Here is a 43,404-nt window from a genome sequence, read left to right as displayed (position 1 = left end):
GGTGGCGTTGTGGGAGCCCGCGGTGCCGCTGTATTTGGTGAATACTCCCCCCCGGATTGTTTTCCACCCACCCCCCATGGGGGGGGGGTATGTTTATATACGACGGTTGGGGGGGGGCCCGGCCCGGCCGGCCGCCCCCCGTTCCGCATTTCTGACCCTGTCAGCACCCCGGCCTGCGCCGGGGCGCACGGAGATATTTGATGGCCTTCAAGACTCTCGACGACGCCGACCTGGCCGGCCAGCGCGCCCTGGTCCGCGTGGACATCAACGTCCCCATGGCCGAGGGCAAGGTCACCGACGACACCCGCCTGCGGGCCATCCTGCCGACCATCGCCAAGCTGCGCGCCGGCGGCGCCAAGGTGATCCTGCTGGCCCATTTTGACCGGCCCAAGGGCAAGGTCGTTCCCGAAATGAGCCTGAAGCCGCTGGCCCAGCCGCTGGCCGACCTGCTGGGCGCCCCAGTGGCGTTCGCGACCGACTGCGTCGGCGAGGCCGCCAAGGCCGCGGTCGACGGCTTGAAGAACGGCGACGTCCTGCTGCTGGAAAACGTCCGCTTCCACCCGGGCGAGGAAAAGAACAATCCGGAGTTCGCGGGGGCGCTGGCCGCCAACGGCGACCTCTATGTCAACGACGCCTTCTCGGCCGCGCACCGCGCCCACGCCTCGACCGAGGGCGTCGCGCGGCTGCTGCCGGCCTATGCGGGCGAGCAGATGCGCCGCGAGCTGGACGCCCTGGAGGCCGCGCTCGGCGCGCCCAAGCGCCCGGTGCTGGGCATCGTCGGCGGCTCGAAGGTCTCGACCAAGCTCGACCTCCTGAACAACCTGGTGACCAAGCTGGACCGCCTGTCGATCGGCGGCGGCATGGCCAACACCTTCCTGGCCGCGCAAGGGATCGACGTCGGCGCCTCGCTCTGCGAACACGACCTGGCCGACACCGCCCGCGAGATCATGGACAGCGCCAAGAAGGCCGGCTGCGAGCTGCTGCTGCCGATCGACGTGGTGACCGCCGAAGAGGTGAAGCCGGGCGTCGCCTCGAACGTGCGCGAACTGACCGACATCCAGGGCGGCGACCGCATCCTCGACGCCGGCCCCAAGACCCTGGCCAAACTGATCGCGGCGATGGACGTCTCGGCCACCCTGATCTGGAACGGCCCGCTGGGCGTGTTCGAGGTGCCGCCGTTCGACGTCGCCACCATGGCGGCGGCCAAGCATGCGGCCGATTTGGCCAAGGCCGGCAAGCTGGTGGCCGTGGCCGGCGGCGGTGATACAGTCGCCGCTCTCAACGCGGCGGGCCGCGCCGACGATTTCACGTTCGTTTCAACGGCGGGCGGCGCGTTTCTTGAATGGATGGAAGGCAAGGAGCTGCCCGGAGTGGCGGCCCTGACCAATTAAACTTTAGAACTACGGAGGGCAGGGCATGGCCCGGGTTACTTTGAGACAGCTTCTGGATCACGCGGCCGAGCACGGCTACGGGGTTCCGGCGTTCAACATCAACAACATGGAACAGGCGCTGGCGATCATGGAGGCCGCGCAGGCCACCGACTCGCCGGTGATCATGCAGGCCTCGCGCGGGGCCCGTTCCTACGCCAACGACATCGTGCTGAAGCACCTGATCGACGCGATGGCGGAAATGTATCCGCACATTCCGATCTGCATGCACCAGGACCACGGCAACAACGAAGCCACCTGCGCCACCGCGATCCAGTACGGCTTCACCTCGGTGATGATGGACGGCTCGCTGAAGGCCGACGGCAAGACCCCGGCCGACTACGACTACAACGTCGAGGTCACCCGCAACGTCGTGAACATGGCCCACTGGGTCGGCGCCTCGGTCGAGGGCGAGCTCGGCGTGCTGGGCAGCCTGGAAACCGGCATGGGCGAAAAGGAAGACGGCCACGGCTTCGAGGGCAAGCTGGGCCACGACCAGCTGCTGACCGACCCCGACCAGGCGGTCGAGTTCGTGAAGGCCACCGAGGTCGACGCCCTGGCCATCGCCATGGGCACCAGCCACGGCGCCTACAAGTTCACCCGCAAGCCGGACGGCGACGTCCTGGCGATGAACGTGATCGAAGAGATCCACCGCCGCCTGCCCAACACCCACCTGGTGATGCACGGCTCCTCGTCGGTGCCGCAGGACCTGCAGGACATCATCAACCAGTACGGCGGCGAGATGCCCCAGACCTGGGGCGTGCCGGTCGAAGAGATCCAGCGCGGCATCAAGCACGGCGTGCGCAAGATCAACATCGACACCGACAACCGGATGGCCATCACCGGCGCGATCCGCAAACTCTTCGCCGAGAAGCCGGGCGAGTTCGACCCGCGCAGCTACCTGAAGCCGGCCAAGGAAGCCATGCGCAAGGTCTGCGTCCAGCGCTTCGAGGAGTTCGGCACCGCCGGCCACGCCAGCTCGATCAAGGCGATCCCGCTGTCGGAGATGGCCAAGCGCTACGCCTCGGGCGAACTGGCCCCGAAGATCGGCGTCGCCCGCCAGGCGGCCGAATAGGCCGACCGGCATAGACGATCCGCAGAGCCGCCGCCTCACCCGAGGCGGCGGCTTTTGCATGTCCGGCGGAACCTTGCGCCGCGTCGGCGATTGCTGGGAAATGCGTCGGCTCTGGACCCTGATCGCCCTGCTGGCCGCCCTGGCGGCGATCGCCGCGCTGGGCGGCTGGACGCTCTACGCCAGTTCGCGCCTCGGCTACGGCTGGGAGGGCCTGGGCCAAGTGCTGGTGTTCGTCGTCGCCGGCCTGGTCGCGGTGGGCGGCCTGACCGGCGGACTGATGTGGCTGGCCTTCTATTCAGCCCGCCACGGCTATGACGAGCCCTACGACGTCAACCAGCCGCGCGGCGGACGCAAGGGTTAGATCCCGCCCTAGTCGTCGACATTGGCCCCGCGCATCTCGCGCACGAACAGGAAGCCGACCACCGCCGTCGCCGCGGCGATGACGATCGGATACCAGAGCCCGAAATAGATGTTGCCCGTCGCCGCCACCATGGCGAAGGCGGTGGTCGGCAGGAAGCCGCCGAACCAGCCGTTGCCGATGTGGTAGGGCAGGCTCATCGAGGTGTAGCGGATACGGGCCGGGAACATCTCGACCAGGGCCGCGGCGACCGGGCCGTAGACCATGGTCACGTACAGCATCAGCAGGAACAGCAGGCCCACGACCATCGGCTTGTTCACCTGCTCCGGGTCGGCCTTGGGCGGATAGCCGGCCTCGTGCAGGATGGCGTTGAGGTCCTTGACCCACACGTCGCGGGCGGCCTTGAACTGCCCGGTGCTCATGCCCGTGGCGTCGAGGCCGGCAAGCCCGCGCTCGCCGACCATCACGAAGGCCCCTTCGGACTTGGCGGTCGAATCGACGGCCTCGTAGGAGACCCCGGCGTTGGCCAGGGCCGCGCGGGCGACGTCGCAGCCGCTGGTGAACACCTGCTTGCCGACCGGGTCAAACTGGACGTGGCAGGTCGCCGGGTCGGCGATCACCACCACCGGCGCGCGGGCGCTGGCGTGGGCCAGGGCCGGATTGGCCGCCTCGGTCAGGGCCTTGAAGATCGGGAAGTAGGTCAGGGCCGCCAGCAGGCAACCGGTCAGGATGATCGGCTTGCGGCCGATCTTGTCCGACAGCCAGCCGAACACCACGAAGAACGGGGTGCCGAGGATCAGGGCGAAGGCGACCAGGGTGTTGGTCAGCGGCCCGTCGACCTTCAGCGTCTTCTCCAGGAAGAACAGGGCGTAGAACTGGCCGGTGTACCAGACCACCGCCTGGCCGGCGGTGAGCCCGACCAGGGCCAGCAGCACGACCTTGAGGTTCGACCACTGGCCGAACGACTCGGCCAGCGGCTTCTTCGAGGTCTTGCCCTCGTCGACCATCTTCTGGAACACCGGGCTCTCGTTCAGCTTCAGCCGGATCCACAGCGACACCGCCAGCAGGATGGCCGAGACCAGGAACGGGATGCGCCAGGCCCAGGCCTTGAACACCTCCTCGCCGGTCAGCGAGCGCACCGCCAGGATGACGATCAGGCTGAGGAACAGGCCGAGCGTCGCGGTGGTCTGGATCCAGCTGGTGTAGAGCCCGCGCTTGCCGGGCGGAGCGTGCTCGGCGACGTAGGTCGCGGCCCCGCCGTACTCGCCGCCGAGCGCCAGGCCCTGGATCAGCCGCATGACGATCAGCAGCGCCGGGGCGGCGAGCCCGATCTGGTCATAGCCGGGCAGCAGGCCGACGGCGAAGGTCGACAGCCCCATCAGCAGCATGGTCACCAGGAAGGTGTTCTTGCGGCCCCAGAGGTCGCCCAGGCGGCCGAACACGATCGCCCCGAACGGGCGCACCGCGAACCCTGCAGCAAAGGCCAGCAGGGCGAAGATGTAGCCGGTGGTCTCGTTGACGCCCGAGAAGAAGTGCTGGGTGATGAAGCCGGCCAGCGAGCCGTAGAGGTAGAAGTCGTACCACTCGAAGACCGTGCCGGCCGAGGCCGCACCGATCACCAGTCGGTTCTTCCTCTTCGTGACGACGCCGTCGCCCGCGACCGCTTCGGTCATTCGCTTCCCCCTTATCGTTGGAGGGAGCCTAGCGGGTTTTGGACCCCTCTCAAGCTCGTCATGGCCGGGCTTGTCCCGGCCAGCCACGCATGAGGCTTAGATGGTGTCGTCCCGGCTTCGGCGGCGCAGCCGTCGAAACCGGGATCCATTGACGCGGCGCGGCCAGGTCAGGCCGCTTTCCGGGATGACACGGCGCGGGGAGGTTAGTGCCCCTCGCCGCCTTCGAGTTCGCCCAGCGCGCTCTGCAGGTAGTTCTGCTCGCCGAGGGTGCGGACCAGGTTCAGCTGGGTCTCGAGGAAGTCGATGTGCTCCTCGGTGTCGCTGAGGATCTCGCGCAGAATCTCGCGGGTGGCGTAGTCGCCGCTGGCCTCGCACTCGCGGATGCCTTCGATCTGGTCGACGCGGCCGCCGACCTCGACGGCCAGGTCCGCCGCCAGGCATTCGGGCACCGTCTCGCCGATCTTCAGCTTGTGCAGGTCCTGCAGGTTGGGCAGGCCCTCAAGGAACAGGATGCGCTTGATGAGCTTGTCGGCGTGCTTCATCTCGCCGATGGATTCATCGTAGGTGATCTTGCCCAGGCGGGCGTAGCCCCAGTCCTGGTACATGCGCGCATGCAGGAAATACTGGTTCACAGCGGTCAGCTCATTGGTGAGCACCGCGTTCAGCCGCCGGATGATCGCTTTGTCGCCCTTCATGAGCACCTCCTCGAATCCACTTCGAGGGGCAAACTCTTACCCGGGACGATTTTAGTCAAAGCCTATGTTTGCAAGTGATTCCGCGTTTCGTTCGCAGGCCTGCGCGGGCCGTTGCGAAACCTATTCGGCCGCGTAACGCAGCGCCTCGCCGTGTTCGCCGATCATCTTGCGCATGTCGCAGACGCAGCGGGCGCATTGAGCCTGGGAATCGCAGGCCCGGAAGACCTCGGCCGGGCGCGTGGCCCCCGCTTCGATCGCGGCGCGCACTTCGCGCTCGCGGATGCCGTTACAATTGCAGACGTACAAGGCGACTTACTCCCGACGACGAGCCCTTTTTACCAAATGCGAACGTCGTTGCAACTCATTTGCAACTCTTGGAGCGACTCCGCCAGGGGTGCGACGCGCGGCCGTTTGTCGCTGGACGCCGGCGCGGCTAGTAAGGCGGCCATGACCGCCGAATGCCGCCTCTATCTGATCACCCCGCCCACGCTCGACGACCTGGCCGCGTTCGGCAAGGCCCTGGCCCAGGCGCTGGACGCCGGCGACGTGGCCGCCCTGCAGATCCGGCTCAAGGACGCGGACGACATGACCATCGCCGCCGCCGTCGACGTGCTGACGCCGATCGCCCAGGCCCGCGGCGTGGCCGTGATCCTCAACGACCGGCCGGACCTGGCCGCGCGGCTCGGCTGCGACGGGGTGCATGTCGGGCAGTCGGACACGCCCTATGCCGAGGCCCGCAAGATCATGGGCCGCGAGGCGATGATCGGGGTGACCTGCCACGACAGCCGTCACTTGGCGATGGAGGCGGCCGAGGCCGGCGCCGACTATGTGGCGTTCGGGGCCTTCTTCCCGACCACGACCAAGGACGCCCCGACCCGGGCCGAGCCGGAGATCCTGACCATATGGCAGGAGACCATGGAGGTTCCCTGCGTGGCCATCGGCGGGATCACCGCCGACAACGCCGAGGGCCTGGCCAAGGCCGGCGCCGACTTCCTGGCGGTCTCGGCCGGGGTCTGGGCCCATCCGCAGGGCCCGGCCGCGGCGGTGGCCGCGCTGAACGCGGCGATCGCCAGGGGCGTCGCGGCGCGGCAAGCCTAGACCCTCCCCCGGGAAGGCGAGCATCTGATTCCTTGCTTTAGAGCCCTCGTCCCACTAGGTTCCGCCGCTCGAAATTCCTCGCCTTTCCGGCGCGATGGCGCACGTCTGGCGCCCAGAACTGGATCTCCCCGTGTCGACCCAATCCGCCCTGCTGAAAGTCATGTCCGACGCCGCCCGCAAGGCGGCCCGCGGCCTCAACCGCGACTTCGGCGAACTGTCCGAGCTGCAGGTCTCGCGCAAGGCGCCGGCCGACTTCGTCTCGGCCGCCGACATCAAGGCCGAGCAGACCGTGTTCGAGGCGCTGGAAAAGGCGCGTCCCGGCTACAGCTTCCTCGGCGAGGAGCGCGGCCTGGTCGAGGGCACCGACAAGACCCACACCTGGATCGTCGACCCGCTGGACGGCACCACCAACTTCCTGCACGCCATCCCCCACTTCGCGATCAACATCGCCCTGGAGCGCGAGGGCGCGGTGGTCGCGGCGGTGACCTACAACCCGGTCACCAACGAGCTGTTCTGGGCCGAGAAGGGCAAGGGCTGCTTCGTCAACGACAAGCGCCTGCGCGTCGCGGGCCGCAAGCACCTGGACGAGTCGGTGCTGGGCACCGGCATCCCGTTCCTGGGCCACGGCCAGCACGCCCGGTTCCTGAAGGAGCTGCACCAGATCAGCCAGCGGGTCGCCGGGGTGCGCCGCTTCGGCGCGGCCTCGCTGGACCTGGCCTATGTCGCGGCCGGCCGCCTGGACGGCTTCTGGGAGCGCGACCTGAAGCCGTGGGACATGGCCGCGGGCGTGCTGATGATCACCGAGGCCGGCGGCAAGGTGACCAACGCCGACGGCGGCGACGACATCATGGGTTCGGGCTCGATCTGCGCGGCCAACCTCGATCTGCACCCGCTGCTGGTCGAAAAGCTGAAGGCCGCCGCCTAAACTCAGGCTTGATGCGGGCGTCACCTTGGGCGGCTAAGCTCGCCCGATGGACCTGACCCGACGCGCCTTCGCCCTCTCGAGCGCCGCCCTGGCGGCCACCCCCGCCATGGCCTTCGACGCCCGCAAGCCCATCGTCATCGCCCACCGCGGCGCCAGCGGCGAGCGGCCCGAGCACACGCGCGGCGCCTATCTGCTGGCCATCGAGCAGGGCGCGGACTTCATTGAGCCGGACCTGGTGGTGACGCAGGACGGCCACCTGGTCGTGCGGCACGAGAACGAGATCTCCGGCACGACCGACGTCGCCGCCCATCCTGAATTCGCCAGCCGCAAGACCGCCAAGGTGATCGACGGCGAACGCATCGAAGGCTGGTTCACCGAGGACTTCACCCTCGACGAGTTGAAGACCCTGCGCGCCCGCGAGCGGCTGCCGCTGCTGCGCCCCAAGAGCGCCAAGTTCGACGGCCTGGACGCCATCCCGACCTTCCAGGAGGTGATCGACCTGGCCCGCCAGCAGAGCGCCTGCTGCGGACGACCGATCGGGATCTATCCGGAGATGAAGCACCCGGCCTACTTCGCCAGCATCCACCTGCCGATCGAGCGGCGGCTGGCCGAGGCGCTGGCCCGCAACAACCTGGGCGGCGTCCACGACCTGGTCTTCGTACAGAGCTTCGAGCCGGAATCGCTGCGCAACTTCCAAGCCATGTCGCAGGCCAAGCTGGTGCAACTGGTCGGCGCCGACCGACCCGAGATGGTGAGCCCCGAGGGTCTCAAGCGGATCGCGAGCTACGCCCATGGCGTCGGCCCCGACTGGTCGCTGGTAGTTCCAATGAAGGACGGCGTGCTGGGCCAGCCGACCGGCCTGGTCGCCGAGGCCCGGGCCCTGGGCCTGCAGGTCCACCCCTGGACGGTGCGGGCCGAGAACCGGTTCCTGCCGCAGGCCTTGCGCAAGGGCCAGGACCCGGCCGCGCATGGCGACGTGCAGGCGGTGTTCAAGGCGCTCTACGCCGCCGGGGTCCAGGGGGTGTTCAGCGACTTCCCGGGGCTGGCGGTGAAGGCGCGGGGCTGACCTCAGCCACGCGTGTCTCCTCGGAAAGCGCGCAGCGCCTATCTGGGACCCATGCACAAGGCCAGCGGCGCGCAGCCGCCCCCGCCCCGACACGATTGGGTCCCGGTCTTCGGCCTACGGCCGAAACCGGGATGACTTGCCTAGATCAGGCGGCTCAGGCCGCCACGTCGCCGAACTGCAGGGCCGCCAGGCGGGCGTAGAGGCCAGCTTGGGACAGCAGTTCGGCGTGGGTCCCCTGCTCGACCACCTTGCCGGCGTCCATGACCACGATGCGGTCGGCCTTGAGCACTGTGGCCAGGCGGTGGGCGATGACCAGGGTGGTGTGGCCGACCATGGCGTCCTCGAGCGCGCGCTGGACCAGGCGCTCGTTCTCGGCGTCGAGGGCGCTGGTGGCCTCGTCGAGCAGCAGGATCGGGGTCTCGCGGATCAGCGCGCGGGCGATGGCCAGCCGCTGGCGCTGGCCGCCCGACAGGCTGCGGGCGCGGTCGCCGAGCGGGGTGTCGAAGCCCTGCGGCAAGGCGTCGAGGAAGCCTTCGGCCTGGGCCGCGCGGGCGGCGGCGCGCACCTCCTCGGGGCTGGCGTCCAGCCGCCCGAAGCGGATGTTGTCGGCCGGCGAACCGGAGAACAGCGGCGAGTCCTGGGAGACCAGCGCCATGCGGGCTCGGACCTGCGCCGGGTCGGCGTCGCGCAAGTCGACCCCGTCCAGCCGCACCACGCCGCTGACCGGGTCGTAGAAGCGCAGCAGCAGCCGGAAAACGGTGCTCTTGCCCGAGCCCGAAGGTCCGACCAGAGCGACGGTCTCGCCCGGCGCGACGTTCAGCGAGAAACCGTCCAACGCCAGGGCGTCCGGGCGGGCCGGATAGGCGAAGCGGACGTCTTCGAAGGCGATCTCCCCGCGGGCCGGCTGCGGCAGCGCCTTGGGATGGGCGGGGGCGGCGATGGCGGGCGTGGCGGCGAACAGCTCGGAGATCCGCTCCATGGCGCCCGCGGCCTTCTGGACATCGCCCCAGGTTTCGCCGAGCGCCCCGACCGAGCCGGCGGCCATCACCGCCAGGAAGGCGAACTGGAACAGCGCCCCCCAGGTCATCTCGCCGCGCAGGCCGGCGTGGACGCCCAGCCAGAAGATGAAGACGACGCCGCCGAACACCAGGCCGATGACCAGGGCGGTCATGATCGCCCGCGCCGTCATCCGGCGCAGCGAGGTGCGGAACGAGGTTTCGACCGCCTCGCCGAAGACCGCCGCGCCGGCGGCCTCGCGCCCAAACGCCTGGACGGTCTCCAGCGCGTCGAGCGTTTCGCCGGCATGGCCGACGGCGGCGGCGAACTGGTCCTGGGTCGAGGTGGTCAGCTTGCGGACCCGCTTGCCGTAGAGAAACAGAGGCGCGAGCACGAACGGGAACAGGCCGACCACCAGGCCGGTCAGCTTCGGGCTGACGATGACCAGCAGCACCAGGGCGCCGATCAGGGTCAGCAGATTGCGCAGCGCGACCGAGATCGAGGTCGAGAGCAGGCTCTCGACGATCTGGATGTCGGTGGTCAGGCGCGACAGCACCTCGCCCGTGCGGGTCTTGGCGAAGAACGGCTGGTCGAGGGTCAGGATGTGGCTGTAGGCGGCCTTGCGCAGGTCGGCGGTGATCCGCTCGCCCAGCTTGGTGACAAAGAAGTAGCGCAGGGCGCTGGAGGCGGCGAGCGCCAGGGCCACGCCGCCGATCAGCCAGAAGCGCGGGGCGACGCTGGCGTCGGTGGCGCCCGGCGCGGTCAGGTGGTCGACCAGCATCCGCACCGCGCCGGAGAGCCCCAGGGTCGAGGCCGCCGCGGTCAGCAGGAACAGGCCCGCCCAGGCGGTGTCGCCCTTGTGCCGGGCCAGATACGGCGCCAGGCCGCGCAGGGCCCCGACGTTGCGGCTGCGGGTCCGGCGCTTGGCGGCCTCGCTCAGATCCTGCGCCATGGAGGCGCCGGCGCTGGGCCGCCCTTCGACCGGAGCCTCGACGGCCAAATCACTCATGGAAACTAGCGCCCTTGCTCTTACCGCGCCTTTTCCTGTATACGCGCGGCTTCCTTCGCGCCCGCCCTTGCGGCGGACCGTGAACTTTCTGCCGCTCCTTTACGTCGGTTGCCCTCGCGATGAAACAAGACACCCACCCGGACTATCATTTCATCACGGTCGTGATGACCGACGGTTCCAGCTATCAGACCCGTTCGACCTACGGGAAAGAGGGCGCGACCCTGAACCTCGACATCGACCCGAAGACGCACCCGGCGTGGACCGGCGGCAACCAGACGCTTCTGGACCGCGGCGGCCGCGTGTCGCGCTTCAACGCCAAGTTCGGCGCCTTCACCCGCAAGTAAGGCCTGCGGCGCGCCTGGCGCGCGCCCACCGCACTCCGCGAGCAGATACGAAAACGCCGCGCAGCCCGCGCGGCGTTTTTTGCTGTGCGTGAACCTCTGTCGAGGCCCCGACAATCCTTCTCCCACGAGGGGAGAAGGACAAGGGGAACGCCTAGGCCCCGAAGGCGGCCTGCAGGCGGCCGAACTGGGACAGCACCGGGTTGGCGTCCTCCGGCTCGGTCTCTTCGATGTACATGCGGCGGTCCAGGTGGCGGACGCGCTCATAGAGCCGCTCGGAGCGGTCAAGCAGCATCAGCAGGCCGGCCGGCAGATCCTCGACGGTGGCGCCCCGGCAAATGTCCTCGGCGCCCAGGCGGTAGCGTTCCTCGCGGGCGCTTTCCGGCGGCATGTCGCCTTCGCGCACGGCCCGCTGCACCAGCAGCCAGGAGGCCACCTGCATCAGCCGGGTGGTGAGCCGCATGCTTTCGCCGGCATAGGCCAGGGCGGCGCTGCGCGAGAGCAGCTTGGATTCCTGGCGGCCCGAGCCGTCCAGGTAGCCGGCGGTCTCCTCGACCAGATCCATGCCTTCCTGGAAGGTGCGGTCGAACAGCTCGGATCGCGCAAAGTCGGCGATCACGTCAGCCCGCCAAGCGCCGCTCGGCGCAAATCCTTCGATCATGACAGCACTCAGCCTCTAATATCCTCGCCCGCAGGTGTCTGCGGCTTCGGCGGCGGAGGTGTGCAACCCCCATGCCAGACGTAAACACCCGTTATCGATGACCCGCGTTTACGTTCGGTTATCCGTAAAGCGCCGCTCAGCTTGGCCTTGAGAATAGCGAGTCGGCCGCCGCTCGGCCCAAGCGCTTGCGCTCAATCTGGGCACGGCACCTGTCGATCTCTTCCTGCAGGGCGGCGATCCGGTCCTCGAGCTCGGCCACGCCGTAGAGTTCGAGATCCTCGCGCATCGCTTCGGCCAGCCGCTGGCCGCGCTGGACTCGGGTGTTCACCGGTTCATCCATCGAAGACCTCCCATTGCCAGATCCGTATCGGCGTCTATCTGGGAGACTACGCTGAAAACCTGCCGGAGGGCGCCCCTGTGACTGACACCATGACCGCCATCGCTGTGGAGGGCGGGCGAGGACCTGCGGAAAACCTCAAGGCGCAGACCATCGCCCGGCCGCAGCCGGGCCCGGGGCAGATCCTCATCAAGGTCGAGGCCGCGGGCGTGAACCGTCCCGACCTGGCGCAACGCATCGGCGCCTATCCGCCGCCGCCCGGCGCGCCCGAGACGCTGGGCCTGGAGGTCGCCGGCGAAGTGGTGGTCGGGGCCGGCCGCTGGAAGGCGGGCGACAAGGTCTGCGCCCTGCTCGGCGGCGGCGGCTATGCGCAATACGCCGTGGTCGACGCGCGCCACGCCCTGCCGATTCCGCCGGGCCTGAGCGCGCTGGAAGCCGCCGCCCTGCCCGAGACGGTGTTCACCGTCTTCGCCAACGTGTTCGAGCACGGCGCCCTGAAGGCCGGCGAGACGCTGATGGTCCATGGCGCGACGTCCGGGATCGGGACAACGGCGATACAGATGGCCAAGGCCGCCGGGGCCAAGGTGATCGCCACCGGCCGCGGCGCCGGCAAGGCGGCGCAGGCCATGAAGCTGGGCGCGGATGTCAGCGTCGACGTCACCACCGAGGACTTCGCCGAGGTCGCCAAGGCCAACGGCGGTGTCGACGTGATCCTCGACATGGTCGGGGGCGACTATTTCGCGAAGGGCCTCGACGCCCTGAAGACCGGCGGGCGGATCGTGTTCATCGCCGCCCAGGGCGGCGGCGAGGTGGCGCTGCCGATCTTCCGGCTGATGATGAAGCGGGCGGTGGTCACCGGCTCGACCCTGCGCCCGCGCGACGCCGACGAAAAGGCCCGGCTGGCGGCGGCGGTCGAGCAGACCGTCTGGCCGTGGATCGCCGCCGGCCAGCTGAAGCCGCAGATCGACAAGACCTTCCCGCTGGTCGAGGCGGGCGCGGCCCACGCCTATCTCGAAGGCGGCGCGCATGTCGGCAAGGTGATGCTGGTCGCCGCCGACTGAGCCCCAGTTCTAGGGTTCGGCATGGCGGCGGTTCGAACCCGGGCCGCCGCCATGGAATATATGCAGAACATCGGTCTCGCAAACCCGCGGCTACGCCAAGCCCCTGCCAGGTAACGGTAAGGCGCCAGATTGCAGCCATGAAATGCGTTGACGATGGGGAAGCCGTCCCTCACGATTTGACCAATTGATCGTGAGCGCCGCGCCGCAGCTTCAAGGCTGTGGTTTGGCCTACCCATAATGGCGGCCGCGCAGCATTAATCGCGCAGCGGGAGGAACAATTGGTCGACGGCCCATCCAAGCCGAGCACGTTCGCGCGCGCCGAAGGCCTAAGCGTCCAAGGCCTGGTCGCCCGCCCATGACCGACTCCCGACCGCCCCTGAGCCTGGCCACCAAGCTGTTCTACGCCGTCGGCGCCGTCGCCAACGCTGTGAAGCTGCGCGGGCTCTCGACCTTCCTGATGCTGTTCTACAATCAGGTCGTGGGACTGCCGCCGACGACGGTGACCTTCGTCCTGATGATCGCCCTGGTGTTCGACGCCATCGTCGATCCGCTGGTCGGCCAGATCTCCGACAACTTCAAATCCCGCCTCGGTCGCCGTCACCCGTTCATGTACGCCGCGGCGATCCCGGTCTCGGTGGCGTTCTACCTGCTGTGGAACCCGCCCACGGGCCTCAGCGACGGGCAGATGGTGGCCTATCTGCTGGCCTGCCTGCTGACCGTCCGCCTGTTCGACACCTTCTTCGAGCTGCCGCACTCCACCCTCGCCCCCGAACTGGCCAAGGACTACGACGAGCGCACCAAGCTGATCTCGCTGCGCATGCTGTTCGCGGTGATCGGCGGGCTGGGCATGACGGTGCTGGCCTACCAGGTGTTCCTGAAGGAGAACCCGGACGGCACCGGCGGGGTTCTGGCCCGCGACGGCTACTTCGCCTACTCGCTCTGCGCCGCGTTGCTGATCTTCACCTGCATCCTGCTGTCGACCGCGGGCACCCAGAACCAGATCCCCTATCTGCGCCAGGCTCCGACCCGGAAGATCACCTTCAGGGCGATGGCGCGGGAAGTGGCCGCGACGCTGAACAACCGCGCCTTCGTGATCGCCACCATCACCGGAATGTTCGTCGCCATCGCCGTCGGCGCCCGCAACGCGCTCGAGATCTATTTCGGGCTCTATTTCTGGGAGCTCAGCCAGTCGCAACTGGCCGGGCTGGTGACCGTCAGCGTCGCGGGCTCGGCGATGGGCGTGGTCGCCGCGCCGCAGATCGCCAAGCGCATCGGCAAGAAGCACGGCGCGATCCTGATGTTCGCCAGCGCCCTGCTGGTCGGGGTCAGCCCGGTCGTCGCGCGCCTGGTCGGCGTCATGCCCGACAACGGCACCGGGCTGCTCTACGGCCTGCTGATCGTCGAGACGGCGATCAACACCGCGCTGGCGGGCGGCACCGGGGTGCTGTTGGTCTCGCTGGTCGCCGACGTCATCGAGGACGCCGAGGTCAAGACCGGCCGCCGGTCCGAGGGCCTGCTGATGAGCGCCGACAACCTGTTCAAGAAGCTGGTCTCCGGCGTCGGGGTGTTCATCTCCGGCGCGGTGCTGGCGGCGATCGCCTTTCCCGAGAACGCCAAGCGCGGCCAGGTCGACCCGGAGATCATCCACAATATGGGGCTGATCTACCTGCCGGTGATCGGGGTGCTGTTCGGCCTGGGCATCGTCAGCCTCAGCTTCTTCAACATCGACAAGGCCAAGCACGAGGACAACCTCCGCAAGCTGGCCGCCGCGCGATCGGCCGCTCCGGGCCAGGCGCTCGAGCCTGAACCTGCGCCCGAGCCCCCGGCCGCATCGCCGCAGCCCTTCAAAGCCTGACATCAGTCCTGGATTCCACGACATGACCGACGCCGCCGCCGGCCTGCCGCCACGCCCGCCGATCACCTTCCGGACCAAGGCGCTCTATGGCCTGGGCGCCGCCGCCAACATCATCAAGCAGCGCGGCATCACGACCTTCCTGCTGCTGTTCTACAACCAGGTGGTCGGCCTGCCGCCGGCCATGGTGTCGACCGCGATCATGATCGCGCTGATCTTCGACGCCTTCGTCGACCCGATGGTCGGGCAGATCTCGGACAACACCCGCAGCAAATGGGGCCGGCGCCACCCGTTCATGTACGCCGCGGCCCTGCCGGTCGCGATCGCCTTCTACATGATCTGGAACCCGCCGGTCGGCTGGGAGGAGGAGGCGCTGTTCGGCTACATGCTGGTCTGCCTGCTGACCATCCGGCTATTCGACACCTTCTTCGAACTGCCCTCGACGGCGCTGCTGGCCGAACTGACCCAGGACTACGACCAGCGCACCAGCATGATCGCGATCCGCTCGTTCTGCGGCGTGGCCGGCGGGCTGATCATGCAGCTGCTGGTCTACCAGGTGTTCCTCAAGAAGAACGCCGACGGCACCGGCGGCCTGCTGTCGCGCGACGGCTGGCAGACCTATTCGATCGTCGCGGCGATCACGATCTTCACGATCATCCTGATCTCGTCGCGGGCGACCCACCACCAGATCCCCTATCTGCGCCAGCCGCCGAAGCGGAAGGTGACGGTGCGGGCGATGCTGGGCGAAGTGGCCTCGACCCTCAACAACCGCTCGTTCGTGGCCCTGACCATCTCGGGCATGTTCATGAACGTCTCGCTCGGCCTGAAGACCGCGCTGGAGCTCTATTTCAACCTCTACTTCTGGGGCCTGACCCAGGGCCAGCTGGCGCTGCTGACCGTCACCGGCGTGGTGGCCAGCGTCATCGGCGTGACCCTGGCCCCGAAGGTCTCGGCCAAGCTCGGCAAGCGGATGGCGGCCATCACCATGTTCTTCGGGGCGGTGATCGCCCTGCTGCTGCCGATCGGCCTGCGCATCCTCGGGGTGATGCCGGAGAATGGCACCAACCTGCTGTTCGGCATCCTGATCATCGACTTCATGGCCAACGGCGCCATGGCTATCATGACCGGGATCATGCTGCAGTCGATGATCGCCGACGTCGTCGAGGACAGCGAGGTCAAGACCGGCCGCCGCTCCGAGGGCCTGCTGTTCTCGGCCGACAACCTGTTCAAGAAGATCGTCTCGGGCGTCGGGGTGTTCGTTTCCGGGGTGCTGCTGGCCTATGTCGCCTTCCCGCAGGGCGCCAAGCCGGGCCAGGTGGATCCGGACCTGCTGCGCAACCTGGCGCTCATCTACCTGCCGACCATCGGCGGCTTCTACGCGGTCGCCATCACCTGCCTGTTCCTCTACCGGATCGACAAGACCACCCACGAGGAGAACCTGCGCAAGCTGCAGCAAGGCGTGCTCGAGACCCGCACCACCGACGCACAGATCGAGGGGGCCTCGCCCGCGGCCGCCGGCCCGGCCGGCGACCTTAGCCCGGTCGCGCCCAAGGCCTGAGCCGCCCACCGCCCTGACGATTAGGCGCTTGCCAGCGCCCCGGTCGTACCGAATATTCGAACCAGCGGCGTCCGCGGCGAAGATCGCGGCCCTCTGGTCAGGGAGGACGGCATGGGCGAGGCCCAAGCGGCGGACGGGCGTCTGAGCGTCGGTTCGAAGGTGTTCTACGGCGTCGGCTCGGTGGCCTTCGGGGTCGCCACGCTCGGCCTCTCCTCGGCGGTGCTGCAGCCCTATCTCAACCGGGTGATCGGCCTGCCGGCCTTGTGGGTCGGCACGGCGATCATGGCCACCCTGATCCTCGACGCCTTCATCGACCCGGCGATCGGCCAGTGGTCGGACAAGCTGCGCACCCGCTGGGGCCGCCGCCATCCGCTGATGTACGCCGCCGCCCCGCTGGTGGCGGCCGCCTGCATCGGCTTCTGGAACTCGCCAGCCGACTGGCCGCCGCAGAGCATCGGCCTCTACCTGATCGGCATGCTGGTGCTGCTGCGGATCTGCGTCAGCCTCTACGAGGTGCCGAGCCAAGCGCTGGCCCCGGAGCTGACCTCCGACTACGACCAGCGCACCAGCCTGTTCAGCTACCGGTTCTTCTTCGGGGTGATCGGCGGCTTCGGGATGAACGTGGTGCTCTACCAGGTCTTCCTGAGCCCGGAGAACGGCGGGATCCTTAATCGGGACGGCTACGCTCAGTACGGGATCCTGGCCGGGCTGGTGATGGCCGCCTCGATCCTGGTCTCGGCCATCGGCACGCACCGACACGTCCCGCAACTGGCCGCTCCGCCCGAACGGCAGGCGAGCCTGCCCCAATTGCTGCGCGAGATCGGCGGCACGCTGTCGAACCGCTCGCTGGTGGTGGTCATGACCTCCGGCCTCTGCTCCGGCGTGGCGGCTGGCATGACCAATGCGCTGAGCCAGTACTTCTATCTGGAGTTCTGGGGGCTCAGCGCCGCCAACATCTCGATGCTGGCCCTGGCCTCGGTGCTGGCCTCGGTCTCGGGCGTGGCGATCGCCGCTCCAGCCTCGAAGGCGTTCGGCAAGAAGGCCGCGATGCTCGGACTGTTCAGCGTCTCGACGGTCACCGCCTCGGCTCCGATCCTGCTGCGACTGCTTCACCTGATGCCGCCGAACCATTCGCCATGGGTGTTCGCCATCCTGTGGGTCGACGCCTTCATCGCCACCACCCTGGCCATCGCCGGCTACATCATCATCTCCTCGATGATCGCCGACATCGTCGAGGACGCCGCCGTTCGCACGGGCGTACGCTCAGAAGGCCTATTGTTCGCGGCCAACGGCCTGCTGCCCAAGTTCACCGCCGGCATCGGCGTGTTCCTCAGCGGCGTGCTGCTGACCTTCGTGGCCTTTCCGACCCATGCGCCGGCCGGATCCGTCGGCCCCGAGGTGATGCGCCACCTGGCGCTGATCTACCTGCCGATCACCTTCGGGATGAACATGCTCTCGATCCTGGTGCTGGTGTTCTACCGCATCGACCGCGAGACCCATGAGCGCAACGTGGCGGCGCTGGCCGGCGAGAAGACCGTCGGCGACGCGGCCCAGCCGCCCCAGGCCGAACCGGTGATCGCCAGCGCCGGTTGAGACGCCCCCTTCCCTCGCCCTCCTGGTCGTGTTTACAAAAGCGTACACAAAATTAGGGGAAACACCGTGGCGGACGCCGTACCAGATGCTCAAAAGCAGGGGCGCTTGAGCGTCCCGACCAAGTTCTTCTACGGCTTCGGTTCAGTCGCCTTCGGGGTCAAGGACCAGGGCTTCTCCTATCTGCTGCTGATTTTCTACAACCAGGTGGTCGGCCTGCCGTCGGCGACGGTCGGGCTGGCGATCATGATCGCCCTGATCATCGACAGCTTCCTCGACCCGATCATGGGCCAGGTGTCCGACAACTGGCGATCACGCTGGGGTCGCCGCCACCCGTTCATGTACGCCGCGGCCCTGCCGGTGGCGCTGTCCTACCTGCTGCTGTGGAACCCGCCGCAGGGCTGGTCGCACGAGGCGCTGTTCGTCTACCTGATCGTGGTCGCGGTGATCATCCGCAGCTTCATCACCATGTACGAGATCCCCTCGGCGGCGCTGGCGGCGGAGCTGACCACCGACTACGACGAGCGCACCAAGGTCATGTCCTACCGCTACTTCTTCGCCTGGTGGGGCGGCCTGACCATGACCCTGCTGGCGCTGAAGGTGTTCCTGACCCCGGACGCCGAGCACCCGGTCGGCCAGCTGAACCCGGCCGGCTACGTGACCTACGGCTATGTCGCCGCCGCAGTGATCTTCGCCGCGATCCTGATTTCGGCGATGGGCACCCACAACCAGATCCCGCGCCTGCGCATCCCGCCGGCCCGCAAGCTGACCCTCGTCCAGCTGGCCAAGGAGATGGTCGGCACGCTCAGCCACAAGTCGTTCCTGGTGCTGATGGGCGCGGGCCTGTTCAACGCCATGGCCGGCGGGCTGGTGCTGTCGCTGAATCTCTACTTCAACACCTTCTTCTGGCAGCTGCCGTCGAACCAGATCGCCATCCTGGCGGCCGCCAACTTCATCTCCGCGGCCCTGGCCTTTGGCTTCGCCGCCCCGCTCTCCAAGCGGCTGGGCAAGAAGCAGACCGCCCAGTTGACCAAGGTGCTGTCCTTCGTCATCGCCGTCACCCCGATCACCCTGCGCCTGACCGGCGTGTTCCCCGACAACAGCTCGCCGGCCCTGCTGCCGATCCTGTTCGTGCAGGCGGTGTTCTCGACCGGCTTCTCGATCATCTCGGCGATCCTGATCTCGTCGATGATCGCCGACGTGGTGGAAGACTCCGAGCTGCGCACCGGCCGTCGCTCCGAAGGCCTGTTCTTCGCCGCCGCCGCCTTCGTGCAGAAGGCGGTCTCCGGCGTCGGCATCTTCGCCTCGAGCATGATCCTGCTGGCCATCGGCTTCCCGCAGAACGCCAAGCCGGGCCAGGTCAGCGAGGGCGTGGTCTCCAACCTGGGTCTGACCTACCTGTTCGTGCTGGGCGGGCTCTACGGCGCGGCGATCCTCTGCGTCTCGCTCTACCGCATCACCCGCGACAGCCACGCCGCCAGCCTCGCCAAGCTGGCCGCCCAGGCCGAGCAGGTCGAGGGCGGCGAAGGCCCCGAGCGCGTCGGCTGACGCCCAAAGAAAAACGCGCCGGGCGGCGGGCCCGGCGCGTTGAACTTTCGATCCTCGCAGCGGCGGTTACTTGGCGATCCGCAGCGAGTTGATGTCCTGGGCGATGGCCCGGAACGCGACCTTCAGCTCCGCCCCGCCGTTGGGCATGTAGACATACTCCGGCGAGGTCGCGCAGTTGTTCATCAGGTTCTGGACCTTCGGCTCGGAGCCGACGTTGAACCCGACCGTGTAGATGATCACGCCCTTGGCCCGCATAGCCTTGCAGAGCTTGTCCGCCTGGGCGAACGGATCGCCGTTGACGGCGTCGCAGTTGATCCGGCTGCCCGAGCTTGGCGCCCCGCTGCCGGCGTCCTTAGCCGCCACGCCGCGGCAGTAAGGAGTGTTGAACGCGCCGTCGGTCATCAGCACCACGACCTTGAGCAGTTGTTCCTTGCCATAGGCGGCCGGCTCGCTCTCCCCCTTCCAAAGCCCCTTCCATTCCGGCGAAATCATGTACCAGCCCCAGGCGAGACCGATATGACCGGCCGTGGAGCCACTGTCTGAGAGCGAGTTGATGACCCCCTTCAGCGTCGTCTTGTTGGTCGACAGCGGCACAATGGGCTTTGACGGGCACGACGCTGCATAGTGCCAGCCGACCGGCGCATCGGACGGGGCGGTGTCGTCATAGGCATGATCGCCAAGCCGCTCGGTCGCGCAGGCCGTCTTGCTGAAGGTCGTCTGCAGAATGCGTTTCGACGTGCTGCTGGCGTTGGTGAAGATGTTCTCGCTGCACCCTTCACCCTTGCACTGCACGGTTCCGCCCGACGTGTAGTCGTCATAGTTCCGACCATCGACGTTATAGATCTTCTCGTCGTTACTGTCGTACCGCTGCAGCTTGAAGGTATCGGTCGTCACGCCGGTCGCGATGTAGGTCTTGGTGTTCAGGGCGGTCATGCCGACCACCCCATTGATAACGAGCCGCTCGCCCTCGTAGAGCCCGTGGTTCGGCGAGGTGATGACCACCGGGTTGGTCTTGCTGGCGCCGGTGATCGCCGTGGTCCCCTTCACCGCGCCGCGCGCGTCGGCCTCGTAGGATCCCATATTGACCCCCACCGAGTAGGGGACGATCGCGAGCTTGGTATAGTAGGGCGCCTGCTGGTCCTTCACGACCAGATCGATCAGATCCTTCGCCGCGACCTTCAGACTGTCCATGTAGTCGTTCATCGAGCCGGTGGTGTCGAGCACCAGGGCGACTTCGACGTTGTTGGAGTTGCGCAGCACTTCCGAGGTCGCCCGGATGTCGGCCTGCGCCCAGAGCTGGGGCCCGATCGAGGGCGGCTCGATGGTCGCCTCGCCCTTGATGGTGATCTTGTCCGCCGCCAGTTCGAACTTGGTGGAGGTGATCTCCTGATCGTCCGGCAGCTTGAGATTGGCCCGCAGGGCGGCGTCGCCCTTGGTCTGGATCTCGGTGGCCGTGGTGGCGGTCGAGCGCGCCACGTAGAGCGTGGCGGTGTCGAGGGCGTCCTGCAGTTGGCCGCGCTGGGTCGTGATCATGTAGAGGTCGATCAGACCCATGGTGGCGGGCGCCAGCAGCAGCAGGCCCACAGCAAAGAAGACGGCGGTCGCGCCGCGCTCGTCGCGAACACCCGCGACGCATCGGGCCTTGAGCCGCCCGGTCATGCCATGAATACGCCTGGCGACTTGCTTGGTGATCTTTTCCACGCCTGGAGCCCCAGCAGTTCAGAGTTGAATCCGCTGGAGCTTGCCAGAGCAGCGTAAACGAACGGGCGCCGAAGACGGTTAAGGCAAAGCTTAATTCGGCGCCCGTTAACCGAGTTACCAGCCGCAGGACTCGCCTTTGTTCTGGACGGTCAGCCAGTCATTCAGCGGCTTGAAGTAAGCCGTCACTGCAGTGGCGTCGGCGGTCTTCTCACCGGTGAAGGCGGCCATCGCCTCGGGCCAGGGCTTGGACGCCCCCATTTCCAGCATGGCGTTGAACTTCTGGCCCATTTCCTTCTCGCCATAGACCGAGCAGCGATGCAGCGGTCCCTTCCAGCCGATCTGGTTGCAGGCCGCGCGGTGGAACTGGAACTGGTAGATGTGGGCCAGGAAGTAGCGGGTGTAGGGCACGTTGGCCGGCACGTGGTACTTGGCCGCCGGATCGAAGGCGTCGGCCGGGCGCGGGCCGGGCGCGGCAAGCCCTTGATACTTAAGGCGCAGCTTCCACCATTCGTCGTTGTAGCGCTCTGGCGTCGCCTCGCCGGAGAACACCTCCCAGCGCCAGCGGTCGACCATCAGGCCGAAGGGCAGGAAGGCGATCTTGTCGAGCGCCATCTTCAGCAGGAAGGGGATGTCCTCGTCCGCGCCAGGCGCCTTGTCGAGCAGGCCGATCTGCTGGAGGTAGGTCGGGGTCAGGGCCGAGAGGCCGACGAAGTCGCCGATCGCCTCGTGGAAGCCGTCGTTTGCGCCGTTCTTGAACAGGAACGGCTGGTCCTTGTAGGCGCGTTGGTAAACGTTGTGCCCGAGCTCATGGTGAACGGTGTAGAAGTCGTCGGCGTCGACCTTGGTGCACATCTTGATGCGCACGTCGTCGCGGTCGTCGAGGTCCCAGGCCGAGGCGTGGCAGACCACTTCGCGGTCCTGCGGCCGGGTGATCATCGAACGCTTCCAGAAGGTCTCCGGCAGCGGCGAGATGCCGACCGAGGTGTAGAAGCTCTCGCCGGTCTTGACCATCTTCACCGGGTCATAGCCCTTTGAAACCAACAGCTTGTCGAGGCTGTAGCTCGACGAGGCGGTCTTCGGCTGGACCACGTCGTAGACGTTGCCCCACTGCTGAGCCCACATGTTGCCCAGCAGGTCGGCGCGGATCGGACCTTTGCGCGGCTGCACGGCGTCGCCGTACTTGTCGTTCAGCTGGCCGCGCACGTAGCAGTGCAGATTGCGGTAGAACGGCTCGACCTGGCTCCACAGGCGGTCGGTCTCGGCCGCGAACTTGTCCGGGTCCATGTCGTAGTTGGAGCGCCAGAGCGCGCCGGTGTCCTTGAAGCCGAGGTCGCGGGCCCCCTCGTTGGAAAGCTGCGCCAGCTTGGCGTAGTCGCCGCGCATCTGCGGGGCGACCGAATGCCAGCCCTCCCAGACCGCCTTGAGCTCGGCCGGATCGCGGCTCTTGGCGAGGATCTCCTCGGCGTCGTTGAGGGTCAGGGTCTTGCCGCCGTGCTGGAACTTGCCGGCCGAATAGGTCGAGTCCAGGCGGGTGGCGATGGTCGCCAGCTCGCCCGCGGCGCCGGGCCGGTTGGGGGCCGGCGAGACCAGGAACAGCTTGAGAAGCTTCAACTTTCGCGCGGTGACCGGGTCGACCGCGACGCCGTCGTACTTGGCCGCCTCACGCGCGTAACGGGCGGTCAGCTCGTTCTGCTCGGCGGTGGCCTTGGCCTCCAGCCACTGGGTGTCCTCGGTGATGTAGGTCGCCCGCACCCAGGCCGACTTGGCCACGTACTGGTTGAAGGCGGCGAGCTCGGCCTCGGCCTTGTCGACGAAGGCCTTGGCCTCGGCGGGGGTCGGTTTGGCGGGCTTGGCGGGCGCCTGGGCCGAAGCCGGGGCGAAGGCGAACAAAGCGACCGCGGTGGCGGCCAGAAGCTGGGATTTCATGCGGCGAGACGTCCCCAAATCGGAATTTGCGACCTTGAGGCCGCGCTGACCGGGAAAGGAACGCCTGCAGCGCAGGTCGTCAAGCTAGGGCTTAGAGCGCGACAGCTTCAAGTGGAGGCCGGTTGAAGCGACCGTCGCGCTCCAAATTTTTGAAGATAGACCCTTTTCATCCGCTTCAGGCGATTTCACCTGAACCGGAAAGGGTCTAGGCGCGGGCCTCCGAGGCCGCCATGCGGATCGCGCTCTCGACCGACGCCTGGGCGTCGGATTGCGACAGGTCGAGGCCCTGGGCGACAGTCTCGCCGTCCTCGTCGAAGATCCGCCAGGCCCAGCCGCATTCGGCGTGGGCCAGGGAATAGGCGAACGGAAGATCCGTCATACGCGCCTCCGCGAAACTCATGCTGCAATGCGGCATGTCTGCTTTATGACGACTCCAAGACCAGCCCGAGTCAAGCTTTCGGGCGGTTGCGGCGCAACACGAAAAGTTTCATCGGAACCCGGGGCCGCCCCTGGAACCTATAGGCGGGCGCAAGCGGCGAAAGGGATTTCCATGCCAGATCAACCGTCTGTGGACGAACGGAAGGCGGGCGCCGCACGCCTGATCCGCCAGGCCGCGCTGGTCGCCGGCGAGTGGATCGCCGCCGAGGGCGCTAATGTCATCGAGGTCGCCAATCCTGCCGATGGGACGCTCATCGGACGGGTCCCAAAGCTGCCGAAAGAGGCGATCGAGCGGGCGATTCGGGCCGCCGACGACGCCTTCCGCCCCTGGGCGGCGCTGAAGGGGTACCAGCGCGGCGCAATCCTTTCCCAATGGGCTCAAAAGGTTAGCGAGCACGAGCAGGCCCTGGCGGCGATCATCTCCCTGGAGAACGGCAAGCCGTTCGCCGAGGCGCTGGGCGAGGTCCGTTACGCAAACTCGTTCGTCACCTGGTTCGGCAATCTGGCCCAAAGCCTGGACGGCAAGGCCATTCAGAGCCCCAACGGGCAGGATTTGATCCTCGCCTTCCAGGAACCGGTCGGTCCGGTGGCGGCGATCACCCCGTGGAACTTCCCGGCCGCGATGATCACCCGCAAGGCGGCGGCCGCGTTCGCCGCCGGCTGCCCGGTGGTGCTGAAGCCCGCCTCGGCGACGCCGTTCACCGCCCTGGCCCTCGCCGCCCTGGCGCTGGAGGCGGGCGTGCCGGCCGGCTGCTTCTCGGTGGTGACCGGGGCGCAGGACGTGGTCGGCGGGGCGCTGACGGCCTCGCCGCTGATCCGCAAGCTGTCGTTCACCGGCTCGACGGGGGTCGGCCGCACGCTGGCGGCGCAGTGCGCCCCGACCCTGAAGCGGCTATCCATGGAGCTGGGCGGGGCCGCCCCGCTGCTGGTGTTCGACGACGCCGACCTGGAGGTCGCGGTCGAGGGGACGGTGGCAGGCAAGTTCCGCGCCGGGGGCCAGACCTGCGTCTGCCCTAACCGCGTCTATGTGCAGGCTGGGATCCGCGAGCGGTTCGTCGACGCCCTGACCCGGAAGGTGAAGACCCTGAAGGTCGGCGATCCGTTCGCCCCGGACACGGTGATCGGGCCGCTGATCGACGCCAAGGGCGTGGCCAAGGTCGAGGATCACATCGCCCGCACGGTGGCGGCGGGCGGGACGGTGCTGACCGGCGGCGCGCGGATCGAGGGCAACTTCTTTCAACCGACCGTGACCTTCGGCGGCGACGACGAACTCTTCTGCCGCGAGGAGACCTTCGGGCCGCTGGTCCCGGTGTTCGAGTTCGAGACCGAGGAGCAGGCGATCGCCCGGGCCAACGCCTCGGAGTTCGGCCTGGCGGCGTTCCTGTTCACCGACGACCTGAACCGGGCGATGCGGGTCGGCCGGGCCATCGAGTCCGGCATCGTCGGGATCAACGCCGGCCTGATCTCCAACGCCGCCAACCCGTTTGGGGGCGTGAAGCAGAGCGGCTATGGCCGCGAGGGCTCGGTCTACGGCATCGCCGACTACATGCAGGTCAAGGCGCTGACCCTGGCGTTGCGGTAGGGGCTGGTCGGCCGCTACTTTTGCGGCGGGGGAACAAGCTATGCGGACGCCCGTGAACGTCCTGGTGTTGCCGTTCCGCGGAACGCCGGAAGCCGGTTTCGAATACGGGGTGTTCCGGCGCGCCGACGGCGAGGCGGCCTGTTGGCAGGCCGTCGCGGGCGGGGTCGAAGCCGGTGAAACGCCGCGGCGGGCGGCCAGGCGCGAGCTCGCCGAGGAGACCGGCCTGACGGGGGCCCGGCGATGGATAAAGCTGGATGCGCACGCCACGGTCCCCGCCCGCGTCTTCCGCGATTGGCCAAGCTGGGGTGCGGGCGTGTACGTCGTGCGCGAACTGGCGTTCGGCGTCGAGGTCGGCGAGGGCGAGACCATCCGCCTGTCGGGCGAACATCTGGCGTTCGAATGGCTGACCTACGCGCCAGCGCGCGAGCGGCTGCAGTGGGACAGCAATCGCACCGCGCTCTGGGAGCTCAACACCCGCCTGACCGAGGGCTGAGCCGCGCCCCTGCAGGCACGGCTGTGGTTCGCAAGGTCAGGCTGTGAGACAGTGAGGCCATGGGCTCCAACTTCCTCAAGGCGGCGGGCGGTGTCGCGGTCATGCTGTGCGTGTTCGTGCTTGGCTCGGTCGGCTACGAGCACGGCCCCTGGAGTTCGGAGATGGCCTCGTGGGTGCAGGGGCTTGGCTCGGTCGCCGCGGTCGGGGTCGCCTGCTGGTTCGGGGTCCTGCCGATGTGGCGCGAAAACCAGATGCGGGCCGAGGGCCGGCTGATCTTCCTAAGCGCGCTGCGCTATGCGGCTCTGGGCGCGGTCAGCGACGTGGCCCGCACGACCATCGCCATCGGCCAGGGCGCCGACGCCGCCAAGGAATTGACGAGGCTGCGCGACCGCAGTCCGGGCGCGGCGCTGGAACGCCTGCTGACCGAGCCGCCGAGCGCCTGGCCCTCGCACGTGCTCTATGTCGACGTCTCCCAGATCTGCGGCTTCATCGACCACATCGCCGCCATGCAGGCGCCGGGGCCCAATGCGACGCCCGCCGAGCGCGCGCACTTCGCCGAGGATCTGGCCAAGCAGAAGAAGATGATCGACGGCAACTACGAGGAGCTGATGGACGTCTCGTCCGACCTTGCGCGCAGGATCGAACGCAGCCTGCCCAGACAAAATTAGGCGCCGGCTGCCCATGGGCCGCAATCCGTGATTTTCTCCGCCGTGGACAAACTGCCCCAAAGAAAATCAGGAAACGCCCCGCGATGATGAAGCTCTATTCAGGCGATCTCAGCCCCTATTCCGCCCGCGTGCGGATGCAGATCTACGCCAAGGGCATCACCGATATCGCCCTTGAGCGGCCCGCCGACTTCGGCCTGCCCGCGTTTCGTCAACGCCTGCCGATCGGCCGCATACCGGTGCTGGATATCGACGGCGACCTGATGCCGGAATCTGAGGTGATCGCCGAGTACATCGAACAGATCTATCCGCAGCCCTCGCTGCTGGGGGCGACCCCGCGCGAGACCGCGCACATCCGCACGCTTGCCCGGATCGGCGACGTCTACCTGATGAACAACATGTTCATGCTCTCGCCCCAGAGCCGCGCGGCCGACCGCGACCAAGGGGTGGTCGACCTGCTGGGCGGCCAGGTGGTGCGCAACGTCAAGGCGCTGGACAGGATGATCGGGACCGACGGCTACGCCTGCAGCGGGCGCCTGACGTTGGCCGACTGCGCGCTGGTCCCGGCGCTGTTCCTGATTGAGAACGTACTGCCCGGCGCCGGCGTCGAGAACCCGGTCCCCAAGGCCGCCAACGTCGCCGCCTGGTGGGATGCGATCCAGCAGAACGAACACGCCGCCAAGACGCTGGCCGAGCTGCACCGCGGGCTAGAGGAGCGCCGCGAGCTGATCCGCTCGGGCGCCTTCGAGAAGATGATGGCCGCGGCTAAGGCGGCCATGGAGAAAGCGGAGAGCTAGGCGGCGGGGCCGCCGTCCCGGCCAAGGCTCGGCCGCCGCCCGGCCCAGGGCGCGGCGGCCTCCAGTTGGGCGGCCAACCGGAAGAGGATCGCCTCGCCGCCCATGGCCGCGACGAACTGGACGCCGACCGGCAGGCCGTCGTCAGTCCAGGCCAGAGGGACGCTCATCGCCGGCTGGCCGGTGAGGTTGAAGATCCGGGTGTTGGGCATGAAGGCCCGGCGGACAGTTCCGGCCGCGCCGGGCGCGGCGCCGCGCAGCACGCCGAGCGGGACGGGCGGCGAGCCGAGCGTCGAGGCGAGCACCACGTCGTAGCGATCCAGCAGCTGGGCCATCGCCCGCCCGTAGGCGTGAACGACCCGCAGCGAGCGCACATAGTCCGAGGCGCTGTACCCCTTGGCGTGCTGGTAGCGGGCGAAGGTCAGCGGCTCGACGTCGGTCTCGGCGATCGGGCGGCCGAGCTGCTCGGCGCGGGCGTCGAGGTCGGCGGCGATATGGCCGGCGAGGACCGCGCCGGACGCGGCGACGGCGCCGTCGAGCCCGGCCGGCAGGGCGATCTCCTCGACCTGGTGACCGAGGCCGGCCAGCAGATTGGCGGTCTGGGCGACGGCGGCGAGGCATTCCGGCGAGAGGGCGCCGGCCTCGAACGCCTCGGTCGTGAAGCCGACCCGCAGTCGACCGGGATCGCGGGCGCACTCCTCCAGGAACGGGCGCTGGCGCGGCGGGGCGCTGTAGGGATCGCCGAGCTCGGGACTGCAGACGGCGTCGAGCAGGGCGGCGGAGTCGCGGACGCTGCGGGTGATCGCGTGCTGGGCGTCGAAGCCGGCCAGCCCATCGCTGGCCGGGGCGAACGAGACCCGGCCGCGCGACGGCTTGAGCCCGAACAGGCCGCAGCAGGAGGCCGGGATGCGGATCGAACCGCCGGCGTCGCTGGCGTGGGCGGCGGGCACGATGCCGGCGGCCACGGCGGCGGCCGAGCCGCCCGAGGAGCCGCCGGCCGTGCGCTCGATATCCCAGGGATTGCGGGTGGGGCCGTGCAGGTCGGGCTCGGTCGTCGCGTCGAGGCCGAGTTCCGGCAGGTTGGTCTTGCCGAAGATCACCAGGCCGGCGCGGCGATAGGCGCTGACGATCGGCGCGTCGGCGACGGCGACCTCGTGCTGGTACAGCCGCGATCCGGCCGAGGTCGGCCAGCCGCCGACATGGGCGGCGTAGTCCTTGACCAGGAACGGCACGCCGGCAAGCGGGCCGTCACGGGCCTGCCCGGCCTCGGCCCGGGCGGCGGCGAGGTCGGTGTAGATCACCGCGTTGATCGCGGGATTGACCGCCTCCAGGCGCCCGACGGCGGCCTCCAGCACCTCGGCGGCGCTGACCTCGCGCCGCGCGATCAACCCGGCCAGGCCGACGGCGTCATGTTCCAGATAGTCCGACTGCTTCACCTCGACCTCTCCAGCGTTGCGCGGACGCCTCGTGAACGCGGTCACGCCGCGACAGCCAAGCTTGATTCAGCAGTTCAACGTGTCCGCGCGGCCAGGGCCAGAGCCGCGGCGGCGAGGTCGTGCGGGGCGGCGACCAGGGCGTCGGCGCCGGCGGCTTCCAGCTCTTCGCGGCTCCCGTAGCCCCAGAGCACGCCGAGGGCGCGGACGCCGTTGGCCTGGGCGCCGGCGATGTCTTGGCGGCGGTCGCCGACCATCACGCAGGCGTCCGGTTCCAGGTCGTGGCGGGCGAGGATGTGGGCGATCAGCTCCGGCTTATGGTCGAGCGCGCCGCCGGGCTCGGAGCCGTGGACGGCGGCGAAGCGCGGGGCCAGGCCGGTGTGGCCGAGGATCTGCTCGGCGAAGACGCGGCGCTTGGAGGTCGCCAGGATCAGCCGCGCGCCGGCCGCCTGCATCGCGTCGAGCGCCTCGGGAACGCCCGGATACGGGGCGCTGGCCAGCAGCCCGCGCGCGCCATAGTCGGCGCGGTAGGCGGCCACGCCTTCGGCGACCCGGTCATCGCCGTACCGCGCCAGCATCGCCTGCATCATCTCCTCGATCGGCGGTCCGATCATCGCAGCGATGTCGAGCGCCGGATCGGGCGGATGGCCGAGCGCGGCGAGCGCCGCACGGCCGCTGGCCTCGATGCCCGGCAGCGAATCGACCAGGGCGCCGTCGAGGTCGAGGAGGATGGTCGGAGGCATGACCTATTCCCAGGGATAGAAGGGCGGCATCTGCGAGGCGCGGCCGGTGAACTGCGGCGCGCGCTTTTCCAGGAAGGCGGCGACGCCTTCCTTGCCGTCGCCGATGCTGGCGTAGAACATCGCCAGGGAGTCGATGCGGTGGGCCTCCAGCGGATGCGGCTGGGCGGCGTTGCGCAGCAGCATCTGGCGGGCCAGGGCGACGGCGACGGGTGAGCGGCCGGCGATGAACTTGCGGGCCAGGGCCTGGGCGTCGGCGACCAGGGTCTCCGGCGCATGGACCGAGCGGGCGAGACCGCCGCGCAGCGCCTCGGCGGCGTCGAAGATCTCGGCCGAGAGCACCCATTCCAGCGCCTGCTGGGGGCCGACCAGGCGCGGCAGGAACCAGCTGGAGCAGGCCTCCGGCACGATGCCGAGCTTGCCGAACACGAAGCCGATGCGGGCCTTTTCGGACACCATGCGGATGTCCATGGCCAGGGTCATGGTCGCGCCGATGCCGACCGCCGCGCCGTTGATGGCGGCGATGACCGGCTTCTTGCAGTTGAAGATCGCCAGGGTGACGCGCCCGCCGGTGTCGCGCACGCCGTCAACGATGGCCGGGTCGTCCAGGCGGTCGTGCAGGTCGGCCAGGGTCGGGGTCTGGCTCTCGTCGAGGCCGAAGACATTGCCGGGCGCCGACAGGTCCATGCCCGCGCAGAAGGCGCGGCCGGCGCCGGTGACGACGATCGCGCCGACCGCGTCGTCCTCGCTGGCGCGCTCGAAGGCGTCGATCAGCTCGTGCGCCATCTCGACCGTGAAGGCGTTCATCTGCTCGGGGCGGTTGAGGGTGAGGGTGAGGACGCGGTCTTCGACCTCCCAGAGCAGGGTGTTGTAGGCCATGTCGATCTCTCCCTCAGTGTTCTGCGGTGGGGAGTGAGCACAGGCGCGGGGCGCCGTCCAGCAGACAGGGACGCGAACGCCGCTTAGGGTCGCGCCATGCTTCAGGATCCTGGTCCGCTCTGGCTGGCGAAGGCGCGGCGCGCGGCGCTGTCGCTCACGGCGCAGACGCGGCGGGCGCGGGGCGCACGGCATTCGGTCTATGTGGTGCTGCTGCACGACGAGCGCCGGGCCGACCCGTGGGGGCTCTATGTCGGCCAGACCTCGCGCGATCCGGACCTGCGCTTCGACCAGCACAAGACCGGCTACAAGGCCAGTGGGCCGGTGCGGCGGTTCGGGGTGCGGCTGCTGCCCGACCTCGTCGCCCACCTGAACCCGCTGGGCCGCTGGGAGGCGCTGGACCTGGAGGCGGGGCTGGCCGACGCCTTCCGCCACGCCGGCGTGCCCTGGGTCGAGGGCGGGCACTAGGGGCTCCCCCGCTCACCCCGGCGTAGGCCGGCTCGTCGCGATCCGGCGTTGCGCGCCTCTGAGCGATAGGCGATGCAGGAGGCCGCACAGCGCGCATCATGACGCGCACGACCAACAGGGGAACGCCACCATGAAGACGCGCATCACCGAACTGCTCGGCATCCAGCACCCGATCGTCCAGGGCGGCATGCACTTCGTCGGCTTCGCCGAAATGGCGGCGGCGGTGTCGAACGCCGGGGGCCTGGGCATCATCACCGGCCTGACCCAGGGCACGCCGGAGAAGCTGAAGGCCGAGATCGAGCGCTGCCGGGCGATGACCGACAAGCCGTTCGGGGTGAACCTGACCTTCCTGCCGGCGGTGACGCCGCCCGACTATCCGGGCTTCGTGAAGGTGATCATCGAGAGCGGGATCAAGGTCGTCGAGACCGCCGGCAACAACCCGGCCAAGTGGCTGCCGATGCTGAAGGAAGCCGGCATCGTGGTGATCCACAAGTGCACCTCGGTGCGCCATGCGCTGAAGGCCGAGGCGATCGGCTGCGACGCGGTCAGCGTCGACGGCTTCGAGTGCGGCGGCCACCCGGGCGAGGACGACGTGCCGAACTTCATCCTGCTGCCGCGGGCCGGCGAGGAGCTGAAGGTGCCGTTCCTGGCCTCGGGCGGGATGGCGGACGGCCGCAGCCTCGTCGCGGCCCTGGCCATGGGCGCGGACGGCATGAACATGGGCACCCGCTTCATCGCCACCAAGGAAGCCCCGGTCCACCAGAACGTGAAGGACGCCCTGGTGGCGGCCAGCGAACTGGACACCCGCCTGATCATGCGCCCGCTGCGCAACACCGAGCGGGTGCTGGTCAACGCCGGGGTCGAACGGCTGCTGGAGAAGGAAAAGGAGCTGGGCGACAAGGTCACCTTCGCCGACATCGCCGCCGAGGTGGCGGGCGTCTATCCGCGCATCCTGCGCGACGGCGACATGGACGCCGGCGGCTGGTCGTGCGGCATGGTCGCGGGCCTGATCCACGACGTGCCGAGCGTGCAGGAGCTGATCGAGCGCACCATGGCCGAGGCCGAGCAGATCATCCGCGGCCGGCTGGTCGGTCTTCTGGACGCGTAGACTCTAGATCCCCTCACCCGGCTTCGCCGGGAGCTCCCCCAGCCGGGGGAGCATCTGGGGGGGATTTAGATGCTCCCCCTCTGGGGGAGCTGGCGGCCCGCGCGAGGCGCTAAGCTCGGCCATTCCTCGACGGCGGAGACCTGAAGCATGACCCCGCCCGCGATCATCCTGCTCAATGGGACCACGAGTTCGGGACGGCACGGCCCCAGCGCGTTCGAGCGGCAGCGCGCGGGCTTGGCCTGAAGGGCCAGGCCGGCTACCTGGGCGCGATGATCAGACGCGCCGTCCCCGCCGACGCCCCAGCCCTGCTCGCGCTCTGGCGGGCGGCGGTCGAGGCGACCCATCACTTCCTGACGCCTGGCGACATCGACGCCATCGAGGCGGAGGTGCGCGGCTACCTGGCCAGCGACGCCGAGCTATGGACCGCCGAACGGGATGGGCGGCCCGCGGGGTTCATGGGCCTGGACGGCGACGAGATCGTCAGCCTGTTCGTCGACCCGGCCGTGCATCGCGGCGGGGTCGGACGGGCGCTGATGACCCACGCGCAGGCCCACGGGGCGACCTGGCTCGGCGTGAACGAGCAGAACCCCGGGGCGGTCGCCTTCTATGAACGGCTGGGCTTCGTGGTGACGGACCGCGCCGAGCGCGACAGCGCGGGGCGGCCTTTCCCGATCCTGACCATGCGGCGAAGCTAGGCTAGTCTGGCCCCACGGGAGGGGCCGATGACCAGCTTCAATGCGATGGCGGAGCGCGCGTGGCGCGTCCGCGAGCTCTACGGCGAGGCCGAGGCCCGGCGCTATGGGCGGGCCTGGACGCGCGAGGAGGTGGCGCTGGGCTTCGTCGGCGACGTCGGCGACCTGATGAAGCTGGTGCAGGCGGCCGAGGGCGTGCGCGCGATCCCGGACGCGCAGGGCAAGCTGGCGCACGAGCTGGCCGACTGCCTGTGGAGCGTGATGACCCTGGCGCGGATGTACGAGGTCGATCTGGAAGCGGCGTTCGAGACGACGATGGACGAGCTGGAAGCCGGGCTGTCCGCGCGGGCGGGCCAGTCGTGAGCCTGGCGATCGTCAGGGCAGGTCCGCAGGACGGCGTGCTGCTGCAGAACCTCTTCCAGCTCTACACCCACGACTTCTCGGAGTTCTGGGCCGGGAGCGCGCGCGGCGAGCTGGGCGCCGATGGTCGGTTCACGGACTATCCGCTGGAGCCGTTCTTCGGACGGCCGAACTGGTCAGCCTGGCTGCTGACCGCAGGCGGGGCGCCGGCGGGCTTCGCGCTGATCAACGACGCGGCCCATTCGGGCCTGCCGGCGCGGCGGTCGATGGCCGAGTTCTTCGTGGTGCGCAAACATCGCGGACAGGGCGCCGGACGGGCGGCGGCCCAGGCGCTGATCGCCGCCGAACCCGGGAGCTGGGAGATCGCCGTGGCGCGGGCCAACACCGGGGCGCTGGCCTTCTGGCGCAAGGTCGCGGCCGCCTGCGCGGCCGGGCCGGTCGAGGAACTGGACATCGCCGGGCCCGACTGGAACGGGCCGGTGCTGCGGTTCGAGGCGGCTTAGCCCCCCGTTCAGACCTCCAACTCGTAGCCGGCCTCGCGCCAGGCCTTGAGGCCGCCATCGAGGGCGACGGCGCGGGTGAAGCCGAGTTCGCGCAGGGTGGCCGCCGCCAGGGTCGAGATCTTGCCGAATTCGCAGCAGGCGAGGATGCGGACGGTCGGGTCGGGCAGCTCGGCGTTGACCCGCAGTTCGAGCTGGCCGCGCGGCAGGTGGCGGGCGCCGGGGATGTGGCCGGCGTCGAAGGCGTCCTTCTCGCGCAGGTCCAGCACGACCAGGTCGCGGCTGTTGCCGCCCAGGCGGCCGTGGAGCTCGGCCAGCGACATGAACGGCACTTTCGCCGAGGCCTCGGCCAGCAGTTGGGCGACGGTCTTGCCGCCGCTCATATTGGTGCGCAGCGCCTCGGTCAGGTGGGTCGGGGCCGAGAGGTCGAGGCTCTGCATCATCTCGACGAACTCGGCGCGGTCGGCCTTCGCCAGGCGGGGATTGGAGTCGATCTCGTCGCCGATGGTCGAGTGGGTGCGGCCCTTGTAGTCGTGGGCCGGGAAAACCAGGGTCTCGCGCGGCAGCTTCAGCAGCTTGTCGAACAGGCTCTCATAGAGGGCGTGGGGATCGCCGGTCGGCAGGTCGGTGCGGCCCGTGCCGCCGATCAGCAGGGTGTCGCCGGTGAACACCCGGTCGGCCATCACCAGACACATGGAATCGCAGGTGTGGCCGGGGGTGTGCAGGGCCTGGATCCGCAGCTCGCCGACGATCAGCATGTCGCCGTCGTCGAGCCGCAGGTCGGCATAGGGCGCGGGGCTGAGGCGATGCATCACCACCGGCGCCGGCAACAGCTTCTGCAGCTCGTGGCTGGCCGAGAAGTGGTCGGCGTGGGTGTGGGTGTCGATCACGTAGCGGATGTGCAGGCCAAGCTGGCCGGCGAGGCCGACATAGCGGTCGATCTGGCTGAATTCGGGGTCGATCAGCGCCGCCGCGCGGGTCGCCTCGCAGCCGACGAGATAGGATTGGCACCCGCCCGTGGCGACTTGCTCGAAGATCATTGGGCGACCCTTGTTACGCGGCCACACAGTCGCGCCGGGCCGCGCCCAGTGCAAGGGCCGCTGCGGCCAAGACTAGGGGATCTACCCCCCGCCTGCGCCATAACCCGCCCGATGGCGGCAGGCGGCCGCTGCGCCCAGGCTCCGCCCAACATCGGCGCGGACCGCGCCGGCAACCGCAGCGGAGGACGCCATGCCGAAGGGCAAACCCAATATCCTGTTCATCATGGGCGACGACATCGGCTGGTACAATGTCAGCGCCTACAACCTTGGAACCATGGGCTATCGCACGCCCAACATCGACCGCATCGCCCAGGAAGGCGCGCTGTTCACCGACTGGTACGCGCAGCAGAGCTGCACAGCCGGGCGCGCCGCCTTCCTGACCGGCCAGTCGCCGATCCGCACCGGCCTGACCAAGGTCGGGCTGCCGGGCGCGGCGCTCGGCCTGACGGCCGAAGACCCCTGCATCGCCCAAGTCCTGAAGGCCCAGGGCTACGCCACCGGCCAGTTCGGCAAGAACCACCTGGGCGACCGCGACGAACACCTGCCGACCATGCACGGGTTCGACGAGTTCTTCGGCAATCTCTACCACCTGAACGCCGAGGAGGAGCCGGAGAACGAGGACTATCCGAAGGACCCGGAGTTCCGGAAGAAGTTCGGCCCGCGCGGCGTGCTGAAGTGCAAGGCCGACGGCAAGGGCGGCCAGACCATCGAGAACACCGGGCCGATGGACACCAAGCGGATGGAGACGGTGGACGAGGAGTTCCTCGGCGCCGCCAAGGACTTCATCCAGCGCAAGAACAAGGAGGGCGGCCCCTGGTTCTGCTACTTCAACTCGACCCGCATGCACATCTTCACCCACCTGAAGGCGGAGTCGAAGGGTAAGACCGGCCTGGGCACCTATCCTGACGGGATGGTCGAGCACGACGGCCATGTCGGCGAGTTGCTGGCCCTGGTCGACGAACTGGGCGTCGGCGACGACACCATCATCGTCTACACCACCGACAACGGCGCCGAGTGCTTCACCTGGCCGGACGGCGGCACCACGCCGTTCAAGGGCGAGAAGGCGACCAACTGGGAAGGCGGCTTTCGCGTGCCTTGCGCCATCCGCTGGCCCGGGACGATCAAGCCCGGCAGCGTGATCAACGAGATCTGCGCGCACGAAGACTTCCTGGCCACCTTCGCCGCGGCGGCGGGCGACGCCGATGTCGTCGAGCGTCTCAAGAAGGGCGGCAAGGTCGGCGACAAGACCTTCAAGGTGCACCTGGACGGCAACAACCTGATCCCCGCCTTCAAGGGCGAGGCCAAGGAATGGCCGCGGCAGGGCTTCGCCTACTGGAGCGACGACGGCGACCTGATGGCGGTGCGCGTCAAGCACTGGAAGATCGCGTTCATGACCCAGAACACGGAGATCGGCCCGCACACGCCGCTGGGCGTCTGGCAGGGTGCGTTCACCAGCCTGCGGGCGCCGATGATGTACAACATCCGCTCCGACCCTTTCGAGCGGGGCCCTGAAAGCATCAACTACGCCGACTTCGTCGCCCGACGCATGTTCCTCATGGTGCCGGCGCAGGCGATCGTCGCCAAGTTGCTGGAGACCTTCAAGGAGTTCCCGCCGCGCGCCAAGGCGGCGAGCTTCACGGTCAGCGACGCGATGGAGAAGATCGCCACCGCCAGCCCGAACCAGAACTGACCCACGGCGGCCGGCGCGCGCGCTGCGCGCCGGCCTGACGCCGCCTAGACCTTCTCGATGTCGCCCGGCTTCCAGCTCTTATCGAAGAACGGCTCCAGCGGCCCGTAGAAGCGGAACAGGGTGAACCAGCCCTTGCCCGGAACGGTCTGGATCCAGTTCCCTTCCCTGCCGACCGGCGACTTGGGTCCGAACCAGATGTCGATCGACCCGTCCGGATTGGGCTGCGGCCCGGTGTAGGTGCTGACCGATGGGAAGGCCTGGTCGCTGCGCAGGATCGAGCGGCTGTCGGCGTCGTAGGCGACCACCGACCAGAAGTTCTTGACCGGCAGGTCGGCGGGCACGTGCAGGCGGTAGTTGCGGGCGCCGTCCAGATAGTCGCCGTCCGCGTCGCGCGGGGTCCAGAGATATTGCGAGCCGAGGCCGACATGCTTGTCGACCATGGCCGGCGACATGCCGATGGCGATGTAGGCGAAGCTGGCCCGGCGGTCGGTGTTGACGTAGCCCTGGCTGTCCCAGGCCGCGCTGCCCCCAAGGAAGGCCCATTCCCACGTTCGGTCCGGATAGACCAGGCGCGCCTCGTCCTGGCTGTCGAAGCTGTTGGCGCGGGCGATGGCGCCGCCCATGCGCGCGGCCTCGTCCAGCAAGGCGCGGCGGGCCGGATCGGGCTGGAAGGGCCTGCCCTTTTCGATGCCGATGGCGGCGAGCTGGAAGCGCTCGTGGCTGGGGATCACGTCCTGCGGCTCGCGCGCGATCATCCAGGCCAGGTCATCGAAGAACGAGCCGTCGTCCGAGAACAGCGTGTCGACCTGGCGGCGCGAACCGTTGAACACCGTGAGGGCCGGCGGCGAAGCGGCCTGGGACAGCGGATAGACTTTCGTGCCGCGGATCAGTTCAGCCGCCTTGTCCGGCTTGCCGTCGACCTGGAAACCGCGCACGCCGAAGACGAGGCCGTAGGTCCGTGACTTGGCGGCGATGTAGCCCGCCGGCGCGGGCCCATCATGATCGGGCGGCAGGAGCAGCAGCTTGCCGCCTTGCCCCTTGTCGGCGCCCGTCGGGCCGATGCCGAGGGTCTCGGTCTGCCAGAGATCGCTGACCCCGCCGAGCAAACCGGGCGGCGCTTCGATCACCACCGGCCCGTCGCGCTTCAGGTCGATGGCGACCAGGCCGTAGACGGTCTCGGTGTTGCCGGTGAGCAGCAGGGTCTCGCCGTCCATCAGCTGTTCCCAGAGCACCAGCTGGTTGGGGGCGCCGGTTCCGGCCTGAGCGACGCCCTTCCAGACGTGGAGCCAGGAGACGCCGTGCATCTGCACCAGGAACGCCTCGACGGCGCGGTTGAAGACCAGGCGTTCGCGCAGGCGGGCGGCGGCCTCGGCGGTCGGGTAGCCGTTCTTGAACGGGAACTCGCCTTCCCGCGTCTTCAGGGTTTCGCTGCCGAGCCAGTGGTGGGCGGCGGCGGGATTGAGATCGTCGGCCATGGGCGCGCTCCTCGGGGGACTGGGAGGAGGAGCCTAGGCGCCGGCGTCGGCGGGGAAATCAGGCGAAATCCCGAGGACGCGCCTGGGGAACGTTACCTACCCGTGATTGACGCGGCCGAGCCTTTCGCGTCCCATCGCTGCGACATTCTGTCCAGCTTGAGAGAGACCGATGGCGAGCGATCAGACGCCGGCGACGCCGACTCCGAAGGGTTGGCTGGCCAAGCTTCGCGCCAGCAAGATGCCCGGCCTGATGGCCGCCGGCCTGGTGATCGCGGCGTTCGGCGGCGGGGTGCTGTCGGCCAAGGGCGTCGACTGGCTGGCCAAGCCCGCGGCCGAGAGCGCCGCCGCGCCCGGCGCGCAGGGCTGGTCGCTGTTCGGCAAGCCGCGCGACGCCAAGGCCGCGCGGCGGGGGATTCCCAAGCCCGAAGGCTTTGCGGTCTGGCGCCACCGGATCGACACCTCGGCCAACCAGCCGGCGGCCTGCATCGAGCTGACCCGGGCGTTGGACCCGGCCAAGTCCTATGCCGACTACGTGCTGATCTCGCCCGACCTGGGCGGGACGCCGGCCGTGACGGTCAAGGGATCGGAGCTGTGCATCGGCGGGACAGGCTTCGCCGACCGCCGGGTGACCTTGCTGAAGGGCCTGCCGGCCAAGACCGGCGAGACCCTGGCGGCCAACGCCGACGTCGATTTTACCTTTGGTGAACGCCCGCCCTTCGTCGGGTTCGCCGGCGAGGGCGTGATCCTGCCGCGCGAGGATTCCGACGGGGTCGGGATCGAGACGGTCAATGTCAGCCGCCTGTCGGTCGAGGTCTGGCGGGTCGTCGACCGCAACCTGGTGCGCAAGTCGATCAGCGCCCCTGACCCCACCGCCGAGGGCGAGTGGCCGGGCGACTACGGCTCCGACAGCCCCGACGACGAGGGCCGGGTGGTCTGGAAGGGCGAGCTGCCGGTCGCCACGCAAGGCGCCGGCGAGCGGGTGACGACGGTGTTCCCGCTGGGCGCGGTGCTGAAGGAGATGAAGCCCGGCGCCTATGTGATCAAGGTGCGGGACGCCTCGGGCGGGCGCTCGATCAAGAGCGACGGCGGCGAGGACGATTACGACCCCAACCCGCCGGCCCAAGCGCGGCGCTGGGTGGTGTTCACCGACATGGCGCTGTCGGCCTATGACGGCTCCGAGGCGCTGGACGTGGTGGTCCGCTCGCTGAAGACCGCCAAGATCATGCCGAACGTGCGCGTGACCCTGGTCGCCCGCAACGGCGAGGACCTGGCCGTCGCCCAGAGCGACGCGCAGGGCCGGGTGCGGTTCGACCGCCCGTTGCTGGACGGCGAAGGCGCGGCCGACGCCAAGATGGTGATGGCCTATGGCGCGCAGGGCGACCTGGCGGTGCTGGACCTCGACCGCGCGCCAGTGGACCTGTCCAAGCAGGGGATCGGCGGGCGCACCGAGGACAGCGGCGTTTCGGGCCGCACCACGCAGAGTGCGATCGACGGCTATCTCTATGCCGACCGCGGCATCTATCGGCCCGGCGAGACGGTGCACCTGAACGCCCTGCTGCGCGACCGCGAGGCCAAGGCGGTGAAGGACCGCAAGGGCGCGATCGTGGTCCGCCGCCCCTCGGGCGTGGAATACAAGCGCTACCCGTTCGACAAGGCGCCGCTGGGCGCCGTGCCGGTCGACATCGCCCTGCCCAAGAGCGCGCCGCGCGGGCGGTGGCTGGCCCGACTGGAGATCGACGGGCTGGACAAGCCGGCCGGCGAGCTGTCGTTCCAGGTCGAGGACTTCGCGCCGCAGCGGCTGGCGGTCACCGCCGTCGGCCAGGAGGCCGTGCCGCTGAAGGCCGGCGAGACCCGCAACATCGACGTCACCGCCCGCTTCCTCTACGGCGCGTCGGGCGCGGGGCTGCAGACCCAGGGCGAGGCGCGGCTGCGGGTCGATCCCAACCCGTTCCCGGCTTTCGAGGGCTATCAGTGGGGCGACCAGCGCGAGCCGTTCGCCGAGAAGTTCCTGGAGATCGGCCAGACCGTCACCGACGGCGAGGGCCGCGCGGTGCTGGCGCTGTCCTCGGAAGAAGCCGGCGACACGCCCCAGCCGCTGACCGCCAGCTTCACCGCCAGCGTGTTCGAGCCGGGCGGGCGCCCGGTGCGCGAGGGCCTGGACCTGAAGGTGCGGACCAAGGCCGTCTATCTGGGCGCCAAGATCGACCAGGGCGACTCCAGCGGCTCGGGCGACCCGACCATGCTGATCGACCTGATCGCGGTGAACGCGGCCGGCCAGCGGATCGCCGCGCCGGGCACGACCTACACCCTGATCTCGGAGAACTGGGACTACGACTGGTTCCAGCAGGACGGCCGCTGGCAGTGGCGGCGGACCAGCCGCGACGTGGTCGTGGCGCGGGCCAATGTGAACCTCGCCGCCGGCCAGCCGACCCGGATCAGCCGGCGGCTGGGCTGGGGCGACTACCGGCTGGAGATGACCGGACCGGGCGGCGCCAAGAGCGTCATCCGCTTCGCCTCCGGCTGGGGCGCGCCGGCCAAGGACGTCGAGGCCCCCGACTTCGTGCGGGTCAGCGCCGGGGCCAAGCCCTACGCGCAGGGCGACACCGTCGAGATCACCCTGAAGCCGCCCTATGCCGGCGAGGCGCAGATCGCGGTCGCCACCGACCGGCTGATCGACCTGAAGACCGTGACCGTCGGCAAGGACGGGGCGACGGTGAAGCTGAAAACCAGCGCCGCCTGGGGCGGCGGGGCCTATGTGCTGGTCAGCGTGGTGCAGCCGCGCGATCCGGTCGCCTCGCCCAAGCCGCGGCGGGCGTTGGGCCTGGTCTATGTGCCGCTGGATCCGAAGGACCGGAAGCTCTCCGTCGAGCTGAACACCCCGGCCAAGATCGACTCCAAGGCGCTGGTCGAGGTCCCGATCACCATCAAGGGCGCCGGATTCGGCGGCCGCGCGCGGGTCACCCTGGCGGCGGTCGACGAGGGCATCCTGCAGCTGACCAAGTTCCAGAGCCCCGATCCGGTGAAGTGGTACTTCGGCAAGCGGGCGCTGACGCTGAACTATCGCGATGACTACGGGCGGCTGCTGGACCCGAACCTGGGGGCGCCGGCCAACGTCAACTTCGGCGCCGACGGCATCGGCGGCGAGGGGCTGAGCGTGACGCCGATCAAGACCGTGGCCCTGTGGTCGGGCGTGGTCGAGACCGGCCTCGACGGCAAGGCGGTGATCAAGCTGCCGGCCGCCCAGTTCAACGGCGAGCTGCGGCTGATGGCGGTGGCCTGGACCGACACCGCGGTCGGCTCGGCCAGCAAGCCGCTGACCGTGCGCGAGGCGGTGGTCGCCGACCTCGCCCTGCCCCGCTTCCTGGCGCCGGGCGACAAGGCGTTCGCGACGCTGGAGCTGCACAACATCGAGGGCAAGGTCGGCGCCTATGTCGCCGAGCTGACCAGCGGCGGCGGGGTGCTGGCGCCGTTCAAGAAGGCGTTCCAGCTGGCGCTCGGCCAACGCGTGGCCGAGAAGATCCCGTTCAGCGCCCCGGGCCGGGCCGGGATCGGCCAGGTCGGCTTCAAGGTCTCCGGCCCCGGTTTCTCCACCGCCAAGGATTATCCGATCCAGACGCGGCTGGGCTGGAGCCCGATCACCCGGACGACCTACGAGCTGCAGCAGCCGGGGACGGCGTTCACGCCGGCTTCGAGCCTGCTGGCCGGGCTGGCGGCCGGGGACGTCACCCTGCACGTCAGCTACTCGCCGTTCCGCGGCTTCGACCCGGCCCCGATCGCCAACGCGCTGTCGCGCTATCCCTATGGCTGCACCGAGCAGACGGTGTCGGCCGCCTATCCGCTGATCTATGCGGCGGAGGTCGCCAGCGATCCGAAGCTGAAGCGCTCGTCGGTCGCCCTGGCCGGGGCGGTCGGGCGGCTGCTGGACCGCCAGACCCTGGACGGGGCCTTCGGGCTCTGGCGGGTCGGCGACGGCGAGGCCGACCCCTGGCTGGGCGCCTATGTCACCGACTTCCTGCTCGAAGCGCAGAAGGCCGGGACGCCGGTGCCGCAGGAGGCTGTCGACCGGGCGCTGAGCGCCATGCGCCAGGTCTCGCGGCCGGAAGGCTGGGCCTCGGTGTCCTACCGGATGGAGTATCCGAACTGGTGGGCCGGCGGGTCGGACGCCTCCAAGAAGGCGACCGAGCGGATGCGCAGCCGGGCTTCGGCCTATGCGCTCTACGTGCTGGCCAAGGGCGGGCGCGGCGACCTGGCGCGGCTGCGCTGGTGGCACGACGTGCAGATGAAGACCGAGGCCTCGCCGCTGGCCAAGGCCCAGGTCGGCGCGGGACTGGCGATGATGGGCGACAAGGCCCGGGCCCGCTCGGCCTTCCGCCAGGCGATCGCCGCGCTTGGCTATCGCGACGAGGCCGACTGGTACCAGAGCCCGCTGCGCGACATCGCCGCGGTGACGGCGCTGGCCTACGAGGCCGGCGAGACCGACCTGGCGCGCGGGCTGCAGAAGCGGCTGGAGAACGCGGTCAAGGATCCGGACAGCCTCAACACCCAGGAGCAGGCTCGCCTGCTGCAAGCCGCGCACTGGATGCTGAAGGCGGCCGGGGCGATCCGCATCGACGCTGAGGGCGCCCAGCCGCTGACGGCGGTCGGCGGCGCCCCGCGCTGGGCGGTCGGCAAGCTGGCCGAGGCCCGCTTCGTCAACGCCGGCAAGGGCGCGCTGTGGCGGACGGTGACGGTGACCGGCACGCCCGTCGCCCCGCCGCCCGCCGAAGACAACGGCATCAGCCTGTCCAAGCGGCTGGTCGGGTTCACCGGCGGGGCGGTCGATCCCTCGGCCCTGACCCAGGGCGAGCGGGTGATCGTGGTGGTCTCGGGCCGCTCGGGCCAGAGCCGGTCGATGTCGCTGGTGGTGGACGACCCGCTGCCGGCCGGCTTCGAGATCGAGACCGTGCTGGGACCGGACGATGCGCAGAGCGGGCCGTTCAAGTTCCTCGGCGAGCTCTCCAGCGCCGACGTCCAGGAGGCCCGCGACGACCGCTATGTCGCGGCCATGGACCTGGCCGGCAAGGGCGACTTCACCTTCGCCTATGTGGCGCGGGCGGTGACGCCGGGCGACTTCCTGCTGCCGGGGGCGCAGGCCAAGGACATGTACCGTCCGAGCCTGAACGCACGTACCGGCGCCAGCCGCACGGTGATCGCGCCCGGGCCATGAGGAGGAAAGGTGATCCTTCTCCCCTTGCGGGAGAAGGTGGCGGGCGAAGCCCGTCGGATGAGGGGTTGCTAGGCCTGACCGCGGCATGGCGAGGGCGGTTTGCGCGGATGGGGGAGCATGCCCCCTCATCCGACCCCGCTGCGCGGGGCCACCTTCTCCCGCGAGGGGAGAAGGAAAAGATCCGCGCCATCACCCTCGGCCTGATCGCGCTGCTGGGCGTCGAGGTCGCGGTGTTCGCGGCCGATGCGGCGCTGGCGCCCGATATGGGGCGGGCGCAGCGGTCTTCGCCGGTGGCGCTGGACCGCCGCGGGGCCTGGCTGCGGGCGCTGCCGGTGGAGGACGGGCGCTGGCGCATTCGGGCCGACCTGGCGCGGACGGACCCGACATTCCAGAAGCGGCTGGTGGCCATCGAGGACGCGCGGTTCTGGATCCATCCGGGGGTCGATCCGCTGGCGGTGGCGCGGGCGGCGGGCTCGGCGCTGGCGACCGGGCGGGTCAGCTCCGGGGCCTCGACGCTCTCCATGCAGACCGCCCGGCTGCTGGAGCCGCGGCCACGGACCCTGCCCGCCAAGCTGATCGAGATGGTCCGCGCGGTTCAGATCGAGGCGCGGCTGTCCAAGCGCGAGATCCTGGCGCTGTACCTGACGCTGGCCCCCTATGGCGGCAATCTGGAGGGGGTGCGGGCCGCCAGCCTCTCCTACTTCGGCCACGAGCCCGAGACCCTGACCGACGGCGAGCAGGCGCTGCTGATCGCGCTGCCGCAGTCGCCGGAAGCGCGGCGGCCGGACAGGCGCCCCGAGGCGGCGCGGGCGGCGCGGCGGGCGGTGCTGGACAAGATGATCCGCGCGCGGCTGCTGAGCGAGACCGCCGCGGCCGAGGCCGAGGGCGAGCCCCTGCCCGGCCGCAGCCCGTTCCCGGCCCTGGCCTGGCACGTCGCCGGCGAGCTG

38 protein-coding genes are annotated in these 43,404 nt (G+C 69.2%); 24 read left to right on the top strand and 14 right to left on the bottom strand.

Features of this window, described 5'->3' with window-relative positions; translation table 11 throughout:
* Nucleotides 1-200 precede the first annotated feature (200 nt).
* Genes OUA97_RS13490 through OUA97_RS13480 form a run of 3 tightly spaced genes read left to right on the top strand, consistent with a single transcriptional unit; the run spans nt 201 to nt 2,863 of the window.
* Nucleotides 201-1,391 (top strand): phosphoglycerate kinase, encoded by a 1,191-nt coding sequence (locus tag OUA97_RS13490; RefSeq protein ID WP_267232428.1) that lies wholly within the window; start codon nt 201-203, stop codon nt 1,389-1,391.
* A 25-nt stretch (nt 1,392-1,416) separates the two neighbouring features.
* The gene (gene fba / locus OUA97_RS13485) at nt 1,417-2,502 is read left to right on the top strand and encodes a class II fructose-bisphosphate aldolase (protein ID WP_267232427.1); all 1,086 of its coding nucleotides are present in this window, start codon (nt 1,417-1,419) and stop codon (nt 2,500-2,502) included.
* 58 nt (nt 2,503-2,560) lie between these two features.
* Nucleotides 2,561-2,863, top strand: a complete 303-nt coding sequence (locus tag OUA97_RS13480; protein ID WP_267232426.1) for a hypothetical protein — start codon at nt 2,561-2,563, stop codon at nt 2,861-2,863.
* 8 nt (nt 2,864-2,871) lie between these two features.
* Here OUA97_RS13480 and OUA97_RS13475 read toward each other — a convergent pair whose 3' ends face one another.
* The 3 genes from OUA97_RS13475 to OUA97_RS13465 form a co-directional block, all read right to left on the bottom strand.
* Nucleotides 2,872-4,533: an MFS transporter gene (locus OUA97_RS13475; protein WP_267232425.1), complete on the bottom strand. Its 1,662-nt coding sequence runs from the start codon at nt 4,531-4,533 to the stop codon at nt 2,872-2,874.
* A 203-nt stretch (nt 4,534-4,736) separates the two neighbouring features.
* Complete coding sequence (gene bfr, locus OUA97_RS13470; protein ID WP_267232424.1) at nt 4,737-5,228, bottom strand: bacterioferritin; 492 nt, start codon at nt 5,226-5,228, stop codon at nt 4,737-4,739.
* A gap of 120 nt (nt 5,229-5,348) precedes the next feature.
* Entirely contained in the window at nt 5,349-5,534 is a 186-nt protein-coding gene (locus OUA97_RS13465) for a (2Fe-2S)-binding protein (protein WP_267232422.1), read from the bottom strand.
* Nucleotides 5,535-5,675: 141 nt separating this feature from the next.
* Between OUA97_RS13465 and thiE the strand changes: the two genes are divergently transcribed.
* The 3 genes from thiE to OUA97_RS13450 all read left to right on the top strand — a co-directional run bounded on the left by thiE (nt 5,676) and on the right by OUA97_RS13450 (nt 8,317).
* The gene (thiE, locus tag OUA97_RS13460) at nt 5,676-6,326 is read left to right on the top strand and encodes a thiamine phosphate synthase (protein ID WP_267232421.1); all 651 of its coding nucleotides are present in this window, start codon (nt 5,676-5,678) and stop codon (nt 6,324-6,326) included.
* A 130-nt stretch (nt 6,327-6,456) separates the two neighbouring features.
* Nucleotides 6,457-7,251, top strand: a complete 795-nt coding sequence (locus OUA97_RS13455; RefSeq protein ID WP_267232420.1) for an inositol monophosphatase family protein — start codon at nt 6,457-6,459, stop codon at nt 7,249-7,251.
* Nucleotides 7,252-7,297: 46 nt separating this feature from the next.
* Nucleotides 7,298-8,317, top strand: coding sequence for a glycerophosphodiester phosphodiesterase (locus OUA97_RS13450; RefSeq protein WP_267232419.1), 1,020 nt, complete (start codon nt 7,298-7,300; stop codon nt 8,315-8,317).
* Between the two features lie 154 nt (nt 8,318-8,471).
* Here the strand turns inward: OUA97_RS13450 and OUA97_RS13445 are convergent, their stop codons facing one another.
* Nucleotides 8,472-10,322, bottom strand: a complete 1,851-nt coding sequence (locus tag OUA97_RS13445) for an ABC transporter transmembrane domain-containing protein (RefSeq protein ID WP_267232418.1) — start codon at nt 10,320-10,322, stop codon at nt 8,472-8,474.
* Between the two features lie 119 nt (nt 10,323-10,441).
* On the opposite strand from OUA97_RS13445, the gene rpmE reads away from it, so the two are divergent.
* Complete coding sequence (rpmE, locus tag OUA97_RS13440; protein WP_056017645.1) at nt 10,442-10,666, top strand: 50S ribosomal protein L31; 225 nt, start codon at nt 10,442-10,444, stop codon at nt 10,664-10,666.
* 151 nt (nt 10,667-10,817) lie between these two features.
* Here rpmE and OUA97_RS13435 read toward each other — a convergent pair whose 3' ends face one another.
* Nucleotides 10,818-11,324 carry a DUF1465 family protein gene (locus OUA97_RS13435; protein WP_267232415.1) on the bottom strand — a complete coding sequence of 169 codons (507 nt, stop codon included), beginning with the start codon at nt 11,322-11,324 and terminating at the stop codon, nt 10,818-10,820.
* Between the two features lie 136 nt (nt 11,325-11,460).
* Nucleotides 11,461-11,664 carry a DUF1192 domain-containing protein gene (locus OUA97_RS13430; protein ID WP_267232414.1) on the bottom strand — a complete coding sequence of 68 codons (204 nt, stop codon included), beginning with the start codon at nt 11,662-11,664 and terminating at the stop codon, nt 11,461-11,463.
* Between the two features lie 77 nt (nt 11,665-11,741).
* Here OUA97_RS13430 and OUA97_RS13425 point away from each other — a divergent pair, with 77 nt between their 5' ends.
* The 5 genes from OUA97_RS13425 (at nt 11,742) to OUA97_RS13405 (ending at nt 19,270) form a co-directional block, all read left to right on the top strand.
* Nucleotides 11,742-12,722, top strand: a complete 981-nt coding sequence (locus tag OUA97_RS13425) for an NAD(P)H-quinone oxidoreductase (protein WP_267232413.1) — start codon at nt 11,742-11,744, stop codon at nt 12,720-12,722.
* A gap of 355 nt (nt 12,723-13,077) precedes the next feature.
* Nucleotides 13,078-14,577, top strand: a complete 1,500-nt coding sequence (locus tag OUA97_RS13420; RefSeq protein ID WP_267232412.1) for an MFS transporter — start codon at nt 13,078-13,080, stop codon at nt 14,575-14,577.
* A 22-nt stretch (nt 14,578-14,599) separates the two neighbouring features.
* Nucleotides 14,600-16,132: an MFS transporter gene (locus OUA97_RS13415; RefSeq protein WP_267232411.1), complete on the top strand. Its 1,533-nt coding sequence runs from the start codon at nt 14,600-14,602 to the stop codon at nt 16,130-16,132.
* A gap of 111 nt (nt 16,133-16,243) precedes the next feature.
* A complete protein-coding gene (locus tag OUA97_RS13410) occupies nt 16,244-17,725 on the top strand; it encodes an MFS transporter (protein WP_267232410.1) in 1,482 nt (493 codons plus the stop codon).
* 105 nt (nt 17,726-17,830) lie between these two features.
* Entirely contained in the window at nt 17,831-19,270 is a 1,440-nt protein-coding gene (locus OUA97_RS13405; protein ID WP_267232409.1) for an MFS transporter, read from the top strand.
* A gap of 66 nt (nt 19,271-19,336) precedes the next feature.
* On the opposite strand, the gene OUA97_RS13400 is transcribed toward OUA97_RS13405, so the two are convergent.
* The 3 genes from OUA97_RS13400 to OUA97_RS13390 form a co-directional block, all read right to left on the bottom strand.
* On the bottom strand, nt 19,337-20,971 hold the full coding sequence (locus OUA97_RS13400; protein WP_267232408.1) for a TadE/TadG family type IV pilus assembly protein: 1,635 nt from the start codon (nt 20,969-20,971) through the stop codon (nt 19,337-19,339).
* A gap of 114 nt (nt 20,972-21,085) precedes the next feature.
* Nucleotides 21,086-22,897 carry a M2 family metallopeptidase gene (locus OUA97_RS13395; protein ID WP_267232407.1) on the bottom strand — a complete coding sequence of 604 codons (1,812 nt, stop codon included), beginning with the start codon at nt 22,895-22,897 and terminating at the stop codon, nt 21,086-21,088.
* Nucleotides 22,898-23,102: 205 nt separating this feature from the next.
* Entirely contained in the window at nt 23,103-23,276 is a 174-nt protein-coding gene (locus OUA97_RS13390; RefSeq protein WP_267232406.1) for a hypothetical protein, read from the bottom strand.
* A gap of 171 nt (nt 23,277-23,447) precedes the next feature.
* Here OUA97_RS13390 and OUA97_RS13385 point away from each other — a divergent pair, with 171 nt between their 5' ends.
* The 4 genes from OUA97_RS13385 (at nt 23,448) to OUA97_RS13370 (ending at nt 26,872) form a co-directional block, all read left to right on the top strand.
* A complete protein-coding gene (locus tag OUA97_RS13385) occupies nt 23,448-24,917 on the top strand; it encodes an NAD-dependent succinate-semialdehyde dehydrogenase (protein WP_267232404.1) in 1,470 nt (489 codons plus the stop codon).
* A 40-nt stretch (nt 24,918-24,957) separates the two neighbouring features.
* Nucleotides 24,958-25,410 (top strand): NUDIX hydrolase, encoded by a 453-nt coding sequence (locus tag OUA97_RS13380; protein ID WP_267232403.1) that lies wholly within the window; start codon nt 24,958-24,960, stop codon nt 25,408-25,410.
* Nucleotides 25,411-25,469: 59 nt separating this feature from the next.
* A complete protein-coding gene (locus OUA97_RS13375) occupies nt 25,470-26,078 on the top strand; it encodes a hypothetical protein (protein WP_267232402.1) in 609 nt (202 codons plus the stop codon).
* An 83-nt stretch (nt 26,079-26,161) separates the two neighbouring features.
* Complete coding sequence (locus tag OUA97_RS13370) at nt 26,162-26,872, top strand: glutathione S-transferase family protein (RefSeq protein WP_267232401.1); 711 nt, start codon at nt 26,162-26,164, stop codon at nt 26,870-26,872.
* Here OUA97_RS13370 and OUA97_RS13365 read toward each other — a convergent pair.
* Genes OUA97_RS13365 through OUA97_RS13355 form a run of 3 tightly spaced genes read right to left on the bottom strand, consistent with a single transcriptional unit; the run spans nt 26,869 to nt 29,921 of the window.
* Nucleotides 26,869-28,350 (bottom strand): amidase, encoded by a 1,482-nt coding sequence (locus OUA97_RS13365; protein WP_267232400.1) that lies wholly within the window; start codon nt 28,348-28,350, stop codon nt 26,869-26,871. The genes OUA97_RS13370 and OUA97_RS13365 overlap by 4 nt on opposite strands.
* 29 nt (nt 28,351-28,379) lie before the next feature.
* On the bottom strand, nt 28,380-29,045 hold the full coding sequence (locus tag OUA97_RS13360) for an HAD family hydrolase (RefSeq protein WP_267232399.1): 666 nt from the start codon (nt 29,043-29,045) through the stop codon (nt 28,380-28,382).
* Nucleotides 29,046-29,048: 3 nt separating this feature from the next.
* The gene (locus OUA97_RS13355) at nt 29,049-29,921 is read right to left on the bottom strand and encodes a crotonase/enoyl-CoA hydratase family protein (protein ID WP_267232398.1); all 873 of its coding nucleotides are present in this window, start codon (nt 29,919-29,921) and stop codon (nt 29,049-29,051) included.
* A 96-nt stretch (nt 29,922-30,017) separates the two neighbouring features.
* On the opposite strand from OUA97_RS13355, the gene OUA97_RS13350 reads away from it, so the two are divergent.
* The 5 genes from OUA97_RS13350 (at nt 30,018) to OUA97_RS13330 (ending at nt 33,049) form a co-directional block, all read left to right on the top strand.
* The gene (locus tag OUA97_RS13350; RefSeq protein WP_267232397.1) at nt 30,018-30,386 is read left to right on the top strand and encodes a hypothetical protein; all 369 of its coding nucleotides are present in this window, start codon (nt 30,018-30,020) and stop codon (nt 30,384-30,386) included.
* 130 nt (nt 30,387-30,516) lie between these two features.
* Nucleotides 30,517-31,494 carry an NAD(P)H-dependent flavin oxidoreductase gene (locus OUA97_RS13345; RefSeq protein WP_267232396.1) on the top strand — a complete coding sequence of 326 codons (978 nt, stop codon included), beginning with the start codon at nt 30,517-30,519 and terminating at the stop codon, nt 31,492-31,494.
* A gap of 269 nt (nt 31,495-31,763) precedes the next feature.
* The gene (locus OUA97_RS13340) at nt 31,764-32,189 is read left to right on the top strand and encodes a GNAT family N-acetyltransferase (RefSeq protein WP_267232395.1); all 426 of its coding nucleotides are present in this window, start codon (nt 31,764-31,766) and stop codon (nt 32,187-32,189) included.
* Between the two features lie 27 nt (nt 32,190-32,216).
* Entirely contained in the window at nt 32,217-32,549 is a 333-nt protein-coding gene (locus OUA97_RS13335; RefSeq protein ID WP_267232394.1) for a MazG nucleotide pyrophosphohydrolase domain-containing protein, read from the top strand.
* Nucleotides 32,546-33,049 (top strand): GNAT family N-acetyltransferase, encoded by a 504-nt coding sequence (locus OUA97_RS13330; protein WP_267232392.1) that lies wholly within the window; start codon nt 32,546-32,548, stop codon nt 33,047-33,049. The genes OUA97_RS13335 and OUA97_RS13330 overlap by 4 nt, the downstream gene beginning before the upstream one ends.
* A gap of 8 nt (nt 33,050-33,057) precedes the next feature.
* Here OUA97_RS13330 and OUA97_RS13325 read toward each other — a convergent pair whose 3' ends face one another.
* On the bottom strand, nt 33,058-34,086 hold the full coding sequence (locus OUA97_RS13325; protein WP_267232391.1) for an MBL fold metallo-hydrolase: 1,029 nt from the start codon (nt 34,084-34,086) through the stop codon (nt 33,058-33,060).
* Nucleotides 34,087-34,276: 190 nt separating this feature from the next.
* On the opposite strand from OUA97_RS13325, the gene OUA97_RS13320 reads away from it, so the two are divergent.
* Nucleotides 34,277-35,776: an arylsulfatase gene (locus OUA97_RS13320; protein ID WP_267232390.1), complete on the top strand. Its 1,500-nt coding sequence runs from the start codon at nt 34,277-34,279 to the stop codon at nt 35,774-35,776.
* 44 nt (nt 35,777-35,820) lie between these two features.
* On the opposite strand, the gene OUA97_RS13315 is transcribed toward OUA97_RS13320, so the two are convergent.
* The gene (locus OUA97_RS13315; protein ID WP_267232389.1) at nt 35,821-37,251 is read right to left on the bottom strand and encodes a DUF1254 domain-containing protein; all 1,431 of its coding nucleotides are present in this window, start codon (nt 37,249-37,251) and stop codon (nt 35,821-35,823) included.
* Nucleotides 37,252-37,420: 169 nt separating this feature from the next.
* Between OUA97_RS13315 and OUA97_RS13310 the strand changes: the two genes are divergently transcribed.
* Nucleotides 37,421-42,457, top strand: coding sequence for an alpha-2-macroglobulin family protein (locus tag OUA97_RS13310; RefSeq protein ID WP_267232388.1), 5,037 nt, complete (start codon nt 37,421-37,423; stop codon nt 42,455-42,457).
* Between the two features lie 107 nt (nt 42,458-42,564).
* The coding region (locus OUA97_RS13305; RefSeq protein ID WP_267232387.1) for a transglycosylase domain-containing protein at nt 42,565-43,404 on the top strand (840 nt) is incomplete at its 3' end.

The sequence above is a fragment of the Phenylobacterium sp. 58.2.17 genome (assembly GCF_026411515.1).
Lineage (GTDB): Bacteria > Pseudomonadota > Alphaproteobacteria > Caulobacterales > Caulobacteraceae > Phenylobacterium.
This window is presented reverse-complemented; position numbering and strand designations above follow the sequence as displayed.

Excerpts from the sequence above, each read along its gene's own strand:
- OUA97_RS13320 (WP_267232390.1), top strand. The coding sequence starts at position 34,277 with ATGCCGAAGGGCAAACCCAATATCCTGTTCATCATGGGCGACGACATC.
- rpmE (WP_056017645.1), top strand. The coding sequence starts at position 10,442 with ATGAAACAAGACACCCACCCGGACTATCATTTCATCACGGTCGTGATG.
- fba (WP_267232427.1), top strand. The coding sequence starts at position 1,417 with ATGGCCCGGGTTACTTTGAGACAGCTTCTGGATCACGCGGCCGAGCAC.
- OUA97_RS13345 (WP_267232396.1), top strand. The coding sequence starts at position 30,517 with ATGAAGACGCGCATCACCGAACTGCTCGGCATCCAGCACCCGATCGTC.
- thiE (WP_267232421.1), top strand. The coding sequence starts at position 5,676 with ATGACCGCCGAATGCCGCCTCTATCTGATCACCCCGCCCACGCTCGAC.
- OUA97_RS13370 (WP_267232401.1), top strand. The coding sequence starts at position 26,162 with ATGATGAAGCTCTATTCAGGCGATCTCAGCCCCTATTCCGCCCGCGTG.
- OUA97_RS13430 (WP_267232414.1), bottom strand. The coding sequence starts at position 11,664 with ATGGATGAACCGGTGAACACCCGAGTCCAGCGCGGCCAGCGGCTGGCC.
- OUA97_RS13435 (WP_267232415.1), bottom strand. The coding sequence starts at position 11,324 with ATGATCGAAGGATTTGCGCCGAGCGGCGCTTGGCGGGCTGACGTGATC.
- OUA97_RS13340 (WP_267232395.1), top strand. The coding sequence starts at position 31,764 with ATGATCAGACGCGCCGTCCCCGCCGACGCCCCAGCCCTGCTCGCGCTC.
- OUA97_RS13445 (WP_267232418.1), bottom strand. The coding sequence starts at position 10,322 with ATGAGTGATTTGGCCGTCGAGGCTCCGGTCGAAGGGCGGCCCAGCGCC.
- OUA97_RS13315 (WP_267232389.1), bottom strand. The coding sequence starts at position 37,251 with ATGGCCGACGATCTCAATCCCGCCGCCGCCCACCACTGGCTCGGCAGC.
- OUA97_RS13475 (WP_267232425.1), bottom strand. The coding sequence starts at position 4,533 with ATGACCGAAGCGGTCGCGGGCGACGGCGTCGTCACGAAGAGGAAGAAC.
- OUA97_RS13420 (WP_267232412.1), top strand. The coding sequence starts at position 13,078 with ATGACCGACTCCCGACCGCCCCTGAGCCTGGCCACCAAGCTGTTCTAC.
- OUA97_RS13350 (WP_267232397.1), top strand. The coding sequence starts at position 30,018 with ATGCTTCAGGATCCTGGTCCGCTCTGGCTGGCGAAGGCGCGGCGCGCG.
- OUA97_RS13410 (WP_267232410.1), top strand. The coding sequence starts at position 16,244 with ATGGGCGAGGCCCAAGCGGCGGACGGGCGTCTGAGCGTCGGTTCGAAG.
- OUA97_RS13360 (WP_267232399.1), bottom strand. The coding sequence starts at position 29,045 with ATGCCTCCGACCATCCTCCTCGACCTCGACGGCGCCCTGGTCGATTCG.
- OUA97_RS13415 (WP_267232411.1), top strand. The coding sequence starts at position 14,600 with ATGACCGACGCCGCCGCCGGCCTGCCGCCACGCCCGCCGATCACCTTC.
- OUA97_RS13335 (WP_267232394.1), top strand. The coding sequence starts at position 32,217 with ATGACCAGCTTCAATGCGATGGCGGAGCGCGCGTGGCGCGTCCGCGAG.
- OUA97_RS13490 (WP_267232428.1), top strand. The coding sequence starts at position 201 with ATGGCCTTCAAGACTCTCGACGACGCCGACCTGGCCGGCCAGCGCGCC.
- OUA97_RS13385 (WP_267232404.1), top strand. The coding sequence starts at position 23,448 with ATGCCAGATCAACCGTCTGTGGACGAACGGAAGGCGGGCGCCGCACGC.
- OUA97_RS13375 (WP_267232402.1), top strand. The coding sequence starts at position 25,470 with ATGGGCTCCAACTTCCTCAAGGCGGCGGGCGGTGTCGCGGTCATGCTG.
- OUA97_RS13355 (WP_267232398.1), bottom strand. The coding sequence starts at position 29,921 with ATGGCCTACAACACCCTGCTCTGGGAGGTCGAAGACCGCGTCCTCACC.
- OUA97_RS13390 (WP_267232406.1), bottom strand. The coding sequence starts at position 23,276 with ATGACGGATCTTCCGTTCGCCTATTCCCTGGCCCACGCCGAATGCGGC.
- OUA97_RS13480 (WP_267232426.1), top strand. The coding sequence starts at position 2,561 with ATGTCCGGCGGAACCTTGCGCCGCGTCGGCGATTGCTGGGAAATGCGT.
- OUA97_RS13450 (WP_267232419.1), top strand. The coding sequence starts at position 7,298 with ATGGACCTGACCCGACGCGCCTTCGCCCTCTCGAGCGCCGCCCTGGCG.
- OUA97_RS13380 (WP_267232403.1), top strand. The coding sequence starts at position 24,958 with ATGCGGACGCCCGTGAACGTCCTGGTGTTGCCGTTCCGCGGAACGCCG.
- OUA97_RS13325 (WP_267232391.1), bottom strand. The coding sequence starts at position 34,086 with ATGATCTTCGAGCAAGTCGCCACGGGCGGGTGCCAATCCTATCTCGTC.
- OUA97_RS13310 (WP_267232388.1), top strand. The coding sequence starts at position 37,421 with ATGGCGAGCGATCAGACGCCGGCGACGCCGACTCCGAAGGGTTGGCTG.
- bfr (WP_267232424.1), bottom strand. The coding sequence starts at position 5,228 with ATGAAGGGCGACAAAGCGATCATCCGGCGGCTGAACGCGGTGCTCACC.
- OUA97_RS13395 (WP_267232407.1), bottom strand. The coding sequence starts at position 22,897 with ATGAAATCCCAGCTTCTGGCCGCCACCGCGGTCGCTTTGTTCGCCTTC.